Source organism: Actinoplanes sp. CA-252034, assembly GCF_050956125.1.
GTDB lineage: Bacteria > Actinomycetota > Actinomycetes > Mycobacteriales > Micromonosporaceae > Actinoplanes.
The window spans coordinates 3,552,386-3,609,810 of sequence record NZ_CP191846.1; the positions used below are offsets into that span (position 1 = coordinate 3,552,386).

Below are 57,425 nucleotides of genomic sequence, written 5' to 3' on the forward strand. Positions count from 1 at the left end.
TCGGGGCCGACCACGACGTCCTGCCCGCCCGGCCCGCGCACGGCCCCGCGAACGCATCGGTGGTCATCAGGGGAGCGGAGGCCTTGGTGTACGGGCCACGTAGCCGCGACGCGGTGGCATAGCTGCTCACGTAGCTGCCGTTGCCGAAGAAGTTGGCCGAGTAGAACAGCACGTACGCCCCACCGCGCTTGACCAGTGTCGGCGCCTCGACGAGCGTCCCCTCGAACGGCTTGTTCTGCTTGATCAGCGGAGTCTCGGCGCCGACGCGGCGCAGCCCGTCCGCGCTGACCTGCTGCAGGCGCAGCCACGTGTCCTGTGCGCAGCAGTTGCCGTCGTTCTTCCACAGGATGTAACGCCGCCCGCTCTCGGCGTACGAGGACGCGTCGATGGCGCCCCCGATCTCCGGGGTGCAGACCAGCGCGGTGTCCTCGGGAACGAACGGGCCGCCCGGCGAGGTGGCGGTGGCCGCCCCGATGCACTGCTTGCCGGACGCACGGTCGTGCGCCGTATACCACATGACGAAGCTGCGCGGCCCGGTCGCGAACACCTCGGGCGCCCAGACGCCGCGGTCCCCGGAGCCGCCGGGTGGGAACGTCCAGTCGGGATCCACCCAGGCGCCCAGAGTGGGCAGGGCGTCGCTCTCCCGCACCGTCCAGCCGACCAGGTCGGTGGAGGTGGCCCACCGGATGTTACGGCCGTCACTGTTGGTGGCGTAGGCGTAGTAGGTGCGGCCGACCTTCATCACGTCGGGGTCGGCGAAGTTCTGATCGATGACGGGCCCGGCTCCGGCGGGCGCGGCCGGGACGGCGAGCGGGGCGGCGGCCATGACCAGTGCGGCGAGGACGGCGGGTAGTTGCAGCACGTAACCCTCCAGCAGGTATCGGTGGTGATGAGATCGTCGTACCCTCGTCGGGGTGAGCATCGACAAGGGCGACCTCGCGCCCGATTTTGAACTTCCTGACCAGAACGGCACAACACGGCGGCTCAGCGATCTGGTCGCCGACGGGCCCGTGGTCCTCTTCTTCTATCCGGCCGCGATGACCCGCGGGTGCACCGCGGAGGCCTGTCACTTCCGCGATCTGGCCGCCGAGTATCGGGCGGCCGGGGTCCAGCGGGTCGGCATCAGCCGCGACCCGGTCGAGAAGCAGAAGCAGTTCGCCGAGGCGCACACCTTCGACTACCCGCTTCTCTCCGACGTCGATTCGGCGACCATCGAGGCGTACGGGGTGAAGCGCCGACTCAACCTCGGCGCGCTGAGCACCAAGCGGATGACCTTCGTGATCGGGACCGACCGCAGGATCCTCGACGTGATCCACAGCGAGCTCGACATGAACCAGCACGCCGCCGACGCGCTGCGCGTGGCGAGCGCCGCCACGGCCTGAGTCACCTCTCGAAACGGTGGAAGGCTGAACAGAGCCCGGCCAGGGCGAGCGCGAAGACCGGAGTCCAGAGCAACCGGTGCACGGGCCAGGCCCCGGCCGGGTCGTCCAGCAGTCCGGGCAGCGGCCCGGCGAGCAGCCCGGCGAAGCTGACCAGCAGCAGGGCGCTCTGGTGCCAGCAGTACACGGTCATCGCCGCCAGGTTGAGCCCGGCGACCGGCGCCCACACGGCCGGCCGCCGCAGCCATCCGCCGAGCCGGTCGCGGACCAGCAGGAACACGCCGAGCTGCGCGGCGGCCAGGGCGAGGGCGAACAGCGACGGCGGGTCGAGGTTGGACCAGCCGTCGCCGGGCACCCCGACCGCACTGGCCGGATAGCCGGCCAGCAGCACCAGGCCGGCGCCGGCGGCGACACCGCCGGGCAGCAGCACGAGACCGGCCCGGCGCGGCAGGACATCGCGGGCCAGGGCGATGCCGAGCAGGTACGGCGCGGCCCACCCACCCACCGTGGCGATCGGATGCAGCCACTGCGCCGTGTCGAGGTGCCGGGTCACGTCGCAGAGCACGACGAGCGCCAGCGACGGCAGCAGCGACCACAGCCGGTAGCGGGCGACGGCGGCGCGCAGCAGCGGGGCGAGCACGGTCAGAGCGATGAAGACCAGGAGAAACCACATCGGGTGTACGAGCAGCGACCGCACCACGTGCAGGGTGCTGTCCGGCGCTCCGGTGACACTCAGCAGCAGCCAGGCGGGTAGCCACACCGCGGCGAGCACCGCGACCGGCCGGGCCAGGCGGGCGAGTCGGGCGCCCAGCCACCGCGGCATTCCGCCCGTCCGGCCGTCGCGCGCCGCCGCGTTGCCACCGATTCCGCCGCTGCTCCGGGCGGCGGCGTAGCCACCGGCGAAGAAGAACAGCCCGAGAGTCTGCAGCAGCCATGTCGCCGGGATCAGCGCCGGCCGGTCCTGCAGCGGGCTCGCGCCGTGCCATGCCGAGGGCCGCGCCGGGTCGCTGACGATCGCGGAGACGAGCCAGTGCCCGAGGACCACGCCGACGATCGCGACGGCCCGCAGCGCGTCGATGGTCCGGTCCCGGTGTGCCGGGGTGGCGGCCTCGATCCGTGCGGCCAGGCTCATGACGGTCCTCCGGCGATCCGGGTCAGCGCCGCCAGCGAGTCGGTGCCGGGCGACAGGTAGTGGTCGTGGTCGTGGACGTCGGCGGTGGGAAACGGGCGGGCGCCGAACTCCGGGTCGGACGGTGCGATGCCGTGTCCCAGACCGAGCATGCGGCCCCCGGGCAACCAGCTGATCCAGTCCTGTTCGCTCTGCCCCGCCCACACCCGGGCGCCGGTCCGCAGGGCGGTGACGTCGTCCACGCCGAGGCCGGGGCTGCCGAACACGGCGATGTCGGTGACCCGCGCGTCGAGCCGGGGCGCGGCGTGCCCGATCACCGTCGACCCGTAACTGTGCCCGAGCAGCGCGATCGTGGCCTGTGGGCGGACCGCGACGAGCCCGTCCACGAACGTGACGAGCGCGTCGGCGCCGGTGTCTGCCAGGTTCGCGCGGGCGGCCTCGTCGACTCCCTGCGGCGTGTCGTAGCCGAGCCACGCGATCACCGCGAAGTCGTCGGAGCCCCCGGCCCGGTGCAGGTCGGCGGCCCAGACGGCCGGTGAGCGGTAGGCCTGCCCGCCCACCCCGCGCCAGAAGTTCTGCAGCCGGTTGCGCATGCCCGGTACCAGCACCGCGATCCGCCGCGCTGTCGTCGGATCTCCGAAGACCTGGGCGACCCGGCCCCGCCCGCGCGGGTCGAACAGCAGGAAGTCGCCGTCCGGCCGGTCGATCCCGGCCGCGAGCATGGCACGGCGGTTCGCCTCGTACCGCAGGGCCACCGGGGCGCCGTCCAGGTTGCCGACCACACCCGGATGCCGGGCCGCCAGCCTCTGCCGCTCCCAGTCGGACAGCGTCGCGAACCAGGCACGGGCCGCCGCCGGATCCCGCGGGTGGGGGTGCTCGGCCCGCCAGGCGTCCCACCCGGCCGGGGCAGGGCCGACGCCGTCGCGGGCGGGGCCAGCACCGAGCCCGCGGCCGGCGCGACGATGACCGCGATCACCGCCAGGATCGTCCGCAGCCGCTTGATCAGATTCATGGCGATCACCGTGCCGGGACGGCGGCGCGGTCACATCGGCCCGTGGATCACAGCGGGGGTGGCCCGTGGGCGTAATCCCACGAGCCGATGCCCGCATGATCTCCGCGTCGTTACAGTCGGCCGCATGTCCACCGTACGAAGCCGGATCGGCGCCGTGCTCGCCTGGATCGGCGCGCTGCTGTTCCCGTTCGCCCTGCTCACCGCGATCAACTCGCCGGGGGACGGTTCGCTGCTGCAGGGGCTCGCCATCGTGGTGGCGGTGCTCCTGCCGATCCCCCTGGCCCGCCGCTCGCCGACGGCGGCCCTGTCCGTGCTGCTGACCGGCGGTGGGGTGGTCGCCGTGCTCGCCATCTCCGGCAACGTCCCGGAACGGGCGGTGCTGTTCGTCTTCGCGGTCTTCGCCGACATCATGGCCGGCAACGTGGCGGCTACCAGGACGAGGCCGGTGTCGATCGCGGCCGCGGTGATCACCGGAACCGTACAGGTGGCGCTGGTCCTGCTCTTCGAGAATGCCGGCGACCTGACGACGATCCCCACCATCCTGATCCTCGCGGTCGTCACCGCCTGGCTGATCGGCGACTCGGTCCGGCAGCGCCGCCGGCACGCCGAGGCGCAGCGGGAGCAGGCCGAGGCCCGCGCGGTGGAGGCGGAGCGGCTGCGGATCGCCCGGGAGCTGCACGACATGGTGGCGCACAGCATCGCCGTCATCGCCGTCCAGGCCGGGATGGGCCGCCGGGTGATCGACACCCAGCCTGCCGAGGCGCGGACCGCGCTGGCCAACATCGAGGAGACGAGCCGGGACACCGCGGCGGCGTTGCGCCGGATGCTGGGCTCGTTGCGGCGTACCGATGCGGGATCCGGTGCGGCGCCCCGGGATCCGGCGCCGGGCCTGGCCGATCTCGACGGTCTGGTGGCGCGTAGCGCGCAGGCCGGTGTGGAGGTCGGCCTGCGGCGCGACGGCGACGCCGGGCCGCTGCCGCCGGACATCGACCTGTCCGCCTACCGGATCGTGCAGGAGGCGGTGACCAACGTGATCCGGCACGCCGGTGTCGGCCGGTGCGACGTCGCGGTCCGGCAGGAGTCCGGCACGCTGACCATCGAGATCGAGGACGACGGGCACGGCGCGGGCGGCGACACCGACGGCAGCCGGAACGGGATCACCGGCATGCGGGAGCGGGTCGGCCTGCTCGGCGGTGAGTTCGACGCCGGTCCGCGGCCCGAGGGCGGGTTCCGGGTCAGCGCCCGCATCCCGTTGCCGGAGTCGACGCGATGACGGTCCCGGAGAGCACTGTCATCCGGGTGGTGCTCGCCGACGACCAGCCGCTGATCCGCAGCGCCCTGCGGGTCCTGATCAACGACGCCGAGGACATCGAGGTCGCCGGGGAGGCCGCCAACGGCGCGGAGGCGGTCCGGTTGTTCCGGGAGTTGCGACCGGACGTGATCGTCATGGACATCCGGATGCCCGTGATGGACGGCATCGAGGCCACCGGCCACGTGACGGCCGATCCCGACCCGGCCAAGGTGCTCGTCCTCACCACCTTCGACGACGACGAGTACGTGTACGCCGCCCTGCGTGCCGGGGCCAGCGGCTTCCTGGTCAAGGACATGGCGCTGGACGACATCCTCGGCGCCGTCCGGGTGGTCGCGGGCGGGGACGCGCTGATCGCTCCGAGCGTCACCCGCCGCCTGATCCGGCACTTCACCGCCGGGGCCGCCCCCGGGCAGTCGCCGCCGGCCCGGCGCCGCGCGGACGACACGATCACCGAGCGGGAACGGGAGGTGCTGACGCTGGTGGGCCGCGGCCGGTCCAACGCCGAGATCGCCACCGATCTGCACATCAGCCCGGCGACGGCCAAGGCTCACGTGGCCCGGCTGTTCACCAAGCTGGACGCCCGTGACCGGGTGCATCTGGTGATCATCGCGTACGAGATGGGCCTGGTCACCCCACCGGAGTGACCAGGCGCCGACGTCTCAGGAGGTCCGGCAGGTCAGCGTGGGCCAGGCCCAGTTGCCGCCGTGCTGGACGGTGAACCCGAACGTGTTGCCGCCGCCGTTCGGGCGGCCGGTCATCACGTTGCCGCTGGAGTCCCAGGTGGCGCTGACGTTCCAGGTGGCGGTGATGCGCTGCGGGGAGCCGACCGTCACGGTGACGATCCAGTTGCTGCTCCCGGTCACGGTGACCTGGCCGTTGAAGCGGTCGTTCCACTTCTGGCCCTCGCTGTAGGTGGCCGTGCAGCCGCCGCCACCGGGGTCGGTCGTCGGGCTGGTGGACGGGCCGGGCGACGACGGGCTGGGGTTGGTGGGCTGCCCGGTGTTCAGCTGGGCGAGCACCGCGTCGTACGCCGCCTTCTTCTGCCCGTTGCCGTTGAACAGCAGCGGCGTGCCGGAGGCGCGCCACGAGTCGCTGTCGCGCACGCCCCACACGGTGATGCCGGTGCACCGGGCCACCGCCTGGCAGGCCTGGACGATGCCGCGGTACTGGTCGGCCTGGCTCGACCCGGAGCCCTCGATGTCGAGCTCGGTGATCTGCACGTCCACGCCGAGGTCGGCGAAGCTCTGCAGGGTGGTGTGATAGTTGCTGGGCACCGGGTTGCCGGAGTTGAAGTGCGCCTGGAAGCCGACGCAGTCGATCGGCACGCCGCGGGACTTGAAGTCCTGGACCATCCGGTAGACGCCCTGCGTCTTCGCGTGTGACCAGTTGTCGGTGTTGTAGTCGTTGTAGCAGAGCTTGGCGTTCGGGTCGGCGGAGCGGGCGGCCCGGAAGGCGGCCTCGATCCAGTCGTTGCCGGTGCGCTGCAGGTTGGAGTCGCGGCGGGCGCCGGAGGAGCCGTCGGCGAAGGCCTCGTTCACCACGTCCCAGGCGTAGATCTTGCCGCGGTAGTAGGTGGCGACCCGGGTGACGTGGTTGAGCATCGCCTGCCGCAGTGAGGATCCCTCCATCCGCTGCATCCAGCTCGGCTGCTGCGAGTGCCAGGCGAGGGTGTGGCCGCGGACCCGCTTGCCGTTGGCGACCGCCCAGTTCACGATCTGGTCGCCGGAGCCGAAGCTGAACTGGCCCTGGTTGGGCTCGGTCGCGTCGAGCTTCATCTCGTTCTCGGCCGTGATCATGTTGAACTCACGGTTGGCGATGCTCGTGTACTGCGAGTCGCTCAGCCGGCCGCCGGCGATCGCGGTGCCGAAGTAGCGGCCCCGCTCGGCGGCGGAGACACCCAGGGTGGTGCCGGCGCTGGAGGTGCCCTGCCACAGGACCGCGGTGGCCGCCGTCATGACGACGACCATGCCGGTGATGGTGGCGGCGCGCCATCTTCTCTGTCTGTTCATCGGGGGATGAGCCTCCTCGGCCACGGGGAACGGTCTACCGAAACTTACGGAAAACTATCGGTAATTCGATGGCATCCTACGTGGTCTTTTCCGCAACAGATAGACATGATTCATTGCCAGCGAGGCGGAAAAATGGCGAAACTATCGATGGGAAATCCGTTATATGGACGGGCGGATCAGGGTCGGTGGTGGCGGGATCCGCGCGAACGTGTCCGAAGCTGTTTTCTTCTGTTGACTTCATGCATGTAAATAGTTCAGTGTGTTTGCAATGTGCCGCTGATCGAAGGGAAACAATCGATGCCGCGATTGCCCTGGAGGCCACTGCTCCTCGCCGTCCTCCTGGTCCTGTCCGCCCTCACCGTCCCCGCCGGCCCCGCCTCGGCCGCCGAGGGAGTCCACGGCCTCAAGGGTGAGTACTTCCGGATGTCCGCCCCGGGCGCCCGTGACTTCGCCGAGCTCGGCGGGATCGTGCTCGACCCGAACATCGACCTGCCCGGCCTGGCCGGCGCGTTCGAGTCGCTGACCGGGCGCACCGAGCACACAACCGCCCGCTGGACCGGGAAGATCACCGCCCCGGCCACCGGCGACTACACGTTCCACATGATCGGCGACAACGGGTTCCGCCTCCTGATCGACGAGCAGCCGGTGATCGACCACTGGGTCGGTGACTGGGACCGCGAGCAGGTCAGCGCGCCGGTGTCGCTGGTGGCGGGGGAGGCGCACGCCGTACGCATCGAGATGTTCCAGGACGTCGGCGGCGCGAACCTGTTCCTGCGCTGGTCGGGCGCCGGGATCGACAGGCAGATCGTCCCGGAGAGCGCTTTCACGCCGCCGGACGGCTTCCAGATCTTCCCGGTCGCCTTCGCCGTCCAGTCGGACGGGAAGACGCTGATCGCCGACTTCGACGCGACTGTGGACGCCGTCGGCGCTCTCGCCCAGCACCTGAAGGTCGAGGTCGACACGACGCCGTTCCCGATCGCGGGCGTCCGCAAGCACCGCGACAAGGTCGTGGTCACGCTCGCCGAGAAGGTGCAGAAGAACCAGAAGGTCCGCGTCGCCTACGACGGCACGGGTGGCCTGGTCGTCGGTGGCGAGACGGTTCCGCAGGTGATCCGCTCGGCGGCGAACGCGTCCACACACCGGCTCACCACCCCCTGGGGCGATCGGGTCGACAAGCGTCACCCGCTGCCCGAGTACCCGCGCCCGCAGTTGATCCGCAAGGACTGGCTCAACCTCAACGGGCAGTGGGAGTTCGCCGGCGCCGAGGCCGGTGCGCCGCCGGTCTTCGGGCAGAGGCTGGCCGAGAAGATCACCGTGCCGTTCCCGGTCGAGTCCCAGCTGTCCGGTATCGAGCGGCGCGAGGACCACATGTTCTACCGCAAGCTCGTCACCGTCCCGGGCGGCTGGAAGGGCAAGCGGATCAAGCTCAACTTCGGCGCGGTCGACTACCAGGCCAAGGTCTGGGTCAACGGCACCCTCGTGACCGAGCACACCGGCGGATACACGGCGTTCACGGCCGACATCACCGATGCGCTCAGGAAGCACGGCCCGCAGGAGATCATCGTCGGCGTCACCGACGTGACCGGGCCGAACCAGCCCAAGGGCAAGCAGTCGCTCAACCCGGGCGGCATCGTCTACGAGCCCACGTCGGGCATCTGGCAGACGGTCTGGCTGGAGCCGGTCGTCGCGGCCGGGATCGACGGCCTCGTCCTCACCCCGGACGTCGCGACCGGATCGGTCAAGGTGAAGATCAACTCGACCTCCGCCAAGGCGGCGACGGTCACCGTGACCGACAAGAAGGGCAAATCGGTGGGTACGGCGAGAGGTCCCGCCAACGCCGACCTCACCGTCAAGATCGCCAAGCCGCGACTCTGGAGCACCGACGACCCGTACCTCTACGACGTCGACGTGAAGCTCGGCGGCGACACCGTCCGCGGGTACTTCGGCCTGCGTGAGGTAGCCGTACAGAATGTCGGTGGTTTCCCGAAGTTGACCTTGAATGGCAAGCCGATCTTCTCGCTGGCCACCCTGGACCAGGGGTTCTGGCCGGACGGCCTCTACACCCAGCCCAGCGACGCCGCCCTGAGGTTCGACCTGGTCGAGACGAAGAAGCTCGGCTTCAACGCGGTCCGCAAGCACATCAAGGTCGAGTCGGCCCGCTGGTACCGGCACGCCGACGAGCTGGGCCTGCTGGTCTGGCAGGACTTCGTGTCGGCCGACATCAACAGCACCGCCGGCCAGGAGGCGTTCCTCAGCCAGGGCCGGGAGATGATGCGCCAGCTGCACAACTTCCCGTCGATCATCGGCTGGATCGTCTTCAACGAGGGCTGGGGTGAATGGGACCGCACCGCCACCGGCCAGATCGCCACCCAGATCAAGGCCGAGGACCCGTCGCGCATCCTCAACGCGCACAGCGGTGTCAACTGCTGCAACTCCAAGGGCGACTCCGGCAAGGGTGACGTGATCGACCACCACGACTACGTCAACAACGACCCGCCCTACCCGGACGCCACCCGCATCGCGATGGACGGCGAGCACGGCGGCTTCACGCTGCGCACCCCGGGGCACATGTGGCCCGGCCCGCCGGCCGTCATCTACAGCGGCGTCGCCGACAAGGCGGCCCTGACCGCCAGATACGTCGACAACACCGAGCGGTACTACCTGGAGGCCGCAGCCAACGAGCTGTCCGGCTCGGTCTACACCCAGATCACCGACCTGGAGACCGAGCTCAACGGCCTCTGGACCTACGACCGTCGGGAGATCAAGGTCGACCCCGCGGCGGTACGGGCGGTCAACGCCAAGGTGATCGCGGCCGGAGCGGCTTCCGGGCAGGCCCGGACGTACCCGGGTCACGGCGACTGGAACCTGGACGAGAACAGCGGCACGACCGCCCGCGACAGCGGCGGCGACAGCCACCTGACCCTGACCGGCAACGCCGCGTGGACGCCGGGCGTCACCGGGTCGGCGCTCAAGCTCGACGGTGACGGTGACTACGCCGACACCGCCGCGCCGGTTCTCGACACGACGAAGGACTACACGGTCTCGGCCTGGGTCACGCTCGACCGGCTGCCCGGCAACTACGTGACCGCGGTCAGCCAGGACGGCCGCCGCACCGAGAACCCCTTCTACCTGCAGTACGGCCAGGGCGCCTTCGCCTTCAGCACGCCCGGCGGCAACCGGGCCCGGCTGGTGACGACGCCCGAGCTGAACCGCTGGTACCACCTGGCCGGCGTCCGCGACCACGCCACCGGCGAGATCCGCCTCTACGTCGACGGCGTCCGGGCCGCGACCGTACCGGCAGGTCCCGACGTGGTCGGCACCGGCCCGCTGTCGGTGGGCCGCGCCAAGTACGCCGGCAACCGGGTCGACTTCTGGTCCGGCGCGGTCGACGGTGTGCACGCCGTCGACCGGGCACTGACCGACACGGAGGTGACCGCCCTCTACCAGGCCCGCTGACCGCGGCACAGCGCCCTGCCCGCCGAACCCGGTTGGAACCCGGGCCCGGCGGGTAGGGCGGAGCCGTGTCAGAGGAACCCACCACCCCCGCCGAGGACCGCGAGCGCCTCGACCGTGAGGATCGCGAGGAACGCGAGCTGGTTCGCGAGCCGGACGTGAACCAGGAGTCCAACCGCTCGGCCACCCGGCTCGAGCTCTTCTTCGACCTCGCATTCGTGCTGTTCGTGGCCGGCTGCGCGGACCTGCTGGCCAAGGACGAGACGCTCACCGGCGGACTGCGGTTCGCGGCCCTCGTCGCGATCGGCTGGTGGGCGTGGGCCAGCGCCACCCTGTACGCCAACCGGTTCGACACCGACGACGCGATCTTCCGGCTGCTCACGCTGATCGGCATGGGTGGCGTGATCATGATGGCCGCGGCGGCCGACCAGGTCACCGGCCCGGCCTGGACCTGGTTCGTCGCCGGCTACGTCATCCTGCGCGCCGTGCTCGTCCTCGGCTACCTACGGGTGTGGCGGACGCTTCCGGAGACCCGGGCCGGTATCCGGCCGTACCTGCTCGGCCACGCCGCCGGCGGCGCCCTCTGGCTGGTTTCGCTCGCCGTGCCCGCGCCCGGCCGCTACGTCCTGTGGGCGGCCGGCGTGTTCGTCGACCTGCTCGGCCCGGCGCTGAGCGCCCGCAAGCCGGACTCTCCGCCACTGCACATGGAGCACCTGCCCGAGCGGTTCGGCCTCTTCGTCATCCTGCTGCTCGGCGAGTCGGTCGCCGCCACCGTGCACGGCCTGCACGACGGCAAGTGGACCTCGGGCGTGACGACCACCGCCGCGGCCGCGTTCCTGCTGACCGCCGCCCTGTGGTGGTCCTACTTCGACCTGTCCGGCGGCGCCGCGAAACGCCGCCTGGTCCAGGAGGGCGGCGAGCGGACGCGCGAGGGCGTGCACGACTTCTACGTGTACGCCCACCTGCCGGTCGCGGTGAGCCTGGCCGCCGTGGCGGTCGGCCTGGAACACGCCATCGCGCACGGCTCCGACGACCACCTCGGCGCCGGCGCCCGTGGCGTGCTCGGTGTCGGCCTGGCCGGTTACCTGCTCAGCGCCGCCGTCATCCAGGGTGTGCTGTCCCGCCGCCCGAAGCCCGCCCTGATCTGGCCGGGCCTCGGCATCCCGGCGATCGTGGTGATCACCGCGCTCGACCTGCGCCCGCCCGTGCTGGTCGGGCTCTGCGCGGCCGTCCTGGTCGCCGGCGTCGCCACCGGCATCCACCAGCACCGGCAGGGCGAGATCAAGGTCGCCAAGGTGTGAGCGGTCAGCGCCCGGCCAGGGTCAGGGCCGCGTCCACGATGGACGCCGTGTCGATGCCGTGCAGCCGGTAGGCGTCGGCCAGGCTCGACGACTGGCCGAACTCGGTCACGCCCAGGCACCGGATCCGGTCGCCACGGACCGCCGCGAGGAACGCCAGCGTGTGCGGATGCCCGTCCAGCACCGTCACCAGCGGCGCGCGGCGGCCGTCCGGGAACAGCTCGGCCAGGATGTCGCCGCCCGTCCCGGCGTCCCGGCTGCCGCGCTGCTGAAACGACCGGAACACCAGATCCGGGCTGGTCAGGCACACCACACCGGCGTTCACACCGGCGACGGCCAGAGCCTCGGCCGCCGCGATCACCTCCGGCATGATCGCGCCCACGCCGACCAGGGTGACGTCCTCGGCGCCCGCGGCGCCCCGGGCGGACAGCCGGTAGCCGCCCGCCACCGCCTGCCGGCGACGGCGCTCCCGCAGCGCCGGGTCCTCCGGGACGGCCGCCAGCTGCGGGTCGATCGGCCGGGTGGAGAGCCGGAAGTACGCCGAGGTGCCACCCGGCACGCCGACCCGGCCCATCGCGTGCAGGAGGCACCACTCCAGGTCCTGCGCGAACGCCGGCTCCCAGGCCACACAACCCGGCTGCTCCAGCCCGATCGACGGCGTCGTGATCGACTGGTGGGCGCCACCCTCCGGCGCCAGGGTCACCCCGGACGGCGTGCCGACCAGGATCGACTGGCCGCCCGCGTAGATCCCGTACGACCACGGCTCCAGAGCGCGCGAGACGAACGGGTCGTACAGCGTCGCGATCGGGATGAGCCGCTCACCCCACCGTGACCAGGTGGCGCCCAGCTCACCGAGCAGCGACACCAGGTTGACCTCGGCGATGCCCAGCTCGATGTGCTGGCCGTTGCGGTTCTCCTGCCAGCGCAGCACCCGCTCGGCGTCGTCGGCGAACCAGTCGTGCCGGTCCTGCACCGACCAGACCCCGGTCTTGTTGATCCAGCCGCCCAGGTTGGTGGAGGACGCCACGTCGGGGGAGCAGGTGACCACCCGGCTCGCCGCCCCCGGCGCGTCCCGTGGCAGGTCGGCCAGCAGCCGGCCGAGCGCCGCCTGCGTGCTGATCGGCTTGCGGTAGGGGTGACCGAGCTGGGCCGGCACGCTGACCGGCGCCGGGGCCGCCACCGGCTCCCGACGCAGCGCCCGCCCCCGGTCGGCGCAGAGCCGCCCGGCCGCGCTGTCCGGATCGAACCGCTGCCACGGCGCGGCCCGGTCCATCCCCGAGGACTCCGCCAGCACCGCCATCTGCGCGCCGGTCAGCAGCGCCGAATGATTGTTCGGATGGCCCTCGGTCGGCAGGCCGCGGCCCTTGACGGTGTAGGCGAACACCACGGTCGGGCGGTCCGCGTCCGCGTCGACGGACCGGAACGTGTCGACCAGCAGGCCGATGTCGTGGCCGCCCAGGTCACGGACGGCGGCGGCCAGCTCGTCCGGGGCGATCTCGTCGAGCAGCGCCTTCAGCTCGGAGGCGCCCGGCAGCGAGTCGCCGGCGGCCAGGATGCGCTCGGCCGTCTGCTCCGGTGCCCGCAGCATCCGCTGGTACTCCTCGTTGGGCATCGTCTCGAGCCGGGCCTGCAGCGCCGGCCCGCCCGGCCGCTCGAACAGCTCGGAGATGATCCGGCCCCACTTGAGCACGACCACCTGCCAGCCGGCCGCCGCGAACATGCCCTGCAGCTTGGCGATCTGGATGTCCGGCACGACCCGGTCCAGCGACTGCCGGTTCAGGTCGACGACCCACAGCAGCTCACCCATCCGGGCCACCGCCGGGTCCATCACCGCCTCCCAGATCGCGCCCTCGTCGAGCTCGGCGTCACCGAGCAGGCTGACGAACCGGCCCCCGCCGGGGTCCCGGAGAACTGCGAGGTGAGGTAGCGGTGGGCCATCGCCGCCCACAGCGCGGCCGTCGCGCCGATCCCGACCGACCCGGTGGAGAAGTCGACGGTGTCCGGATCCTTCAACCGCGAGGGGTACGACTGGAGGCCGCCCTTCTCGCGCAGCCTCGGCAGATACGACTCGTCGAGATCGCCGAGCAGATAGTTGACGGCGTGCAGCACCGGCGACGCGTGCGGCTTGACCGACACCCGGTCCTGCGCGGTCAGCTCGGCGAACCACAGGGCCACCATGATGTCGACCATCGAGGCGCTGGACGCCTGATGGCCGCCCACCTTGACCCCCGAGTCGTTGGGCCGCCCCGCGTTGGCGGCGTCGACGATCGACGCCGACAGCCACAGCACCCGCCGGGCGATCTCGCGCAGGACCTCGACGTCGGGCGCGGGAGAAGTCATCAGGGCCTCCGGTGGGCGGTGAGAGCTCGGTCGAGGTCGGCGATCAGATCGTCGGCGTGCTCCAGGCCGACCGAGAGCCGCACCAGGTCGGCCGCCGGGCGGGCGTGCGGCGCCACCGGCCGGTGGGTGAGCGCGGCCGGATGCTGGATCAGCGAGTCCACCCCGCCGAGCGAGACGGCGTGGGTGAACAGCCGGGTGCCGGTGGTCAGACGGCAGGCGGCCTCGAACCCGCCGCGCAGCGCCACCGAGATCATGGCGCCCGGGCCGCGCGACTGGCGGCACAGCAGCCCGCGAGGGTCGCCGTCGAGGCCGGGATAGTGCACCCGGGCGACGGCCGGGTGCCGGGCCAGCCATGCGGCGATCCGGCCGGCGGTGTCCTGCTGGGCGCGCATCCGGACCGGCAGCGTGGTCAGGCCGCGGTGCAGCAAGTAGGCGCCCCACGGGTGCAGCAGCCCACCGGTGACCGCCCGGACCTGCCGCAGCCGGCCGGCGGTCTCCTCGGCACACGCGATCACCCCGGCGACGACGTCGCCGTGACCACCGAGATATTTGGTCGCGCTGTGCAGGGCCATGGTGGCCCCGAGCGTAATCGGATTCTGCAGCACCGGAGTGGCGAAGGTGTTGTCCACCAACACCGGGACGTCACCCGCACGCTCGGCGACGGCCGCGATGTCGACCATGTCCAGCGTCGGGTTGGCCGGGGTCTCCAGGATCACCAGGCCGGTGTCGGGGCGCAGACTGCCGCTGACCTCGGTCTCGGAGCAGAACGTCACCTCGGCGCCGAGCAGCCCGGTGGCCAGCAGATGGTCGGTTCCGCCGTAGAGCGGGCGCACCGCCACCACGTGCCGCCGCCCGGTCATCGTGGTGTGCGCCAGGATCGCCGCGGTCATCGCCGCCATGCCCGACCCGAACGCCACCGCCGTCTCGGCCTGCTCCAGCCGCGCCAGCGCCGTCTCGAACCGGGCCACCGTCGGGTTCCACAGCCGGGCGTAGACGGCGCCGCCGTCGGCCAGCGGGTGGCCGCCGGTCGCCATCGCCTCGTACGACTCCCCGCCCCGGTCCAGATCCGGCAGGGGATAGGTCGACGACAGGTCCAGGGGGAGGGCGTGCACGCCGAGCGCGGTGAGATCCTCCCGGCCGGCGTGCACGGCCACCGAGTCGCTGTGCAGGGGGCTCGTCATGCTCGTAGCGTTCCGGAATTCGCAAGATGAACATAGAGTCGCCGTCGAATCGGTAACCGGTCGGCAATGATTCGACTTTTTCAGCAGCCCAGCGGCGGTAGGGAGCGTTCACTTTGCGGAACCCGCAACGGCCGGTCACCGTCGACCACGTCGATCGGCAGCTGCTGAAGGCGCTCGCCGAGGACGCCGGTGTCACCAACAAGGCGCTGGCCGGCCGTCTGGGCCTCGCCGAGTCGACCTGCGCCTACCGGATCAGGGCGCTGCGCGAGGCCGGGGTCGTCACCGGCACCCGGGCCCAGCTCGACATGGCGCTGCTCGGCTACCCCCTACAGGCGATGATCAAGGTACGGCTGGGCAGTCACACGATGGCCAACGTGAGCCAGCTGTACGACGCCCTGGCCGCCACCCCGGGTGTGCTGCAGGCCTTCCACGTCGCCGGGGCCGACGACTTCTACCTGCACGTCGCGGTCGAGAACGCCGAGGCCCTGCGCGACTTCGTGCTGCGTCACGTCACCAGCCACCGGGTGGTCCGCCAGACCGAGACGCACCTGGTGTTCGAGGTCCGCGCGGGCGCCGGCGTACTGCACGACTAGACACCCTCCGGAATCAGCGCGTCCACGTCTCCCTCCTTCGGTCCCGTGGACGTCCGGTGGTGACCGGACGCCCGCATCCGGAGTCAGAGGGCACCCCTCGTCCGCCCGTGCCCGCGCCCACACCCGCCGCCACTCACGCCATGCTGTCGCCGCGGCAGACCGAAGGTCCCTAGCAGCCCAGGCGGCTTGTGGAGAGGGCGACGTCGTCGATCCAGAGGTCGAACGTGCCCGGGGTGGTGCCGCCCTGGTAGAGCTGCCAGCCGATCTTGACGGTGGACACCGCCGGCAGGACGAACGGCACGGCATTGCCGCCGTGGTCGGTGGTGGAGGCGGTCAGCTCCGGGTTGGCGACCCCGTCGATCCACACGGCGACGCGGTTGCCGGAGCGGTCGAGCACCCACTCGAAGCACTGCCAGGTGTCCTCGCGGACCGGGGCGGACTCGCGCCAGTTCGTCCAGTCGCCGGTCGGTCCGCCGTCGGCGCCGACGCCCCAGAAGACGCCGGGGACCGTCGGCGCGTACTGGCCGCCGACCGGCCGCACGACCTCGGTGCTGCCGGTGCCGGTGGCCTCCACGAGCGTGAAGTGGGCCCAGTCGGGGGCGGTCGGGAAGGCGTCGACGCGCAGCCGCATCCGCCCGTACAACCGGTCGCCCGGAACCTTCAGGTCGTCGACCCGCAGGAAGGCGCGCCCGTTGTCGACCGTGTGCACGTGCAGCGCCCGGCCGTGGCGGGCGCGCTCGACGGTGAGGGTGCCGTTGCGGGTGTCGACGCCCCAGTCGACCGTGGCCGGCCCGCCGAGCGGCCGCCGGTCGAAGTCCTCACAGAAGAGCAGGCCACGACCGCAGGACCCGCGGTGGGCGTCCGCCGCCCCGGCTGGGACACTGCCTGTCGCGGCGCCGAGCATCGCGGCCGTGACGACCGCGGCGATGAGGTTGCGCACCTTTGCCTCCTCGATTTGGGAGCGCTCCCGGAATCGTAAAGCATCAATGCGTTATCGCGCGCTCGTGGGGGCGGAAACGCGCGGAGCGGACGCCGGCGTTGTGGAGCCCGGCCGGGGTGGAGGCGGGCGGAGGGGACCCGCGAGGGGCCGGCGGAGTGGAGACAAGCGGTGGAGAGATGCGGGAGTGGCGTGAGGTCAGTCGGTGAGGGGCAGGTAGTAGGCGGCGAAGGTGTCCGGCTCGAAGCCCTCGGAGCGGTAGAGGGCCTGCGCGGTGTGGTTGTCCGGCGCGGTCTGCAACTGGACACCGACGGCGCCGGCGGCCCGGGCCTCGGCGGCGCAGGCGCGGACCAGAGCGCGGCCGGCGCCGGTGCGGCGGGCCGTCACGGCGACGAACAGGTCGTTGAGCGTCCACACCGGAGCCATCGAGAGTGACGAGAACGTCGGGTAGATGTTGACGAAGCCGGCCGGCGTGCCCTCGGCGGTGCGGGCCAGCAGCAGCACCGACTCGCCGCGTTCGTGGCGCTCGCGCAGGAACGCCAGGACCTGCTCCTCCGGCGCGGGCCGCTGATAGAAGTCGAGGTATCCGTGGAACAGGGCGGCCGCCTCGGGCAGGTCCGCGGCGCCGGCCCGGCTGACCGTGATCATGTCGCTGTTCCTCTCGTCGTGTACAGGCTCGTGGTCCGTGCGGGCTCATCCTGCACGCGCCCACTCGGGGTCGTCGGTCGTGGGCCCGGCCGTACCGGCCGGCGGGACGACCCGTGATAGTCACCTATTGTGATAGTAATAAAAAGTGACTATCTTGGCCGCATGACGACAGTTGAGTTGACCCGTTTCCGTGTCGAGCCGGACCGTGTCGGCGACCTCCTGCGGGCCCGCCCGGCGATGCTGGCCGACTTCCTCGCCGATCGGGAGGGGTTCCTGGACGCCCGCCTCGTGCGGCTCCCCGATGATCAGTGGCTGGACATCGTGACCTGGAGCACTCCCGAGGACTTCGCGGCCTCCCGGGCGAAAGGTGCCGATATCCCCGGTATCGCTGCTTTCTTCGCGGCCATCGCCGAGCTCGTGAGTGCTGAGGAGGGGGTGGCGCCGCCCATTCCGGGCAGCTGAGGCACGGATCCGGGATATCGCGCGGGATCCAGATCTGTCACGATGATGGCCCTCGAAATTTTGATCGACTTCGCAGGCAACGTTTCGAGTCGTAGCCCCGTCATCCATGGCGTACAGCCATGGATGACGACACCCGGGACCCCTCGATTGTGAGAGCCATGATTCAGCGACGTAAGGTCATCATCGGCACACTGGGCGTGGCGGCTGTCGCCACCGCCGCCGGATGCACCACCTCCGGCAGCAAGAGTGGCGACGGCACCACGGCCTGGGTCGAGCCGGTGGCCAACACCGAGCAGCCGGCCGCGCCGGTCCGGCTCGCCATGACGCCGGCCAGTGGCGCCAAGGACGTGTCACCGGCGAAGCCGATCGTGGTTAAGGCCGAGGAGGGCACCCTCAAGTCGGTCACCGTCACGGCCGGCAAGACGAAGGTCAAAGGGGCGATCCAGTCCGACGGGACCTGGCAGTCCGACGACGAGTTGGCGTACGGCAAGAGCTACACGGTGGTCGCGACGGCCGCCGACAGCAAGGGTGTGGACAGCGAGCACAGCTCCACCTTCACCACGGTCAAGCCGGCCAACGTCGCGAAGGTGACATTCCAGGCCAACGCGATGACCAGCCTCAAGGCCGGCAAGTCGTACGGTGTGGGCCAGCCGGTGATCGTGGCGTTCAGCCGGGCCGTCAACAAGGCCGCGGCCGAGAAGGCGATCGAGATCGAGACGTCGCCGGCCGTGGAGGGCAAGTTCCACTGGCGCGACGACAAGACCGTGCACTGGCGGCCGAAGAAGTACTGGGCGGCCGGCACGACGATCAAGGTCGCGGTGAAGGCGTTCGGCGTCAAGCTGGGCAAGACGGTCTACGGGGCGAAGAACACGTCGACCAGCTTCAAGATCGGGCGTGAGCTGATCGCGATCAGCGACAACCGGACCCACATGACGAAGGTCTACATCGACGGCAAGCTGGTCCGCACCATGAAGAGCAGCCTGGGCAAGGGCGGCTGGACCACCGGGGCGAACGGTCAGAAGATCAACTACTGGACCGCGGGCGGCCCGCACGTCGTGCTGACCAAGGAGCGGATGCACTCCATGAGCTCGGCGAGCTATGGCGTCACCGACGAGAACGACCCGAACTTCTACGCCCCAAGGACATCGAGTACTGCGCCCGGATCAGTTACGGGGGCGAGTTCCTGCACGCCGCCCCGTGGAACGGCTCGCTGGGCCGGGCCAACCTGTCGCACGGCTGCATCAACCTCAGCACCGCCGACGCCAAGTGGGTGTATGAGAACTTCATGCTCGGCGACATCGTCGACGTCAAGAACAGCCCCCGCGACCTCGAGGTCTGGAACGGCATCGGCGACTGGACGATCCCCTTCGACAGGTACGGTGACTGACCCGGCGGTGCACTGAGCGGTGGACGTCCTCTTCGACGCGGTCGACCGTGCGCTGGAGAGCGCCCGCCGCCGGTGGCCCGCGACCCTGTTCGTGATCGGCGCCGTGTCGTGGGCGCTGGCGACCGCGGCCGTGGTCGGTGTGGCACTGCTCGACGACAGTCCGAGGGCCGGTGCCGTGCTGGCCGTTCCACCGGCCGCGCTGCTGGCGATCGTCGTGGCGCGGGGTGTGACCCGGCTGCGGTGGCCGGTCTGGCCGGTGGGTGTGGCACTGCCGGTGGTGCTCGCCGGACTGGTCGCCCCGCAGGCCGCACGGTTCCCGGGTGAGTTCTCCTGGGTGGTTCCGGTCGTCGCCTTCGTCTACGCGCAGATCTTCGTGGGCACCGTCGCCGCGGGTGACGAGCTGTTCCGGCGCCGGGCTGCCCGGACCGGCAAGGGGCGCGACCGGATGAGCGCGGTCGGCCGGCGGCGGATCCTGCAGGTCAAGGTGCTGGTGGCGACGCTCGTGGTGCTCGTGTCGTCGCAGATCGCGGTGGGCGTCGGCAGTGGTGACCACAGGTCCGCCGACCAGGTCGGTTGGTCGACGTTCGAGTTCCTGTTCTCGTGCGTGTCGATCCCACTGTTCGTCGGGGTGTGGTGGCGCAAGCCCGCGCTGGCCTGGTTCGCGGCGGCCGTACTCCCGGTGATCTTCGCTCTGAGTCTGTTGCCGCGTTCGCCGGAGGCGCGCGGGGAGGCCGTGCTCGCGCAGGGCTGGATCGTGGTGGCGGCGTCGTGGCAGTGGTCGCGGGCTGCGGTCAAACCTTTCTGGAGGTATCAAAAGCCTCAGCGAATATAAATATGGTGAAATACGTCGCTCGTTTGCTGCGGATCTATCAGGATATTGCCTGCGCTGACGCTTTCCACTGACCGAAGGAGTTCAGCGTGATCCGCAAGAGAGTGCCGACCGTCGTCGCCATGACCCTCGCCGCCGGAGCGGGCGTGGTCGGGCTGACCGCGTCCCCCGCGGCCGCCCAGGCCGTGCCGTGCGTCCAGAAGGTGGCCGTGGTCAACAACGGCGGCTTCGTGATCAACTTCCAGATCACCACCCGGGACGGCCAGCTCTCCGCGCCCACCGACGACTACCCGATCAACCAGTGGCGGGTCGTCGACCTGGCGTCCACGCCGTTCGCCGAGGGCATCGACGTGCGGCCGCTGGTGCACGCCCAGGCCGGTGACGACGTCGCCGGCAACGTCTTCGTCTCCTACTGCGCGAACGGGCAGACCGCAACCTACACCGCGAGCGGCACCACGCTCGACTACTCGGTGACGCTGCTGACCTGATCTAGGCGTTGAGGCGGGAGCGGAACTCGGCGAGTGTGAGAACCGCCGCGTTCCGCTCCTCCACCGGGAAGATCGCGATGTCGGCGTCGTCCTCCTCGAGCTGCGGCAGCCACTCGGCGAGGAAGACCTTCAGCGGGATCCGGATGGCGTGCTCGCCGTCGACGTCGCCCTCGTTCTCCAGGCGGGCGACCGTGGCGTAGGGCCAGATCGGCAGCAGATTACGGCGACGGCCGTCCTCGGTGAACAGGATGTCGCCCTCGTCGCCCCAGACCCACAGGGCGCCCCGATCGGCGATGGCCTCGAGAGTGCGCGCCACCCGGGCCTCCGGGTCCAGCCCGAGCAGTTGCTCCGCGTCACGGCGTGAGATGTCATCCGATGCCATGGCGACGATGGTATCGGCCGCCGGACGGCCCGCGTCGAGCCGCCCGGCTTCACCGTTGTCAGGCCCGTGTGCAGGCGGTTCCGTTCAGGGCGAACGTGCCAGGGCTGGCGAACGAGCCGCTGTAGGTGCCCTGGAACCCGAACGACGTGTTCCCTCCGGCCGGGATGCTCCCGTTGTGGGCGCTGTTACGCGCCGTGATCGCGCCGGACGTGCCGCTCAGTGCCGCGTTCCACGAGCCGGTGATCGACTGGCCGGACGGCAGAGTGAAGTTGAGCGCCCAGCCGTTGATCACGCTGTTGCCGGTGTTGGCCACCGTCACGGTCGCGGTGTAGCCGTTGTTCCAGACGTTCGTGGCGTACGTGACCCGGCAGGCCGCGTTCCCCGAGGGCGTCGACGGGGACGGGGACGAGGGTCCACCGCCTCCGTTCACCGCTGCGGAGAAGCTCGTCACGGCCAGGCCCGCGCCGCCGATCCACGGCTCGAAACCGGCCTGCACGCTCGTCAGATACCAGGAGTTGTTCACCGACGTACGCGTCTTGGTGTCGTTGATGAAGTCCAGGATGCTGAAGCTCCAGCTGGAAATCGCCGAGGGCGCGACGTAGGAGACCACGGCGTTGGACCCGTTGCTGCCCTGCCACACCTGCCAGGTCCGCCCGCCGATGGTGGCGTTGCCGACCACCGAGCCGATCGGCTGGATCGAGCCCTGCCGGTTGAACCAGATCATGATCTCCTGCGCGTTGACGCCGTCGGTCCGGGGCGACGGGTCGAGCCAGATGTCGTACGCCGCGTCGTAGGTGGCGCCGGAGACGTACTGGAACCCGACGCTGCTCGTGGCGCTGCTGATCGAGCCGACCTGGATCGGCAGGTTGGTGCCGGGGGAGCACCGGGTGTAGTGGCATCCGAAGTAGACGGCCGGGTACGACACCGGAGCGCCGCTGGTGTTGCCGGTGCCCTGCTGGCTGGTGATCGAGAAGCCGGTGCTCGTGACGTTGATGCACTGCTGGGCCGAGGTGCCCCAGCGGTTGTTCATCACGACGTAGCGGCCGCCGATCGTGGTGGAGCCGTACTGCTCGCAGATCTGGGTGTCGGCCTGCGCCGGGCCGGCCAGGGCGAGTGCGGTGATGCCCGAGACGGCCAGCAGGCCGACCGCGAGTAGGGAACGGAGGGGACGGATCACGAGAAGCTCCTATCGGGGGGATATGTGGGAGCGCTCCCAGAAGCGTACGTCCATCCCCGTTTCGTGCCAACGGGTGTCTATTTCACAGGAAACCCATAGCTGTCCGATTTGGATGGTTCGGCCGTGGCCGGAGCACCGCCGGCCGCCAGACCGAAAGGACCTCATGACTGAACCGATGAACCGTCGTGGTCGATCCCGCCTGCTGACCGCGGGCGCCGTGACGGGCGCGCTGGCGCTCACCGCGGCCGGGGTGGGAGTGGCGCAGGCCGCGGCCACCCCGCCGGCGCTCTCCTTCGTGGCCGCCACCTCGGCGGTCACCGCGGAGCGCTACGAGTCCGACGGCGAAGTGTGGCTCTCGTTCGACCTCGGCCTGCACGTGATCGCCGGCAAGGACCCGTTCGAGATCTGGGCCAGGCGCACCGGCTACGACAAGCCCATCGTGGCCGAGCAGGTGGTGGTCCAGAACGGCAAGAAGAAGAAGGTCGCCCTGCCGGCCGGCACCGTGTCCGACTTCAACGGCCTCAAGGACTTCACGAAGATCACCATCGTGGACGAGGCCGGCAAGCCGGTCACCGAGTACACGACGGCGTTCTGCGGCAACACCTGGGGCTCGGCACGCACCCGGCCGGACGCCCCGGCGACCAGCCCGTACCCGACCAACTGCGGTGGCTACAACCCGTTCACCCTCGGCGCGGTCTGGGGCGTGCAGGCCGGCTGGAACGCGGCGGTGCCGGACCGGCCGTTCAGCGACCGCCGCGGTGACGACGACTTCGACCTGCCGGTGGGCAGGTACACCGCCACGGCCACGGTCGACCCGGCGTACCAGAAGCTGTTCGGCATCCCGGCGAAATCCGCGACGGTCAGCGTCGGCGTCACCGTCGTCGACGCGTCCGACGAGGGCAAGGGTGGCCTGGCCCGGGCGAAGAAGGCGGACGTCGCCGCGGACCCGGGCCTGGCCGCGCCCGCCGACGAGCACTCCCTGCACACCGGTCAGGGCGACGCGACCCGCCAGGTGTCGTCGTACCTGCCCGAGTTCCGGGCGCCCGCCAAGCGACCCGCCACACTGAAGGCCGCGCCCGGCAGCGGCCCGAAGCCGGACCTCAAGTCGCTGCCGGCCTGGGGGATCGAGCTGTCCGAAGAGGACGGCAAGTCGTACGTCAACTTCGGCGCCACCGTCTGGAACGCCGGCACCTCGCCCCTGCTCGTCGACGGCTTCCGTCGTTCCGGCACCGAGCTGATGGACGCCTACCAGTACTTCTTCGACGCCAAGGGCAACCAGGTCGGCTCGAAGGAGGCGGGCACCATGGAGTGGGACCCGCGGGAGGGCCACAAGCACTGGCACTTCACCGACTTCGCCCAGTACAACCTGCTCTCCTCCGACCAGAAGCTGGCCGTGCGCAGTGGCAAGGAGGCGTTCTGCCTGGCCAACACCGACGCGGTCGACTACACGATCACGGGTGCGAAGTGGCGGCCGGAGAACACCTCGCTGGAGACCTCGTGCGGCGCCGACACGGTCGTCGCGGTGCGTGAGGTCCTCGACATCGGCAACGGCGACACCTACAGCCAGAGCCGTCCCGGCCAGTCGTTCGAGATCACCGATCTGCCGAACGGCACCTACCACATCCAGGTGCTGGCCAACCCGGACAACAAGCTCGCCGAATTGAGCACCACCAACAACTCGGCGCTGCGCGAGATCATCCTCGGCGGTACGCCCGGGGCGCGCACGCTGACCGTACCCCCGGTGCACGGCATCGAGGGCTGACAGTCATGGGTGGCCGCCCCCGTGCACCCCGGGGGCGGCCCCTCAGCGGACGAACTCCTCGTAGGCCTTCAGGACCAGGCCGTGGAAGTGGTGCACACCGTGCTCGGACAGCCCGGCGCGCTCCGGGTCGTACACGATCCGACCCTGATCAAAAGCGGGCGTGGCCATGCCCCGCTGGACACTCTCCACGATCGCGATGTCCTGCTGCTGCAGCACCTCGTCGATGTAGCGCACCGCCTCCACCTCGGCGTCCTCCAACTCCGCCGTCTCGAAGAAGAAGTCCCAGGTCTCGAGCGTGCGGTCCGGCCCGTCCGGGATCACCTGGAAGACCATGAAGTTGCCGCGGCCGGGATAGCGCAGCAGGCACGTGTTCGGCCAGAGCCACCACACCGCGTGCTGCGTGACTGAGGCGCCGGAGACGTCGTACGCCGGGTTCTCGCTCGTGCCCACCTCGGCGAAATGGCTGGACCAGATGCCGTGTGTGCGCACCTCGTAGGTGTCCATGTCGACGAGCGCCACGAACTCCCGGTGCGCGATGTGGCAGTGGTAGCACTCCAGGAAGTTGTCGATGACGTTCTTCCAGTTCGACTTCACGTCGTAGGTCAGCCGCTTGGCGAACGTCAACCGGCCGACGTCCGGCGCCCACCGCTCGATCTCGGCGAGCAGGTCCGGCGCCTGCTGCGCCAGCGGGGCGGCCGACCCGTCGAGGTTGACGTAGACGAAACCGCCGAACTCCTCCACCGCGATCCGGTCGAGGCAGATCTCGGCGCGATCAAAACCGGGCATGCGGTCGGTCTGGCGGGCCCGGCGCAGCGAGCCGTCCAGGTCATAGACCCAGGCATGGTACGGACACACGATGGTGCCCGTGGTGCCCGAGCCGGACAGCAGCTCGTGCGCCCGGTGCTTGCAGACGTTGTAGAAGGCCCGCAGCTCGCCCGACCGGTCACGCACGACCATGATCGGTGACCCCGCGACCGTCGCCGTCACATAGCCGCCGGGAGCCCGGAGTCTCTCCATGTGACAGATCCACTGCCACGTGCGGGCGAGGATGGCCCGCTGATCCACGTCGACCCACTGCGGGTCGGTGTACGCCGCCGCCCGCAACGACATCGACCGGGCCGGGTCCGGATCGTACCCCGAACCGATGTCCTTGACGTCCTGCCTATCGACCGCCATGACTCGGTATTGTGGCGGCCGGCGGCAGCAGCCGCTCCAGCGCCGCGCCGGTCGCCTCGGCCAGAGTGGACAGCCGGGCGAGCTCCTCGTCGGTGGCCCGCCGCGCGGTCGACCAGTAGACCCCGACCGCGCCGAGCGGATCGGCGGCCCGCACCGGGATCATCGCCAGCGAGCGGACGAACGTGGGACGGTAGGCGTCCTGCGGAATGCGCTCGTCGACGCGGACGTCCGGAACCACGGCGGGCAGGCGGGACAGTATCGCCCAGCCGCTGATGCACTCGGTGATGGGGAAGCGCTGGCCCTTCCACAGCGGGCTGATCGCGTCCTCGTCGGCGTAGAAGCAGCGGTCACCCTCACGCAGGACGACGGTGGCGCCGTGCGCGTCGGCCAGGACCCGCGCGCTGGTACGCACCAGCTGCTGGACGGCCGTCAGTCCCGGCGCCCGGCCGAGCGCGGCCACCACGTCCCGCAGCATGTCGTCCTTGGAGAGCACAGCAACCACAGTAGAGGCGCATGCCGGATTGCCGCAGCGGCGCCACTCCGGAGAGTGACGGCGCGTCCGTTATTCCCGGTGCGTGCCCGGATGCGCCGGGGCTGGCCCGACGATCGAGCCCGATTCGGTCCGTAGGGCGGAGGGCGACGGCCGAACGGAGTCGGTGAAACGATCTTAAGTCGGGCTTCGGGGGCAGTTGTTCCCCGGAGCAACTTTCCTGTGCCAGGGTTGCCCCCTCGTGTGGCTCTCACCGATGTCTCGCGGGCGTTGAGACGCGGTGAGAGCGACACACCGCCGATCGGGAAATGTGGAGGATTCGTGGCGAACATCGAGACCGCTCTGAAAGAGGCCATGACTCTCGAGGGCGCCGTGGGCGTCGCGCTCGTCGATTACACCAGCGGGCTCACTCTCGGCTACCTGGGTGGCGACGGCGTCATGGACATGACCGTCGCCGCGGCCGCCAACACCGACGTGGTCCGCGCGAAGATGCGGGCCCTGGAGTTGCTCGGCCTGCAGGACGGCATCGAGGACATCCTGATCACCCTTGACTCGCAGTACCACCTGATCCGGCTGCTCCGCTCCCGGCACGGCGGTGACGCGCTCTTCCTCTACCTGGCCCTGCACAAGAGCCGGGCCAACCTGGGCCTGGCCCGGCATCAACTGCGCAAGATCGAGTCGGAACTCGACGTATGACTGGCCCTCATGGCGGTCTGCCGAGCCGGCTCGCCCCGCGCAACGCCGCCCCCCAGCAGGGCGGGCGGTCCGCCCGGTTCGATCCGCTGACCGACCCGCGGCGGCCGCTGCGGCTGGAGTTGGCCGGGCTGCGGCACCAGGTCGTCGGGGTCACCGACTGCCTCATCGCCGGTGTCGACGGCCTGCTGATCCTGCACGACAGCCGGTCGCCGGGCGATCCGCCGCACGACGTCGCCGCGATGGCCGCGGCCGCTCACGGCATCAGCCGCACCTGCGGGAGCGCCCTGGGTCAGGGGCAGTTCCAGGAGGTGACGATCCGCAACCGGGAGGGCTGCCTCGCGGTCTACGGGATCGGTGACCTGGCGCTGCTGGCCGTGGTCGGCGACGGCATGATCAACATCGCCCGGCTGCACCTGGAGGCCCGGCCGGTGCTGGGCCGCCTGGCGCAGATGCTCGACCTGACTCAGCTGTAGACCGTACTCAGTTGTAGGAAATGATCTTGTTGATCAGCCCGCCGCCGGGGAAGTCGAGCATCAGCACCCCGGTACGCGTGAACGTCCCGGAGTTGAGCCGGCCCAGCAGGTAGGGGTTGACGCCCTGCTGGAACACCGCCCCGCCGGCCACCCAGTAGGGCGGGGCGAGCGCTCCCGACCCGCTGGTGAAGTTGATGTAGATCTTGCTCGGGTCGCCGGTGCTCGTGGTGGTGAGGAAGTTGTTCACGGCCGTGCGCTTGTCGGCGATCTGAGCGAACGTCGGCACACTGTACTGGTCCTGGACGTAGGTGGACGAACCGTCGGCCCACCCGGAGAACTGGGCGAGCCCGTAGTCGGCGAACCGGCCGCCGCGCGGGCCGTTCAGCACCGCCAGCACCACCCTGCCGCGGACCGCCCCGAGGGTGGGCACCGCGGCGGCGGACGAGCGGGTCACCGACGGCGCCCAGAACAGGCCGGGGCGCGCGGCCACGTACGAGTCGAAGATGTCGGTGAAGCTCTTCTGCCCGGTCGCGTCGGCGCAGGAGCCGGTCTCGCCGGTGCACTCGTGCTTGAAGCGGAGCAGGACCGTCTCGCCCGGATGGGCGCCGAGGAACGCCGACAGCCTGTTCAGCACGTCGTCGAAGTTCGCCACCTGGTAGACGGCCCCGTGGTGGATGGTGAAGGTGTTGCCGTCGTTGATCCGCGCCCGCACGTCGATCGCCCGGATGCCGGCGTCGAGCTGCGCGGTGAGCGTGCCCCCGCTGTCGCCGAAGCCCTCCTGCGTCTGCGTGTAGTCGCCGCCGTGGATCGACATGGTCTCGTGGGTGCCCGGGATCGACAGTGCGGCCAGGCTGCGGCCGTCCGGGATCCGGGCCATCCAGTCCGGGTTGCGCGCGCTGCTCAGCGTCCGGTACGAGGTGTCGGCCGCCTGGGCCGGCTGGGGCACGAGGAGCAGCGCGGCGGCGACGGCCGCGACGGCGAGAAGGCGCTTCATGCGACGAGAAGATATCGACTGATCCTTATAAAGGCTAGTCGCAGCCCTGATCCGTGCCTCCGTGCAGGGCGCCGACGAGCTGGGTGGCCGCGTCGGTGTGCTTCTGGTAGGCCTCTGGGAAGGCCGAGATCTGCACGGCCTGGGCGGCCTCGGTGAGCCGCATCTCCTGCCAGCCGTCGACGGTGAGCAGCTTGTCGTAGAACTTCCCGGTCTGGTACGCCGGGTCGCCGAGCTGTTTCGGCGTGCCCCACCCCTGGCTGGGACGCTGCTGGAACAGCCCGATCGAGTCCCGGTCGCCGCCGCGCAGGTTGCGCAGCCGCGACTCCTGCAGAGCGGTGGCCACCGCGATCACCAGTCCCTTCTCCGGCACCCGCCGCTCGGCGCCGATGGTGACGATGAGGCGCGCGTTGGCCATCTGCTCGTCGCTCCACCGTCCCGCCGGGGACTTCGCGGGAGCGGGCACGCCGGCGCACCCGGCGTCGGCGCGGACCAGCGGACTGATCAGGAAGGCTGCGAGAACGGCGACGGCGGTCACGAACAACGCGCGCACAGAGGGAGGCACCTTTCCGGGGGGGGGGGGGGGGGGGGGGGGGGGAGGGGGACCAGCGGAGGCTATCGATCAATCTTCGTCGTGTGAATCCTCACGGCATCGGCCGTTCGGCCGATTAAGTTCCTGTGGAGAGCACCGAGACGGTGGTGCCGAGGTGGAGGCCCACCCGCACACTCACCGCGTCGATCGGCGTGGCCGCGCTCGCGTGGGTCTGGTTCGCGATCGGCCTGTTCCGGCACACTCCGCCCGCTGCCGGGTGGGGACTGCTCCTGCTCGCGGTCCCGATCGCGATCCACGCCGGCTGGCGAGCCGGCGCGGAGGGCCGCACCTTCTGGCGGTACGTGTCGGCCGGCATGGTCGGCATGGGGCTCGCCTCCATCGCCGCCGCCCGTGACTTTTTCAGCGGGGAGCAGACCGGCCAGCACATCGGCACCGCCACCGCGACGCTCTACGTCACCGGCCTGATGATGATGCTGTTCGGGCTGCTGCGCATCCCCGGGGCGAAGCGCTCCCGGATCGAGTGGACCCGCTTCGGCCTGGACGTCGCCACCATGGTCGTCACCGTGACCACCTTCAGCTGGCACCTGGTGCTGCCACGCTGGGAGAGCTGGACCGCGGGCGGCGGCGCCGCCGGCACCGCCTCGGTCGTGGTCATCGCGACCGCGGCGATCATCGGCATGCTGGCCTTCGTCAAGGTGTCGTTCACCGGCACCGGCCCGATCGACCGCCGCGCCCTGTACATCCTGGCGATGACCGGCGCGGTCGGGGCCGGAGGCGGGGCGATGGCACCGCTGCTGGCCGATCGGCCCTACCTGAACACCGGCCACGTCCTGCTGCCCACCACGTCACTGCTGGTCTGCCTGGCCGCGGACCGTCAGCTGCGGGCCTCCCGGGCCGGCTTCCCCACGCCCCGGCCGCTGTCCCGGCGGCCCAGCATCATGCCGTACACCGCGGTCCTGGCCACCGGCGCGCTGCTGCTGACCAGCGCCGCGGCCGGCGTGCGGGACCTGCTCGCGGTCGCGGCCGGCTCGTTCGTGGTCACGCTGCTCGTCGCGACCCGGCAGGTGATCGCGCTGCGCGACAACGCCCGGCTGCTCGACGATCTCGACGCCCGGCAGCGGCAGCTCGCCCACCAGGCCGGGCACGACGGCCTCACCGGCCTGGCCAACCGCACCGTGCTGGTCCGGGAGATCACCTCGGCCCTGGCCGGCGGCTGCCCGGACGTGACCGTCGCGCTGCTCGACCTCGACGACTTCAAGGAGATCAACGACGACCTCGGGCATCCGGTCGGCGACGCACTGCTCGCCGCCGTCGGCGCCCGCGTGACCGCCCGGCTCCCGGCCGGCTGCCTGGTGGCCCGGCTCGGCGGCGACGAGTACGCGCTGCTGCTGCGCGGCGACCACGCTGCCATCGTCGCCGCGATCGCCGACGACCTACGGCAGCCGGTCCGCGCCGGCGGGCACGAGCTGATCGTCGAGGCCAGCATCGGGCTCGCCCCCGCCCAGCCCGGCGACACCGCCGACGAGCTGCTGCGCCGCGCCGACGTCGCGATGTACCAGGCGAAGGGCCAGGGCAAGGGCCGGCACATAGTCTTCGACGACCGGATGGACCACCGGACGGCCGAGCAGTCCCGGGTCGCCGCCGACCTGCGCGGCGCGCTCGACACCGACCAGCTGCACCTGCTCTACCAGCCGATCGTGGCGCTGCCCGGCGGCGAGCTCTTCGGCGTGGAGGCGCTGGTCCGCTGGATCCACCCGGAGCGCGGCCTGATCGGGCCCGGCCTGTTCATCCCGGCAGCCGAGCGGACCGGGCTGATCGTGCCGCTCGGCGCCTGGATCCTCGAGGAGGCGTGCCGGCAGGCGGTGCGCTGGCGCGACGAGATGGGCGACACCGCGCCCCGGACGGTCACCGTCAACGTGTCGGCCCGGCAGCTGCGCGAGGCGGGGTTCGCCGGCGAGGTGGACGCGGTGCTGCGGCGTACCGGGCTGGCGCCGCACGTGCTGACCGTCGAGGTCACCGAGACGGCGGTGTTCGACGGGGGCACGGCGCTCGACGAGCTCAAAGCCATCGCGGCGCTCGGCGTGAAGATCGCCCTCGACGACTTCGGCACCGGTCACTCGTCACTCGGGCTGCTGCGTACCTGCCCGGCCGACATCCTCAAGGTCGACAAGTCGTTCGTCGACGACGTCACCGAGGGCGGGGAGCCGGCCGTCATCGTGGCGGCGCTACTCACCATCTGCGACGGGATGCGGCTGCGCGCGGTCGCCGAGGGCGTGGAGACCGCCGAGCAGGCCGCTGAGCTGCACCGTCTCGGATACCGCTATGCGCAGGGCTACCACTATGCCCGCCCGATGGCGGCCGATGCGATCACCGCCTACCGGCCGGCTCACCGCGACAGCCGGGTCGCGGCCTGAAACACCCGACCCTTGACCTCGTACATCCTCGTGTCGGCGGCGGCCACCAGATCGTCGGCGTCGGTGCCCGTCCCGCCGAAGGCGACACCGATGCTCGCGCCGATGCGCACCCGGTGCCCCGGCAGGTCGAACGGCAGGTCCATGTCCGCCATCAGCCGCCCGGCCCGGTCCCGGACGTCCGCCGGGTCGGTGATGCCGGTGAGCACGGCCGCGAACTCGTCGCCGCCGAGCCGGCCCAGCAGGTCCTCGGCGCGCAGCCCGGCCCGCAGCCGTTGCGCCGCGGCGACCAGCAGCGCGTCCCCGGCGGCGTGGCCGTAGCCGTCGTTGACCGCCTTGAAGCCGTCCAGGTCGATGAAGAACAGCGCCACCGACTCCGCACCGTCCGCGCCGGCGAGCGCCGCCTCCAGCACCCGGAGCACCTCGGCCCGGTTCGGCAGGCCGGTCAGCGGATCGTGGGCCGCGGCGTGGGCGAGCCGGTCCTGCTGGGCCCGCCGGTCGCTGATGTCACGCTGGTTGGAGACGATCCCGCCGACGGCCGGATGGTCCAGCGCGTTGCGCAGGGTGACCTCGTGCCAGTGCCAGGTGCCGTCGCGGTGGGCGACCCGCAGCTCCAGCCGGGCCTGCGTGTCGGCGCCGCCGCCGGTCACCTCGGTCAGCGCCGTGCCCAGCTCCGCCTGGTCGTCCGGGTGGAACAGGCCGAGGTAGGCGGTGTCGCGCAGGTCGGCCGGATCCCATCCGCTCACATGGCACACCGCGTCGCTGACGTGGGTCATCCGTCCATCGGCGCCGATGACGGCCACCACGTCCGAGGAGTCCTGCACCAACGCCCGGAAGCGCTCCTCGGCGCGCTGCAGGGTGAGGGTGGCCTCCTCGGCGCGGGCGGCGGCGAGGCCCAGGTTGCTCAGCCCGAATCCGGCCAGCAGCAGGTTGATCACGGCGGCGAGGTGCGAGTGGGCGGGCGCCACCACCGACGGAGCGCCGAACTGCACGGCCACCTCCATGGCGATCGTCGCCGCCGCGGTCACCGCCGTCGCCGGTTTCCACGTCTGCGACCCGGACCATCCGATGTGCAGGACGCCGATGAGGACGACCGCGGCGGGCACAAGGAAACTCCAGCCCGCCGCGAGCAGTACGAGGCCGATCAGCACGGTGGCGTGCACGAGCCGCAGCACCACCCGGTTGTGCAGGTGCCCGCCGCCGAGCAGACGCTGGTACCACTCGCTGCCGCTGGCGGCGAACAGCACGACGACCGTCGCCAGCAGCACCGGCGAGCCGAGGACGGCGCCGTGCCGGCGGCCCCACACCGCGAGCCCGAAGATCGCGAGGAACAGGACGGGCACACCGATCACGGGTGGCACGGCGTCGGTCGCGGGTCGTGCGCCGAGGAAAGGCCGGGCGGGCGGCACCTGCGTCACGTCGCTCCTTCGCCCCTGGAACCGGTCCTCGGTGTCATCGGGCGGCCGGGGCCGGTCATGAGGAATTCGGCGTGGCGTTCTCCTCGGGATGCGCCGGGGTCACCGGGAGCCGACGGCGGACCGGGCGGCGAGCACCTCGGCGGCCAGGGCCCGGGTCCGCGGGTCGGTGCCGTTCTCCTGCTCGCTACGGGCCAGCATGACCGCCTGCTCGACGGTCTCCTCGATCTTCGCGGTGGCGGCCGCGTCGAAATCCGGACCGGTCAGCGCGGTCAGCGTCGTCAGGTCGGTGCCGGTCACCATGCCGGGCATCGGCATGCCGAGGTGCGGGTTCTCCGGGGGCAGCCCGGCCAGCGTGTGCAGGGCGCGCAACTGCGGCAGCTCGGCCTCGGTGAACACGCGGACGCGTGCGGCGAGGTCCCGTGTCGCCGCCGCGCCCGCGCGTGCCGGCACCGCGTCGAGCAGGGGAACGACCTGCTCGTGCATGGCCAGCGTGATCTCGATCCAGGCCCGGTCGGTGCCCCCGAAGGTGCTGGCCGGGCCCGGTGCCGGCTGCGGCGCCGGAGCAGGCGCGCCGCAGCCGGCCAGCAGCAGGGTTACCAGCGCGATGTTCCATCGCCGGTGATCCCGCCGCATCGCCGTCTCCCTCACTTCAGCTCAGCCTCAGCCTCAGCCTCAGCCGAACGACGGTGTCGTGCCGCACTTGGCGTCCGCGTTGATGCAGACCTTGACCAGCGCGGCCAGCTTCGCCGGGTCCCACGCGTTCATGAAGTCGCCGTGGATCGACGACGCCATCCCCGACGACAGGGCCAGGCCGTCGCCGCCCAGCGAGTCGTAGCCGAGCATCATCGAGATGTTCGGGATCGCCACCGGGTACTTTCCGGTGCAGACGCCGTTGACCGACGGGCCCATGTGCGACTTGTGATCCGGCGAGTCGATGTGCTTGCCGTCCCAGCAGTCCTGATAGGTGAGCTGGTAGATCAGGTTGCCGCCGGCCGCGCACTTCGGCCAGTTACCGTCGGCGCTGCGGCCGATCTCGGCGCTGCCCGCGCACCAGAACTGCCCGCTCGCGCCCTTCGGCGTGGCCACCTGACGCTTGGCGTCGCCCTGCACCATGACCAGGCCGGGCGGGAACGGCACGACCGTGGCCGGGTCCTTGATCTTCGCGCCGTAGTAGGCCCGGAAGTTCTTCATCTTCACCGGCTTGCCGCCCTGCAGCAGCGTCGGCGCCCAGTACGCGCTGTTGTCGCCCGCGGCGTCACACGTCGTGGACTGCCCGCGCAGCTGCTCCGGGGTGCTGCTCGCGGTCACCTTCGGCCCGAAGAACGTGTGCAGGTGCGACGCGCCCGGCAGGTTCGGCAGGACGATCGGGTCGTCCGGCGCCTCGTTGGCGACGGTGCAGTTGGTGTGGAACTCCGGCACCCGGACGATCCCGGCCGGCACCGCCTTCGGCTGGACCGCCTTGTGCAGCGCCAGGGTCTGCTTCCAGGCCGTCTCGTCGACGGGCACCCAGCCACCCGGGCTCGCGGACGGGTTGGTGGGCGCGGCGCTGGAGGGGGTGGGCACGGACGAAGCGGCACCGGACGGGGCGGCGCTGGACGGAACCGGGGTCGCCGGGGTCGCCGGGGTCGCCGACACCGGGGCGGCACCCACGTTGAAGTGGTTGATGTTGACGAAGTCCGAACGGGACCCGCTTTTCATGACCAGCACCAGCGTCTGCCTGCCGGCGGGCACCTTGGCGGCCTTCGCGGTGACCGTCTTCCACTTCTGCCAGCCGCCGGTCGACGCCACCGGGAAGGTCGCCAGCAGAGTGCCGTCGCGGCTGCCCAGGCGCGCCTCGATCGAGCCGCCCTCGCTGTTGTTCGAGGCGATCCGGGCGCTGAGCGCGGTGCTGCCGATGGCGACGTCGCGGTACTCGAGCCAGTCGCCGTTCGCCAGCCAGCCGACGTTCTTGCCGCCGCCGGTGTCCGAGGTGCCCTCGGTCTTCGCGCCGGACTGCGCCGCGAACGCCTCGGCCTGCAGCGTGCCCGGGGTGGTCACCTCGCCGGCGCCGGCGGTGGTGATGTAGATGCCGCTCGCGCCGAGGGCCGCGACGACGGCCACACCCAGGACGACCCGGGTGGTGCGGCGGCGGCGCTTCGGGTCCGGTGGGGCTACGTGCTGGGATTCCTTACCCATATCGATCCTCAACAAAATGGCAGGGAAAGGGTGCGGCACGAATTATGCAGACCTCTCACACGCGGTTCAATACGTCAAGAAAGAATTCATTTCCCCTGGTCAGGGCGGTGCTGGTGGCCGTCGTAACGCCTTTCAATAACAGTTTTTCGGTGTCGCTTCCTTAAGTCTCCATTAATTCGTTCCGGGTCGATGTCCGGTGCATCGTGGGAGTGATCGGGTCGCGGTCCGCGGCTACGGTGGGAGACCGGTAGAGGCCGTCGAGCATTCGGGAGCGCCGATCGTGCAGACCAGTGACCGCGAGTTCACCGTCGACATCGCCCGCGCCATCGTGGCGCCCGTGGATCCGGAGATGCTGCCCTATCTGGAGGCCGACGCCGAGGCCTACTTCGCCGATCCGCGGGGTGCCCTCGCGGATCGACGGCAGGCGCCTGAGCTGGGCAGCGGCGTCGAGGTGGCCGTCGGGCTCGCGGCCGTCGCGCTGTACGTGGCGCAGGCGGCGCTCGACGTGGTCCTCGAAGAGTCGATCAAGAAGGGCGTCGACGGGGTCCGCGGCTTCCTGAACCGCCGCCGCAAGGCCGGGGACGAGCTCACCGGCCGGACCGACGTCCCCACCTTCACCGACGAGCAGATCGAGCTGGTCACCGCGGCCGTCACCGGAGTGGCCAAGGGCCGAGGGCTCGACGCCGCGGCCGCCGCCGCCCTGGCCACCGCGGTACGCGACCGCCTGCCCCGCGCCGGAGACTGAGTCGGCTCCCGACCGGTCGTCCCGCGCGGGCGACCGGGGCGGTTCACCGCCGCCGCCCGGGCGGAATGGCGACCGCCGGGCGGCGTGGTGATGGCTGGGCGGAATGGCGACCGCCGGGCGGCGTGGTGAACCGCCGGGCGGCGTGGTGAGGTTGGGCAGCGTGGTGAGGGTCGGGCGGCGTGATGGCTTGGTGGCGTGGTGAGGGTCGGGCGGCGTGGTGAGGGGCGGCGTGCGGGACGGGTCGGTCACTCGAGGTTGAGCCAGCTCGCCGCGGCCAGCACGGCGACCGCCGCGGCGGCGCCGGAGGAGATGAGGATCGTCGCCGCCCGTCGCACCGGTGGCCGCTCGGCTGTCGGTGGCCGCCGCCCGGCGGTGGCCACCAGGCCCGCCACGAGCATCCCTGCCACGATCGCCTTCACCGGCTGGGCCGTGCCCGCCATGCCGAACAGGATCAGATAGCCGTTGAGTGGATCGTCGCTCAGGCAGCCCGGCCCGGCCGGTAGGCCGCACGCGGCCACGCCGATCAGTGCCGGCGACGCCATGGCGCCCACGAGGGCCACGACCAGCGCCGACACCAGCCCCGCCACGACGCTGCGGGCCCGGTGCGCCGCGGTCGTCACGGCGGCGGCGAGCGCGCCCGTCACGGTGGTCAGCACAGTCGCCGTCGCCAGCAGGTAGTGCAGGAGATCGGTCAGGGCCCCGCGGTTCTGCCGATGGACCCCGGACACCGTCTCGTGCGCCGCCAGGGCCAGCGCCGTCCCCACGACCAGCAGCACCACGGCCCCGCCCGCACCGATCAGCACGGCCCGGCCCAGCGGCGGCCGATGATCCGGCGGCCGTGTCACCGTCCCGGTGCCGTCGCCGCGGAGCCAGTCGGGGGCCCGTGGGGCGCGCGAGCGCAGCAGGCCGGCCGTCGTCACCAGAATCGGCAGCACGGTCAGCGCGGCGACGCCGGGCGCCCAGCCGAGCATGTCCCACGGGATGTAGGTGATCTGCAGCCATTCCGCGCCCGGCAGCGGCAGGAACCCGTAGCTGAGCGCCTCGGCGAACCCCGGCGTCCAGAGGTAGAGACGGCCGTGCAGCGGCGTGTCGTGCATCGCCCACCAGGTCGCGTACCAGGGCAGGATCGCCACCGTGCCGATCACCGCGCTGCGCCGCGACGCCCGGCGCAGCGATCCGCGGACCGTCGGCAGCCAGGCGCCCGCGTTGTCCCATGACCATCGTGCCAGGGCCGCCACGATGCCGATCAGCGCCAGTGCGGACACCACGGCGGGTCCGGCCGTCCCGTCGCCGACGCCGTCGAAGACGCCCCAGCGGCTGGCGTTCGCCGCGGACACCGCGGCGGGCTCGCCGGCCAGCATTCCCGCTCCCAGGCCGAGGCTCAGCGTCGCCACCGGTGGGCGGGCCGACGTGAGGCGCCGCTGCCAGGCCGTCGCGTCGACCAGCCAGGCCAGGGCGCCGATCGGGGCGGCGGTGGCCAGCGCCACCACCATGAGCAGCAGGAACGTCATCCGCGGGCCGGGTACCGGGTCGACGCCGGCCGCTATCAGCGCCTGCCAGGCCAGGGTTCCGGCGTCCTGGCACAGCACCGCCAGGCCGACCCCGGCGCCGAACAGCTGCGCCGCCGACAGTGGCGGCAGCGTCCACGGCTCGGCGGCCACCCGCAGTCGCAGCGTGATCGGCGGGTGGGTGCTCAACACGACGGGCCGGCCGGCCCGCGGACGGTGGTGGGGCAGCGCCGTCAGGTAGGAGGTGGTGGCCTCGCCCCGGGGGTGCCGGCCCGCGGTCGCGTCGGCGGTCAGCTCCCGGTCGCGCAACACCGCGAGGCGGGTCAGCGTCACCAGGGCCAGCAGGGCGGCGATCGCCAGCACGGTGTGCAGATCGTCGTGCCGGAAGCGGACCGCCCGGGGCGCCAGGCCGGTCACGTCGGCGGCGAGCAGGGCCAGGTACGGCGTCACGGCCAGTGCCAGGAACGATCGCCAGGCGGTGCTGAGCAGCAACGTCGGGCCGGTGTCCCGGTTCTTCAGGTGCGCCAGCTCGTGCAGGACGACGCCGGTGAACCGCAGCGGGTCCCGGCGCCGTGTCCGGACCGTCTCACCGGCCAGGCACAGGTACGGTCGCCGGCCGGTGCCGAAGACGAACGAGTCACGGCCGGCCGGCGCGACCACGAGGACCGGTCGACGGCGCAGGTCGTACCCCGCGATCAGCCCGGTCACCTCGGCGGCGGCCGCCGGATCGTATCGGTCGAGCGGCTGGAGGCGCCCCTTGCGCCGTCGCAGCCGCCGTGGGGTGGCCAGGGCGTAGCCGGCGAGGGCACCGGCCACCAGTGCCACCGGCCCGGCCAGCGACGACCACACGATCAGCCCCATGTCGGGCGCCACGCAGGCGATGACCGGAACCGTGTCACCGATCAGGCCCGGCGGGCCGCCCGGCTGATACGCCGGAAGGTCGGCCAGTCCGGTCCCGGCGAGACAGTCGGCGACCCTCGTCTCGCCGGGGCGGCCGATCCGCACCCCGAGATAGCCCCAGATCGACGCCGTCGTGGCCAGGATCAGCACGAACAGGATCAGGAACCGGGCCGACAGCGTCGCCGGCAGCACCGACGGGTCACCGGCCGCCCGGCGCAGGTCGGCCGGGGGCGCGGTCACCACACCGAGGTGGTCTTCGTGAAGGCTTTGACGGCGGCCCGGACGGTGAGGTCGTCGTCGATGCCGGAAAGGCTCGTGTGGGTCAGGATGATCAGGGTGCCGCCGCGGCGTACCAGAACCAGGTTCTCGACCGCCACCACCGAGGCGATCTTGGGCCGCATGGTGATGCGCAGCGCGGTCGCCTCGTCGCCGATCCGTCCCACGCCCAGCCGGTCGACGGTCACCGTGACCGCGCCGAGCTGGTCCACGGTGGTGGTGTACCGCCCGCAGCTGCCGGGCGCGCCCTGGACCCGGTCGATCGCGGCGCGGGCACGGGACTCGCCGAGATGACGCACCCGCTCACGGATGTAGGACGAGTCGTCGGCCGCCGACTGGAACAGCAGCACCTCCGCCCTGGCGCTCGCGCCGCTGGAGAAGTCGGTGTCCAGCGCCGCGCAGCCGCCCCCGCCCGCATCGTCCCCGGCCCCGCCGTCCACCTGGAATCCGGACAGGTCGCCCGGCCCGAGCAGAGCCTTCCGCAGCTCGGCGCCGGTCGGCTCGTGCGGTCCGGAGGCGGTGCCTCTGCTCTGCGGAGGATTCCCCTTCGGCGGCCCGTTCGTGACCCCCGTCGGTCCCGGCCGGGTCCCGGTGCCCGTCCCCGGTGCGGTTGCGGGCTCGGCGCCCGGCCCGGTCGCCATTCCCGGCCGGGCCGGTGGGGTCGGAGTCGACTCCGCCGGCGAGACGGGACCGGACGGTACGGCCGGCAGACTGTCCGCCAACGACGGCAGAGCCGCCGGGCTCGCCGACGTCTCCGCCGGGGTCCGGGTCACGCATCCGGAGACCGCGCCGGCCAGGACGGCTCCCACGGCGACGAGCCGGACGACACCCGGCCTCACGCCGTGAACCGGACTCGGTCGCGCCGCCACCGGAGTGTGACGAGCAGCAGCAGTCCGGCCGCGACCGCAGCGAGTCCGAGCAGGGCGAACGTGCCCGCCCGCCCACCGGTGATCGGCAGTGTGGCGGTGGCGGTCGGGGAGTTGCCCGGCGAGGCCGTGGCGCTGGGCGAGGAGGCCGCGGAGCGGGACACCGACGGCGAGACCGACGGCGAGACTGATGGCGAGATCGACGGCGAGATCGACGGCGAGGCCGACCGTGAGGCCGACGGCGACGGTGACGCGGAGGGCGGCAGACAGACCGCGGTCAGCGAGAAGACCGTCGCGGCCCCGGCGGCGCCGCCGGTGACCAGCAGCGCCCCGGAGGCGAGCCGCCAGCCCCGCGGGGTGGCCAGCCGCAGCCCGCCGCCGGTCAGGCCACCGGTCACGCCCGCGCGCGGCGACAGGAGGTCCTCCTGGCTGAACTGTCCCGCCATGGTCCGCTCGTTGACGTCGACCTCGTACAGCCGGCCGGCGATCACCCCGATCAGCGCGGGCTTCGGCGCCCCGTTCACCGTCTCGATGAAACCCATCACGTACGCCAGCGGTGTCCCGCCCTCGACGGGCTGGTCGAACTCCCAGCCGTCGCTTCCGGCTTTCCCTCCTTCGGGGAATCCGGCGCAGCCGCGAATGGATGCCGGCTGGTCCGTGGCCGCTTTTCCGGTTGCGGCCGTGAACCGCTTGTCGAGGCTCAGCGGCGCCGGGTCGTCATCGGCCGCGAAAGCTGCTGCGGGCAGGGAGAATGCGGCAAGACACGAGACCGTGAGCAGTCCGGTGAAACGAGCGATTGTTGCGATCATCGGCGTTCCTTCGTCGGCGACGGTCATGATTCGCGATGCCGCCGAAGCCTTCCAGGAATGCACAGGCAACGCCGTCCACCGATGGGATGACGGCTCGCGACGATCATCCACCGCCGATGTCCGCAATGGACGGCGAGATCAGTCGATCATCCGGTTCGGGAGGCGAGACCAGGATCCGCGGATGCTCTGGTGGAGGACGCTGTTCACCGCCGTACACCTGCCGCGTCCGGCCCGCCGCCGCGGCGCTCTGCGCCCCCGCGCGGCGCTCCCGCTCCCGGACTTTCGTGATCCACCGAGAGGGGTTATGGTCACTCTCCTTTGATCCAGACCAGGGAGGACTGGGCAGTGGTGGCGATCCGGAGCCGTGTCGTGTATGCCCGGCAGACCATGAGGGCGCTCCCCGCCCGGATGGTCTACGGCAACGACGCGTGGGGCAGCAACAACCGCGGTCAGCAGCGCACCCTGCGAGACCTGCGCAGCCGGCAGCCGGAGGCGGTCGACGCCGGGGCACAGCGGCTGGCCGACCAGATCGACTCCCTGGGCTACGCGCTCCTGGGCACCCCGGCCGCCCCCGACGTCCTCGCCGCCGTCCGGGCCGGTTACGCCGAGGTGATCGACGACCCGGCCGCCACCGTCGACATGGGCCGCCGGATCCGGCACGTGGTGCGCTACGTCAAGGACCCGTTGTCGCACGTCCCGGCGATCAGCGGTCTGCTGACCCCGGCCGCGCTGGACGTCCTGGACGCCTTCTACGCCGGCTCGTGGCAGATCCAGCACGTGCGGATGTGGCGGATCGCGCACATCCCGGAGGCCGAGCAGCGTTACCACCACTACGGCAACCAGTGGCACTGCGACCAGCACCCGATCACGACGCTGAAACTGTTCGTGCAGATCAGCGACGGTGTCACCCCGGAGACCGGCGCGTTCCGCTTCCACGACGTGCCGAACACCCGCCGCATCATGCGCACCGGCTTCATCGACAACGGCCACGCCGTCGGCCCGGCCAGGCGGCTGATGGACGATCCGAGCAGCGCCCACTACTTCGACGTGCCGGCCGGCCACAGCGCGTTCTGCAACACGACGCGATGCCTGCACCGGGCCGGCATCCCTCCGGAGGGCACCACCCGCGGCATGGTGCAGTTCACCTTCGTGCCCAGCACGTCCGGCCCGCGCGGCGCCGACCCGTTCGACGGCCTGCCGCCGGACCCGAACGTGGCCGAGGGAAAGTTCGCCTGAGTGGGGGATCCGGCGTGAGCCGGTGGCGCCGGGACGGTATGCAGGTCACGTGACTGAGGGATCATCGATCGGGCGGGCCGGCCGGCGGATGGCGGTGGCCACGCTCGCGTCGCGGGTCGCCGGGTTCCTGCGGATCCTGGTGCTCGCCGCCGCACTCGGGCTCGGCACCCGGCTGCTCGACACCTACAACGTGGCGAACACGCTGCCGAACGCCGTCTACGAGCTGGTCGTCGGCGGCACCATGGCCAGCATCGTGGTGCCGCTGCTGACCCGGGCGTCGCTGACCGAGCCGGACGGCGGGGTGCTCTACGCGCAGCGGCTGCTGTCGCTGATCGTGTACGTGCTGAGCACCGTCACGGTCGTCGCGATCGCCGCCGCGCCGTGGCTGATCGACCTGTACGCGCCCGGCTTCACCACCGAGCAGCGTGAGCTGGCGATCGTTTTCAGCCGGTTCTTCCTGCCCCAGATCCTGTTCTACGGGCTCAGCGCCACCACCGGGGCCATCCTCAACATCCGGGGACGGTTCGCGGCCGGGGCGTGGGCGCCGCTCTGCAACAGCGTGATCGTGATCGCGGTGGGCGTGACCTACCTGTCGGTCGCCGGAAGCGCCGTCGCCGGGACCGGACTGAGCACCGGGCATCTGCTGCTGCTCGGGATCGGCACGACCGCCGGGGTGGTCGCCCAGACGATCCTGGTGCTGTGGGCGCTGGCGCGCAGCGGGTTCCCGGTGCGGCTGCGGCTCGACCCGCGGGGGATCGGCATCCGGCGGATCGGGAAGCTCGGCGTGTGGGTGCTGCTCGCCGTGCTCGCCTCGCAGGCGCTCACCGCGGCGGCGACCCGGGCCGCGTCGTGGGCGGGGCCGGGCGGGGTCACCGCCTACCAGAACGCGAGCGCCGTCTACCTCGTACCGTATGCGGTGATCGCCGTGTCGGTGATGACCGCGATCCTGCCGCGCCTGAGTCAGTACGCCGCCCGCGGTGAACGTCAGCGGGTGACGACCGGGCTGTCCCGGGCGGTCCGCACCGCCCTGGTCGTGATGGCCCCGATCGCGGCCGCGTTCCTGCTGCTCGGCCCGCACATCGCGACCGTGCTGTTCGCGCACGGCAACAGCAGCCCGGCGACCGTCCGGGTGCTCGGCCTGGTGCTCGCCGGGTTCGGGCTGACGCTGGTGCCGTTCACCAGCTACATGATCCTGCAGCGGGGGTTGTACGCGCTGCAGGACACCAGGACGTCCGCGCTGATCACGGCCCTGGTCGCGGTGGTCGGGGTGGCCGGTTGCGCCGCCGCGGGACTGCTGCTGCCGGGGGAGGACATCGTGATCGGCATCCCGGTGGCGTACGCGCTGGCCTACACCGTGGGGCTGAACGTGACCGCCCTGGTGCTGCGCCGGCGACTCGGCCACCTGGACGGGCGGCGCCTGGTGCGTACCCATGTGCGGGTTCTGACGGCGACGGTGGCCGGCGCGGGATGCGCCGGCCTCGTCGTCTGGGCCGTCGACCCCGCCACCTGGACCGGCGCGCTGCTCACGGTGGCCGGCGCGGTGCTCGCGGGCGGCGCCGGATATCTCGCGGCGGGCCGGCTGATGCGCCTGGCCGAGCTGCGGCACCTGCTGAACCTGGCGCTGCCCGGCATCCGCACCTGGTGAAGCCTATTTCGCCGCCGACGGGGTGGCCTTGGCGGGCTCGCGGACGGTGAACGCCGGGCAGTGGGCGGGCCCGTCCGTCGGCGTGGTCATCCTCAGCTTGCCGAGCGTCTTCACGGACGCCTTCGTGATCGCCCGCACGCTGGGCGCCTGGGTGAAGCCCTGTAGGTTGCTGCTGTACTTGCCGTCCCCGGTCGGGTAGAGCACGAGCTGCACCCCGTCGATGTAGGCGCAGGCCTTCTCGTTCTCGCCCCAGCCCATGATGTGGTGCCCGCGGTAGGTCTCGAAGAACCCGGGTTTGGCGACGGCCGGCTCGACCGCCCGCACCGGTGCTGACGCCGAGGGCAGCGGAACCGGGTCCACGTCCGGCTCGGCCGCCGCGTAGACCGTGCCGGCGGTGGTGGCCGTCGCGACCGCCGCGGCAAGCAGCGTGACTCCCCACACAGCGTATCCCCGGCGGTTCGCCGATCGTTTGCCGTGGTGCATGGATTCCATTGTCTGACCACTTTCATAGACGTTTGCGGAAAATGATTGCGCTACTCGTGACCGTACTCCGGGAGAACGATTGTCGCCCGTTAGGAAACGCCGGACGGCAGGCCTTTTAGTCCTTTCGGTGACAACGGCGAAACGAATTGAGGCCCACCTCGGTTGAATAGGTCTACCGACCTGTTTTCCATTTCGAGGACGAGGTTTTCTGTATGGCGAAGACGAACCGTCGTGATGTCCTGCGCTACGGCGCCGCCGGAGCGGTGACCGCAGCCACGGCCGTGGTGGCCGGTCAGGAGCTGGCGAGCGCCGACCCGCCGCCCGGGCTGGACCCACTCAAGAACGTGGTGGGTGGGATCAAGAACCCGCTGGACCCGCGGGACTTCGACGAGCTGTTCAAGGGCAAGAAGATCCGTGGTCTGCACAATCTCCGGGGCCGCAACGAGCTGATGATCAACAACAAGCGGCTCGCGCTCACCGAGATCGAGACGCTGTTCGTGCCGGCCGACGGATCGCCGCCGTACGTGGGGAAGGGCTGGATCAGCGCCCTGAACCACTACGACCCGGTGGAGATCGACACCAGCCGGAACCGTGAGGGACTGCGCAAGCTCGCCCGCAAGGTCGTCGACATCCTCGGCGACAGCGATCTGGCCGACTCGGCCGCGCAAGAGCACGGTCACTGACGGACTCGAGGAAAGGCGACTCACCATGGCCGTACGCAAGAACATCACCGCGATGACCGGCGCGGAGAAGACCGCATTCATCAATGCGCTGCGCCAGCTGAAGACGACCGCGGTGAACGGGCGGAACTACAACTGGTACATCGATCAGCACGTCACCTACTTCAACTACACGCAGGACAACATCAGTCATGCGCACCAGTCGCCGTCGTTCTTCCCGTGGCACCGCGAATACCTGCGCCTGCTGGAGATCGACCTGCAGACGGTGAGCGGCAACGCGAACATCTTCATCCCGTACTGGGACTGGACCGGGCAGGCCGGCCCGTTCACCGCCGACTTCCTCGGCGCGATCACCAACGGCAGCGTGTCCAGCGGCAACTTCAGCCCGTCCTGGGGCTGGTCGCTCTACCGCAGCAGCATCCAGACTCCTTTCCTGCAGCGGCGGGTCGGCCAGAGCGCGAGCCGGCCCACCAGCGGGATGGTCAGCACCGTTCAGGGCATCCAGGTGTACGACCAGTCGCCCTGGAACGCGACGGTGTGGAACAGCTACCGCAACCGCAACGAGATCGAGCTGCACAACCGGGTGCACAACTACGTCGGTGGCCACATGGCCACCCGCGAGGCGCCCAACGACCCCGCCTTCTGGCTGCACCACTGCATGATCGACCGGCTGTGGTGGCTGTGGCAGACCAATCGTGGCATCGACACCTACCGGCCGACCGCGGTCACCTCGGGCGTCATCGACAACACCGAGATGATGCGGCCGTTCGGCGCCGGACGGACACCGTTCGCGGTCCGTGACATCAACTCTCTGGGCTACAGCTACTCCTGACGCTCAGGCCACTGCCCGGCGGCGGCGCGCGAAGCCGCCCCCGGCAGCGGCCTCGACCGCGGGCGTGCGGTTGACGGTGCGGCGCTGCAGGCCCGGATGCCGGGTCTCCCACGCCGCGCGGACACGGGCCGGCAGGTGCAGGTCACGCCACACCCGGCGCAGCATGGCCGGGTTGATCAGATCCTCCACCTCGCCACAGTTCGCGGCCTCGCACAGGACCTGCTCGTAGGCGTGCCGCACCTGGATCGGGTCCTCTAGCTCGAACCGGCGGCGGCTGGCATGCCCGCAGGCCATGTGATGCGGCACCTCGAGCACACCGACACTGTGCCCGTGCAGGTCGTCGATCCGGTCGGGGATGGCGGGAGCCCGGGTTGCGGCGCTGCGGTTCTTGCGGCCGTCACGGGCGGCGACGTACGACATGCCCATCAGGCTAGGCCCGCCGGGCGGCCGGAGGGGGCGGATACGAAATCGGTGGCGGCGACCGGATCGCCGTGCCAGGGTGGTGCCCAGCAGAGCCCACGAGACGAGGAGAGACCGATGCGAGCAGCTTCCACGCTCCGGACCCCTGACCGTCCTACCGTGGAGTTCTGCTTTGGCATTGTTGAACCTCGGGATCGTCGCCCATGTTGACGCCGGCAAGACCAGCCTGACCGAGCGCCTCCTGTTCGAGGCCGGGGCCGTGTCCCGCCCCGGGAGCGTCGACGACGGCACCACCCGCACCGACTCGATGGAGCTGGAGCGGCGGCGCGGCATCACCATCCGCGCGGCCGTCACCTCGATCAGCCTCGGTGACCTCACCGTCAACCTGCTCGACACCCCCGGCCACCCCGACTTCATCGCCGAGGTCGAGCGGTCCCTGGCCGTGCTCGACGCCGCCGTTCTCGTGGTGTCCGCCGTGGAGGGTGTCCAACCGCAGACCGTCGCCATCTGGCGGGCGCTGCGGCGCATCGGCGTGCCCACGCTCTTCTTCGTCAACAAGGTGGACCGGCGCGGCGCCGACGTCGACAAGGTGACCGATCAGATCCGCCGCCGGCTGGCCACCTCCCCGGTGTCCCTCACGAAGGTCGACGGGCAGGGCGACCCCGATGCGGTGGTACGCGCGACGCGTCTCGACGCCGAGCCGGTGGTGGCCGCGGTGGCCGAGGCTGACGACGCCATCGCGGAGAAGTGGCTGGCCGGCGCACCGATACGGGCGCGTGACGTGCGCCGGGCGGTCCGGCGGGCGGTGCGCGACGCCCGGCTCAGCCCGGTGGTGTGCGGCTCGGCCATCACCGGCGCCGGCGTGCCCCAGCTGCGCCACATCCTGTCCGACCTGCTGCCGCGCAGTGACGAACGAGACGGTCCCCTCGCGGGAACGGTCTTCGCCGTCGACCGGGACGGTCACGGGCGCCGGGCCTGGCTGCGGCTGTGGTCGGGGCGCCTGAGCGTGCGGGACCGGGTGGACCTCGGCGGGGCCCGTCCGCAGACCGTCACCCAGATCGCGGTCAGCGAGCCGGACGGCGTCCTGGTGCGCCGGTCGGCGGCGGCCGGACAGATCGCCGCCGTCCGCGGGCTGTCCGCCCGGATCGGCCAGCACGTCGGCGACCCGCCGGGACGCCGGCTCTACCGGTTCCCGCCACCGACCCGGCAGGCGCTCGTCGAGCCGGTCGACCCGGCCCGGCGGCTGGCCCTGTTCGCCGGGCTGACCGAGCTGGCCGACGAGGATCCGCTGGTCGACCTCCGACTCGACGAGCAGCAGGAACAGGCGGTGATCCGGCTGCACGGCGAGGTGCAGAAGGAGGTGATCGCGGCGCTGCTGGAGGACCGGTACGGCGTGGCGGTGCGGTTCTCCGGCACGCTGACCGCCTGCATCGAGCGGGTGGCCGGCTCCGGAGCGGCCGAGGAGCGGATCCGGGAGCGCGGGAACCCGTACCTCGCCGGGATCGGTCTGCGGATCGACGCCGCACCGGCGGGGCACGGCATCGAGTTCCGGCCCGGCATCGAGCCCGGGCGGCTGCCCCCGGCGTTCATCGCCGCCACCGAGGAGGGGGTGCGCGCCGCGCTGCGGCAGGGCCGGCACGGCTGGCCGGTGACCGACTGCACGGTGACCATGACGTCGTCGCAGTACTGCCCGCGGCAGAGCCGGCCGCACCAGAAGTTCGACAAGTCGATCTCCAGCGTGGCCGGCGACTTCCGTCATCTCGCGCCGGTCGTGGTGGCGGCGGCGCTGCGGACCGCCCGGACCAGGGTGTGCCATCCGGTCGAGCGGTTCGACGTGAACCTGCCGCACCAGGTGGCCGACGTGGTGACGGCGCTGCTCGGCCGGGCCGGGGCGGTCGTCTCCGACACCGCGACGGCCGGCGGCTACCTCGAGATGAGCGGGGTCATCGCGTCGTCGCGGGTGCCGCAGGTGGTGTCCGCGCTGCCCGACCTGACCGGGGGCGAGGCGGTGCTGACCGCCCGTTTCGACCACTACGCGCCGGTCACCGGCGAGGACACGCCGGTGATGCGGCGGCGCGGACCCGACCCGTCCGACCGCGACGGGTGGTTCCGCGCCGTACCGCGTTAGGAGGCGGGGATGCCCACCATCGGGTCAGGCGGCGGAGGGGCCGTGGTTGGCGTACTCCCAGAGACGGTTGCGGTTGACGTCGGAAAGGTCGCGCCCGACCTCGATCGGGGCGGAGAACGGGCGGGCCGTGGTGGCGGCCGGCGCCCACGGGGCGGCGGTGTCGAAGCCGGCGCCGAGGTGGCTGTCGCGGATCACGAGCTGCCCGTTGGGGGTGATGCCGGGCAGATATCCGGTGGCGCTCGCGCCCTGGTCCCAGGCCCGCCCGAGCCGTCCGGTGGGTGCCGCGGCATAGGCGTCGTCGGCGACGATCCGGGAGCGGGTGACCAGGAACCCGTACGGGTGTCCGGGATGCGTGTTGGGAGCGAAGACGACACCGCCGGACGGCTTGCGGCTGGAGACGAGACGGAACGTGCAATCGGTGAAGACGGCCGCGGCCCGCCCGAAGACGAAGTCGGTGTCACCCTCGACGTAGGTGTCGCGCACCGACACCCGCGCGATCCGGTCGACGTCGTCGGCGTTGGCGAGCAGGGTGTCCTGGCGGCTGATCAGCCGCAGGCCCTCCAACTGGGTACGGTCGGCGTCGGTCCGCAGGGCGAGCGCCTGATGGGTGCCCCGGTCCACGGTGTCCAGCAGCGTGTTGGTGATGGTCAGGTTCTTCAGCTGCAGGTCGGTGCTCTGTGCCCAGACGACGGTGGCGCAGAGCCCGGCGGTGGCGCTCGTCTTCGTCGCGCACGAGCGGTACATCGGCCAGGCCGGGTCGCCCTCGGCGTAGCGGCCGTCCGCGTTGACCTGCGCCGCCCACTGGGCCGGGGTGACCGTGGCGTCGATGGTGAACTCGAGCCGGACGTCCCGCGCCCGGCCCGCGCCGTAGACGGTCAGTGGGGGAGAGCCGGCCGGGATGAAGACCGTGCCGGTGTAGGTGCCGGGCTTCACGGCGATCCACCGGCGGGCGGTGCCACCGGCCCGGTAGGCGGCGTCGACCGCCTCCTGGACGGTCGCGTAGCCGTGCGGGCCGACCACCAGGTCGGGCCGGTGCGGGATGCGGACCGGCCGGGGCTGCCACGGGTCGGCGACGGGAGCGGCGTACGTGCCGGAGAGACCCAGATAGTTCTCCGGCACGTACGGCCCGGCCTCCTCGGCCGACAGGATCGGACGTGCCGTCGTGCCCGGCGGGCCCTGTGGGGACCCGGGGACGCCGGCCGTCGGGAGTGCGAGTGTCGCAGCGATCAACGCTGACACGATGTGCATCATCCACCTCCAGGAATGCGCTTTCCTGGAGGAGCTTACCGAGATGTGTGTCGATGAAGGGGGGTCAGGCGTTGGTGATCGTGAACGTCATCTCGGTCTCGTAGACGCCGTTGTCCGAGATCGAGCAGGACAGGCCCTCCGGCACGAAGCAGTCGGAGGTGTTCGGCTCCTCGTACGGGTTCGACCAGTAGATGACGAGCTGTCCGCCGCCGGACGCCGTGTATTTGACGCTGCCCGAGGTGCCGCCCTGGTCCACATTGGCCGTGGACTTGAACCAGTCCGATGATTTGCCCGGGATGGTTTCGTTGGGACTCGTGACGTTCTCGCCCTCGGTGACGTCGTAGGAAAGGAGCTCGAAGGATTCCCGGGTCTGATTGTCGATCGTGATCTTGGCGGTGAATACGCGCGGATCGGCCTGGGCCGGAGCGGCGAGACCGGCCGTCACCACGGCCGTGGCCAGTGCGGTTGCCGCAGCGGCGCGCAGCGGCAGGAAACGGGTACGCGAAATAGCCATGACGATTCTCCTTGGTTTAGTGCGATTGGTTCGACAATTTCAGGAAGGTCCCTGAATGCGTGAGCCAATCATCACGGCCCGGAAAATCCGGCGTTCACGAAATGCGCGGCAGTCGTCCGAACGGACGATGCCGCCGATCGTTTCGGCCCCCTTGTCAGGAAGCGTAACGGCGTTCGGCGCGGGCCCGGGCCTTCGCCGCCTCGACCTCGCGGTCACGGGGCGCGGCGGTGGTCACCAGGGCGGCGAGCAGTTCCTCGGTGGCCGCCTGGACCGCGGCGACGGCCTGATCGAAGGCGGCCTGGTTGGCCTGCGACGGCCGGGTGGTCCCGGCGATCTTCCGCACATACTGCAGAGCGGCCGCGTGGACCTCGTCCGGAGTGGCCGGCGGCTCGAAGTTGTGCAGCTGGTGGATGCTCCGGCACACGGTCGGATCCTCTCGGTGACGGGCTTGCGGGACGCCGTCCAGCGTAGGCCGCCACCCGCCCTGCGCGCAGACCGGCGCCGCCGCGCGTCCCCTCCCGCGGGGTGTCAGTTCTCGGCGATGTCGAGCGGCTTGGCGGTGAGCACGTCGGAGCTGACGTAGGCCAGGTCCAGGGTGACGTCGGTGAACCAGAGCACCGGCAGGGTCAGCGGAGGCGGCTGCTCCGGGGTGAACGTGACCGGGATCAGCCCGAACAGCTTGCCCTTGAAGGTGGGGCTGTAGAACTCGACGTTGCCGTCCAGGATCAGCTCGCCGCTCTCGATCACGGTGACCGCGTCACCCGGCTCGTCGATGGTGAGGCTGAACGGCTTGTTCACCACCTTGTCCATGGTGAACTTCAGGGACCTGACCGGTCCGTTGCCGGTGGGCACCTCGGCCACGCCGTCGTAGGACGAGTTGTACATGGTGATCGAGGCGGCCCTGACCACGCCCGGCTTCGCCCCGGCCAGCGGAAGGCCCGCGTCGTCGGCCAGCACGTTCATCTGCCGGGCGCCCAGGCAGGGGATCTCCTCCGGCTTGCGGGTGGCGCTCGCGCTCGCGCTGGGCGAGGTCGACGGAGACGGGGCCGACGGCGCGGGCGCCGCGGTCGTCTTCGAGGGCGTGACGCTCGGTGCGGTGCCCGGTGTGCCGCTCGGGGAGGGCGCGGGCTCCTCCTCTTCCTCGCCGCCGATGCCGAAGAAGTCGCCGACGCCCTCCCAGAAGTCGTTGATGCCGTCGAGCACCGGGTTCTCGCTGCCGGTCCCGGTCGGCGACGCTGAGGCGGACTTGCTCGGCGGCGTCGTGGCGGACGTGCCCGGCGCCGCGCTCGTGGTCTTCGTCGCCGTCGGCTTCGGCTTCGGCTTGACCCTCGCGGCCGGCGTGGTGCTCGCGCTCGCGCTCGGCGAGGCCTTGCGCGAGGGCAGGCCCTCGGGGCAGTCGGCGGCCTGTGCGGGCCGGTTGCCGGCGACCATCACGCTGGTGGCCAGCAGCAGCGGCGCGATGATGAGCAGCGCCGTGCGGTGCGCCCCCGCGGGGCCGGGCGGCTGCTCACCGATCTCCTCGGCCGGCTGGTCCACGGCGGGCTTCGCCACTGCCCGGGGCGGCCCCCATGCGATCACCAGCGCGCCGCCGACGATGCCGAGCAGCATCCCGGCGATCCAGCCGCCCAGGTTGAGGCCGATGAACGAGTACAGCGCCGTGATGATCCCGATCACGCCGTAGAACACGCGCTGCGCCGGGGAGAACCAGGCCAGGATCCCGGCGGCGATCATCATGACCGGCAGGAGGTACGAGTAGAAGCCCTGTGGCCCGATGTGGATCTGGATGTTGTCGAGCTCCATGTTCGCGCTGCCGAACATCTCGATCCCGGACAGCACCAGGAAGAGCCCACCCCAGTACGGCCGGCCGCGCCGCCACCGCCGGAACCTGTCCCGGATGTTCTCCGTAGCCACGCCGAGCCTCCCAGTCACCTCAGAGCGACGGGCTCGCGGAACAGTGCCCCGCGAGCCCGGTGGATCGATGTCAGTCCTCGTCGTAGAAGCACTCGTGCGAGCCGCCGATGTGCAGCTTGAGGCTCATGCCGTTGAGGGTGAACGTGGAGGCCGAGGTGTAGTACGCCTCCTGGCGCAGGCCGTTGATGGTCACCTTCTTGGCCTGCTGGCCGAAGGAGAGGGGCGCGCCGTGGCTGTCGGCCTCGTCCCGGTTGAGGGTCGACCCGTCCAGGCCGATCTGCATCTGCTCGAAGGTGGCGTCGCCCCCGAGGGTGGACATGCCGATCAGCAGGTCGTCGGCGTGCACCGGACGTTCGGGATCGTCGCCTGCCTCGATACGCAGGGTCACCGGCCCGACCGCGACCGACTGGCAGAGGCCCCACAGGTCGGCGCTGCGGATGCCGGACATCGCCGCCGGGATCTTGCCGTTCGGGAAGCTCTCCTTGTCGTCGGTCGGCAGTTCGCCGCTGTACTGGGTGAAGCCGTTGCCCACCAGCTTGTCCGCGGACAGTTTGAACTGCTTGCCGGCCACGGTGAAGTTCGCAGCCAGGGCACCCTCGGCCAGGGCCAGGACCAGCCCGGCCGCGACCACAGTCGGCACGCCCACCGCGACCGCGAACCGGCGCCAGTTGGTGCGCCCGTACGCCGGAGCGTTTTGCGCATCCTCCACGGAACCTCCTCATGGATGGTCGACCGGCGACTTGCGCAGCGAGGCACATCGATGGTCGCGGTCGTAATGTGCCGGAAATGTTGCCGCTCCCGGGCCTCGACTACAAGGGCTTGATTTACCGGTCAGTAACCCAAGTCACTAGATCAACATGACGCACCGTGATGTCCGCCACTCACCTGTCCGAAATTTCCGACATTAGGATCGAAGCTGGCCAGTTACCCGTTACCCCCGGTACGCAAGGCTTGGTTTATTGCGGATGAGTAACGAAGTGAATTGGTAGGGAGGAGACTTAGGTCACGGCACCGACCTGCCGAACGGAGAGGCATGACCGCCCGCGAGGACCGCCGCCGATGAGCGTGCAGCGCCGCCTCAACGTCGGCTTCTGCGGGCTGCTCATCCTGTTCATGGTGCTGCTGGCGCTGCAGTTCGGCGTCGGCGGCCGGCTGCATGCCCGGCACGAGCAGGAGGCCGACCGGGCCGGCCGCGCCGAGATCGCCAACGACCAGATCCTGCAGCGGATGACCGACGCCGAGACCGGGGTACGCGGCTTCCAGCTCACCGGCGAGCGCGCCTTCCTCGAGCCGTACGAGAACGGTTGGACCGCGGCCCTGGTGTCCCTCGACGACCTCGCCCGGCACGTCGACGGGGATGGGGCCGAACGCCTGCTCGCCCGGGAACGCGAGGCCGTGCACGCCTGGCTCGACGGCTACGCGGCCCCCATCGTCGCCGCCGGAGTGCCCGACGGCGACACCAACCGCGCCGTGCGCGGCAAGGGGCTGTTCGACGAGTTCCGGCTGGCCAACGGGGCCGTCGCGGACGCCGTCGAACGGGAACGACTGCGCGTGCGGGAGGCTCGCGCCTCGACCCGTACCGCCCTCGAGCTGGCGGCCGCCGTCCTCGTCGCCGCCATCATGATCATCGGTGTGTCGGTGGCCCGCACGGGACGACGCGAACTGCTCGTCCCGCTCGCACGGCTCGGCATGACCATCCGCCGGCTCGCCGAGGGCGACCGCTCGGCACGGGCCGAACCGGCCGGGGCGGAGGAGCTGCGTACCGTCGTGGAAGCCCTCAACGACCTCGCCGCGCAGACCGAGACCCTCCTCGCCGCCGAGAAGGCCCGCGCCGCCCGGGCCGGGCTCCGGCAGGCCGTCGCCGCCGAGATGCAGGAGACCTCCGACCCCGCAGCCACCGGCCGCCGCGTCGCCGAGCTCGTCGCCGTCGCGGTCGGCGCGGTCGCCGTGCACAGCGAGCTGGAGCTCCCCGGCGCCGGCAGGCTGCACGCCCGCTGGCCGTCCGACGCGCCGGACGCACCCGGCGACCAGATCGCCGAGACGCTCGCCGGCCACCCCGGGCACCTGCGTGTCCGCCCCGACGGCAGCGTCTGGCTCACGGTCGGCGGGGAGGACGGCGGCCGGCCCGGATACCTGCGCGCCCACCGCCCCGGCGCGCCGGTGTGGACCGAGGACGAGCAGCGCCTGCTGGCCGGCGTGGTCCGCGAGATCGAACGGGCCCTGCACCGGCTCGGCGTCCAGGACAAGCAGGCGCGCCTGATCACCGAGCTGCGGATCCTCGACCAGCGCAAGGACGTCTTCATCCAGACCGTCACCCACGAGTTGCGCACGCCGCTGACCAGCATCCTCGGCTACACCGAGATGATCACCGACGAGGACGGCGGCAGCCTCACCACGCTGCAGCAGCGCGCGCTCAACGCGATCCTGCGCAACGCCCACCGCCTGCACGAGACCATCGGCGACCTGATCCTGCTCGACCGGCCGGACCAGGACACGACCGTACGCACCGAGGCCCTCGACCTGTCCTCCCTCACCCGCCTGGTGCGCGACGAGCTGGCCAACGCGGCCCGGGCGAAGGACCTCACCGTCACGTTCGAGGCCGACGAGGGCTGGGTGCGTGGCGACCGGACCCAGCTGCAGCGTGCCCTGCGCAAGCTGATGGAGAACGCGATCAAGTTCACGCCCGCCGGTGGCAGCGTCGACTGCCGGCTCACCGCCGACACCCGTTTGATCTCCGTCTCGGTCACCGACACCGGAATCGGCATCCCCGCCGAGGACGTGCCGGGCCTGTTCACCCCGTTCCACCGGGCCGGCAACGCCATGGACCAGGCCGTCCAGGGGCCGGGCCTGGGACTGGCCATCGTCCGGGACATCATCCGCGACCACGGTGGGACCGTCGCCGTGCAGTCGGTGGTCGGTCGCGGCACGACCTTCACCTTCACCCTGCCGGCCTGCCCGGCCCCGGCGGAGCCGCGCTCACCCGCCCACGTCTGACCCGCTCGTCCGGCACGGCGGCGCTCTGACCCACCCGGTGGCGGGCTCCGTGTCCTTCGGGGGACGAACCGTTTACCGAGGGACGATTCGGGAACCCGTGACGCACCTCGCCTGCGGTGATGGGCGCCGCAGGCGGGGCCGGCGGGCTCGAGGCGGTCGGGAGCATCCGGCTGGGAAGATCGCTGAGAACGGAAACATGAGACGCGTAGCGTGACTTCGTGGATCTGCACACCGTCACCGAAGTGATCAGCCCCGCCCGGCCCGGTCAGTGGCGGCCCGGCGACGCCTGGCTGGCCGGGGGGACCGCCCTTCTCGGCGAGCCCCGCCCGCACATCACCCGGCTCCTCGACCTGACCGCCGCCGGCTGGCCGCCGGTCACCATCCGTGACGAGGGCGTCGAGATCGCGGCCACCTGCACCATCGCCGAGCTCGCCGACCAGCTGGGGCGGTACCCGATCGTGCTGCAGTGCTGCGACGCGTTCCTGGCCTCGTTCAAGATCTGGAACGTGGCCACGGTCGGCGGCAACCTCTGCGCCGCGCTCCCGGCCGGCCCGATGATCTCGCTGAGCGTCGCCCTCGACGGGACATGTGTGCTGGTCGGGCCGGACGGTGGCGAGCGGCGGGTGCCGGCCGCCGACTTCGTGACAGGCGAGGAGACGACCGTGCTGCGCGACGGGGAGCTCCTGCGGGCGATCCACCTTCCCTCCGGTCCGCTGGGGGCACGCACGGCGTACCGCAGAGGATCCCTGCATCGTCATGGCCGCTCGGCCGCCCTGCTGATCGGCCGGGCCGATCCCGACGGCGCCGTGTCACTGACGGTGACCGCCTCGACGAGCCGCCCGCACGTCTTCCGTTTCGCCTCGCCGCCGTCGGCGGCCGAGATCGAGGCGGCGATCGAGACGATTCCGGCTTCCGGCTACGTCGACGACGTGCACGGTCGACCGGCCTGGCGACGGCATCTCACCCACCACCACGCGCAACAGATCCGCGCCGAGCTCGCGCTCTGACAGGTGCTTCCGGCTGCACCCGGCGGCCGGCAGGAAGGCAACGCACATGACCATCGAGATCAACGGAACACCGCACGACCGCACCCCGCTGCCCGGCCAGTGCCTGCGCACCTACCTGCGCGAGGAGGGCTGCTTCGGGGTCAAGAAGGGCTGCGACGCCGGCGACTGCGGAGCGTGCACCGTGCACGTCGACGGTGAGCCGGTCCACTCCTGCGTCTACCCGGCCTTCCGCGCGCAGGGACGCAGCGTGACGACGATCGAGGGCCTCGCCGGTCCGTCGGGGCTGCATCCGGTGCAGCAGGGCTTCCTCGACGCGCAGGGCTTCCAGTGCGGCTTCTGCACTGCCGGCATGATCATGACGACCGCGTCCCTCACCGACGATCAGCGTGCCGACCTGCCGCGATCCCTCAAGGGCAACCTCTGCAGATGTACGGGCTATCGCGCCATCACCGATGCCGTCAACGGCAGGCCGTCGGCCGTATGCCCGGCAGCGGGCGCCGCCGTCGGATCGAGCCTCGCCGCCCCCGCCGGACCACAGGTGGTCACCGGAACCGCCCGCTACACCTTCGACGTCGACGTCCCCGGCCTGCTGCACCTCACCGTGCTGCGCTCACCGCACGCCCACGCCCGGATCCTGTCGATCGACACGTCCGACGCTCTCGCCGTGCCCGGGGTGGAGGCGGTGCTCACCCACAAGGACGCGCCCGACCGGCTGTTCTCCACGGCCCAGCACGAGAACGAGTCCGAGGATCCGTACGACACGCGGGTCCTCGACGAGATCGTGCGCTTCGTCGGCCAGCGGGTCGCCGCCGTGATCGCCACGTCCGAGGCCGCCGCCGAGGAGGGCGTGCGCCGGCTGCGGGTGGAGTACGAGGTGCTGCCCGCGGTGATCGACCCGGAGCGGGCGATGCTGCCGGGCGCGCCGCTGGTGCACGCGGACAAGGGGATCGCCGAGGGCATCGTGCGCGCCGACGCCAACGTGGTGGGGGAGTTGCACGCCGGGATCGGTGACGTCGGGGCCGGGTTCGCCGCCGCCGACGCCGTGTACGAGGCGACGTTCCGGACGCCGCGGGTGCAGCACGCCGCCCTGGAGACGCACGGCGCGGTCGGCTGGCTCGACGAGGACGACCGCCTGGTGATCAGGTCCAGCACGCAGACGCCGTTCCTGACCAGGCGGGCCCTGTCGCGCCTGTTCGGGCTGTCACGCGACCGGGTCCGGGTCGTCGCGGGACGGGTCGGCGGCGGGTTCGGCGGCAAGCAGGAGATGCTCGTCGAGGACCTGGTGGCGATGGCCGTGCTGCGTACCGGCCGGCCGGTCAAGTGGGAGTACACCCGAGCCGAGCAGTTCACGGCGGCCACCACGCGGCATCCGTTCGTCATCACGGTCAAGGCGGGCGCCCGTGCCGACGGGACGATCACCGCCCTGCAGTTGACCGTGCTGGTCGATACCGGCGCCTACGGCAATCACGGTCCCTCCGTCATGCACCACGGCTGTCACGAGACCGTCGCCGTCTACCGGTGCGCGAACATCCGGACCGACGCGCACACCGTCTACACCAACACCGTTCCGGCCGGAGCGTTCCGTGGCTACGGCCTGGGCCAGGTCACCTTCGCCGTCGAGCAGGTCCTGGACGAGCTCGCCCGCATGATCGACATGGATCCGGTCACGTTCCGGGAGATCAACGTGGTCCGGCCCGGCGACGACCTGACCGCCCCCGGCGCGCACGTGCCCGACCTCGGGATCGCCAGCTACGGCCTCGACCAGTGCCTCGACCGGATGCGCGCGGCGTCGGCTACCACGGACACGGCTCCCGACGGCTGGCTCGTCGGCGAGGGGATGGCCATCGCCATGATCGCGGCCGGCCCACCCGGCGGCCACTTCGCCGACGCCCGCGTCACCCTGCTGCCCGACGGGCGCTACGAGCTGGCCGTCGGCACCGCCGAGTTCGGCAACGGCAGCACCACCGTGCACACCCAGATCGTCGCCGACGCGCTCCGCACCACCCCCGACCGGGTGATCGTCCGCCAGTCCGACACCGACGTGGTCGGCCACGACACCGGCGCGTTCGCCTCCACCGGTGTCGTCGTCGCCGGTGAGGCCGTCCTGCGTGCCTGCCGTGCGCTGCGTGCGCGCATCCTCGCCGCAGCCGAGCGCACCCCCTCCGAGATCGGCTGCCTCACCGCCGACAGTGTCGCCGGGATCAGCCTGACCGCGATCGCCCCGCTCTCCGGGAGCGGCCACTTCGACGGCACGCCCCGGTCGGTCGCGTTCAACGCCCAGTGGTTCCGCGTGGCCGTCGACCCGGACACCGGTGAGCTGCGGATCCTGCGTTCCGTGCACAGCGCCGACGCCGGGACCGTGATGAACCCGCTCCAGCTCCGTGGCCAGATCGAGGGTGGCGTGGCCCAGGCGATCGGCGCCACCCTCGCCGAGCACGTCGACGTCGACGCGGCCGGGCGGGTCACCACGGCCGCGTTCCGGCAGTACCACCTGCCCACGTTCGCCGACATCCCGGAGACGGAGGTGCACTTCGCCCGGACCACGGACGCGATCGGGCCGCTCGGCGCCAAGTCGATGAGCGAGTCGCCGTACAACCCGGTCTCTCCGGCCTTGGGAAACGCCCTCCGTGACGCCATCGGCATCCGTCTCACCGAGCTGCCCTACACCGCCGACCGTATCTGGCAGGCCATGCAGGACCACCCGGCCTGATCGCTCCGACCGCTGTCTCGAGCGCCGTGAGACAGCGGTCGGAGCCGTCCGGGCCCGGGGCCGGCGGGATCAGCCTCTCGCTGACATGTCGCCGGTGGTCGGGGTGCCCTCGGCCAGGGCGTAGCGCAGGAGCACCGAGCCCTTCGGTGTGGTGAACGGCGGCGCGACCAGCGTCAGGTTCGCCGGCACCACGCCGCCGTCGAACACCTTCTTGCCGGTGCCCAGCAGGACCGGGTGCAGCCACAGGTCGAACCGGTCGAACAGCCGCTCCCGCAGCAGGCTCTGCACCAGGTCGAGGCTGCCGATCACGTGGATCTTCTCGTGCCGGTCGCGGATCTCGTGGACCGCCTGC

At 71.3% G+C, this 57,425-nt stretch carries 50 protein-coding genes and 2 pseudogenes (2 of these 52 running past the window's edge); 24 read left to right on the plus strand and 28 right to left on the minus strand.

Annotated elements, in window-relative coordinates:
• A protein-coding gene (locus ACQPZW_RS15925; RefSeq protein ID WP_433795650.1) for a glycoside hydrolase family 43 protein crosses the window boundary here: on the minus strand, positions 1-862 show its 5' portion. Its footprint begins 227 nt before the window's first position; 862 of the gene's 1,089 nt are visible here — the first part of the coding sequence; it begins with the start codon at positions 860-862; its stop codon lies off the left edge, out of view.
• Positions 863-914: 52 nt separating this feature from the next.
• Here ACQPZW_RS15925 and ACQPZW_RS15930 point away from each other — a divergent pair, with 52 nt between their 5' ends.
• Positions 915-1,382 carry a peroxiredoxin gene (locus ACQPZW_RS15930; RefSeq protein ID WP_433795651.1) on the plus strand — a complete coding sequence of 156 codons (468 nt, stop codon included), beginning with the start codon at positions 915-917 and terminating at the stop codon, positions 1,380-1,382.
• Position 1,383: 1 nt separating this feature from the next.
• Here ACQPZW_RS15930 and ACQPZW_RS15935 read toward each other — a convergent pair whose 3' ends face one another.
• Complete coding sequence (locus ACQPZW_RS15935) at positions 1,384-2,511, minus strand: acyltransferase family protein (RefSeq protein ID WP_433795652.1); 1,128 nt, start codon at positions 2,509-2,511, stop codon at positions 1,384-1,386.
• Entirely contained in the window at positions 2,508-3,290 is a 783-nt protein-coding gene (locus ACQPZW_RS15940) for an alpha/beta hydrolase (RefSeq protein ID WP_433795653.1), read from the minus strand. The genes ACQPZW_RS15935 and ACQPZW_RS15940 overlap by 4 nt, the downstream gene beginning before the upstream one ends.
• Before the next feature lie 354 nt (positions 3,291-3,644).
• Here ACQPZW_RS15940 and ACQPZW_RS15945 point away from each other — a divergent pair, with 354 nt between their 5' ends.
• Together ACQPZW_RS15945 and ACQPZW_RS15950 are read left to right on the plus strand one after the other, a co-directional pair.
• Entirely contained in the window at positions 3,645-4,793 is a 1,149-nt protein-coding gene (locus tag ACQPZW_RS15945; RefSeq protein WP_433795654.1) for a sensor histidine kinase, read from the plus strand.
• Positions 4,790-5,476: a response regulator gene (locus tag ACQPZW_RS15950; RefSeq protein WP_433795655.1), complete on the plus strand. Its 687-nt coding sequence runs from the start codon at positions 4,790-4,792 to the stop codon at positions 5,474-5,476. Before ACQPZW_RS15945 ends, ACQPZW_RS15950 begins: the two co-directional genes overlap by 4 nt.
• A gap of 15 nt (positions 5,477-5,491) precedes the next feature.
• Here ACQPZW_RS15950 and ACQPZW_RS15955 read toward each other — a convergent pair whose 3' ends face one another.
• Positions 5,492-6,841, minus strand: coding sequence for an endo-1,4-beta-xylanase (locus tag ACQPZW_RS15955; RefSeq protein ID WP_433795656.1), 1,350 nt, complete (start codon positions 6,839-6,841; stop codon positions 5,492-5,494).
• 297 nt (positions 6,842-7,138) lie between these two features.
• Between ACQPZW_RS15955 and ACQPZW_RS15960 the strand changes: the two genes are divergently transcribed.
• Positions 7,139-10,297 (plus strand): LamG-like jellyroll fold domain-containing protein, encoded by a 3,159-nt coding sequence (locus ACQPZW_RS15960; RefSeq protein WP_433795658.1) that lies wholly within the window; start codon positions 7,139-7,141, stop codon positions 10,295-10,297.
• Positions 10,298-10,362: 65 nt separating this feature from the next.
• A complete protein-coding gene (locus ACQPZW_RS15965; protein WP_433795659.1) occupies positions 10,363-11,595 on the plus strand; it encodes a low temperature requirement protein A in 1,233 nt (410 codons plus the stop codon).
• A 4-nt stretch (positions 11,596-11,599) separates the two neighbouring features.
• Here ACQPZW_RS15965 and ACQPZW_RS15970 read toward each other — a convergent pair.
• A pseudogene (locus tag ACQPZW_RS15970) lies at positions 11,600-13,932 on the minus strand (transketolase-like TK C-terminal-containing protein).
• On the minus strand, positions 13,932-15,113 hold the full coding sequence (locus tag ACQPZW_RS15975; protein WP_433795660.1) for a trans-sulfuration enzyme family protein: 1,182 nt from the start codon (positions 15,111-15,113) through the stop codon (positions 13,932-13,934). Before ACQPZW_RS15975 ends, ACQPZW_RS15970 begins: the two are co-directional and overlap by 1 nt.
• Positions 15,114-15,226: 113 nt before the next feature.
• On the opposite strand from ACQPZW_RS15975, the gene ACQPZW_RS15980 reads away from it, so the two are divergent.
• Positions 15,227-15,706: an Lrp/AsnC family transcriptional regulator gene (locus ACQPZW_RS15980; RefSeq protein ID WP_433795661.1), complete on the plus strand. Its 480-nt coding sequence runs from the start codon at positions 15,227-15,229 to the stop codon at positions 15,704-15,706.
• A gap of 169 nt (positions 15,707-15,875) precedes the next feature.
• Here ACQPZW_RS15980 and ACQPZW_RS15985 read toward each other — a convergent pair whose 3' ends face one another.
• On the minus strand, positions 15,876-16,646 hold the full coding sequence (locus tag ACQPZW_RS15985) for a hypothetical protein (RefSeq protein ID WP_433795662.1): 771 nt from the start codon (positions 16,644-16,646) through the stop codon (positions 15,876-15,878).
• 195 nt (positions 16,647-16,841) lie between these two features.
• A complete protein-coding gene (locus ACQPZW_RS15990; protein ID WP_433795663.1) occupies positions 16,842-17,291 on the minus strand; it encodes an N-acetyltransferase family protein in 450 nt (149 codons plus the stop codon).
• A 162-nt stretch (positions 17,292-17,453) separates the two neighbouring features.
• On the opposite strand from ACQPZW_RS15990, the gene ACQPZW_RS15995 reads away from it, so the two are divergent.
• The 5 genes and pseudogenes from ACQPZW_RS15995 (at position 17,454) to ACQPZW_RS16015 (ending at position 20,457) form a co-directional block, all read left to right on the plus strand.
• Complete coding sequence (locus ACQPZW_RS15995; RefSeq protein WP_433795664.1) at positions 17,454-17,753, plus strand: antibiotic biosynthesis monooxygenase family protein; 300 nt, start codon at positions 17,454-17,456, stop codon at positions 17,751-17,753.
• Positions 17,754-18,073: 320 nt separating this feature from the next.
• Positions 18,074-18,529 (plus strand): annotated as a pseudogene (locus ACQPZW_RS16000) (Ig-like domain-containing protein); the annotation flags it as partial.
• Positions 18,530-18,897: 368 nt separating this feature from the next.
• Positions 18,898-19,140 carry a L,D-transpeptidase gene (locus ACQPZW_RS16005; RefSeq protein WP_433797552.1) on the plus strand — a complete coding sequence of 81 codons (243 nt, stop codon included), beginning with the start codon at positions 18,898-18,900 and terminating at the stop codon, positions 19,138-19,140.
• A gap of 19 nt (positions 19,141-19,159) precedes the next feature.
• On the plus strand, positions 19,160-19,972 hold the full coding sequence (locus ACQPZW_RS16010; protein ID WP_433795665.1) for a hypothetical protein: 813 nt from the start codon (positions 19,160-19,162) through the stop codon (positions 19,970-19,972).
• Between the two features lie 86 nt (positions 19,973-20,058).
• Positions 20,059-20,457: a hypothetical protein gene (locus ACQPZW_RS16015; protein ID WP_433795666.1), complete on the plus strand. Its 399-nt coding sequence runs from the start codon at positions 20,059-20,061 to the stop codon at positions 20,455-20,457.
• A 1-nt stretch (position 20,458) separates the two neighbouring features.
• On the opposite strand, the gene ACQPZW_RS16020 is transcribed toward ACQPZW_RS16015, so the two are convergent.
• Together ACQPZW_RS16020 and ACQPZW_RS16025 are read right to left on the minus strand one after the other, a co-directional pair.
• Positions 20,459-20,839, minus strand: a complete 381-nt coding sequence (locus ACQPZW_RS16020; RefSeq protein WP_433795667.1) for a DUF2750 domain-containing protein — start codon at positions 20,837-20,839, stop codon at positions 20,459-20,461.
• 58 nt (positions 20,840-20,897) lie between these two features.
• Positions 20,898-22,016: a GH12 family glycosyl hydrolase domain-containing protein gene (locus tag ACQPZW_RS16025; RefSeq protein WP_433795668.1), complete on the minus strand. Its 1,119-nt coding sequence runs from the start codon at positions 22,014-22,016 to the stop codon at positions 20,898-20,900.
• Between the two features lie 163 nt (positions 22,017-22,179).
• Between ACQPZW_RS16025 and ACQPZW_RS16030 the strand changes: the two genes are divergently transcribed.
• Positions 22,180-23,778, plus strand: coding sequence for a lysyl oxidase family protein (locus tag ACQPZW_RS16030; RefSeq protein WP_433795669.1), 1,599 nt, complete (start codon positions 22,180-22,182; stop codon positions 23,776-23,778).
• A 42-nt stretch (positions 23,779-23,820) separates the two neighbouring features.
• Here ACQPZW_RS16030 and ACQPZW_RS16035 read toward each other — a convergent pair whose 3' ends face one another.
• Together ACQPZW_RS16035 and ACQPZW_RS16040 are read right to left on the minus strand one after the other, a co-directional pair.
• Positions 23,821-24,954: an aromatic ring-hydroxylating oxygenase subunit alpha gene (locus ACQPZW_RS16035; RefSeq protein ID WP_433795670.1), complete on the minus strand. Its 1,134-nt coding sequence runs from the start codon at positions 24,952-24,954 to the stop codon at positions 23,821-23,823.
• Positions 24,941-25,447 (minus strand): GAF domain-containing protein, encoded by a 507-nt coding sequence (locus tag ACQPZW_RS16040; RefSeq protein ID WP_433795671.1) that lies wholly within the window; start codon positions 25,445-25,447, stop codon positions 24,941-24,943. The genes ACQPZW_RS16035 and ACQPZW_RS16040 overlap by 14 nt, the downstream gene beginning before the upstream one ends.
• A gap of 318 nt (positions 25,448-25,765) precedes the next feature.
• Here ACQPZW_RS16040 and ACQPZW_RS16045 point away from each other — a divergent pair, with 318 nt between their 5' ends.
• Both ACQPZW_RS16045 and ACQPZW_RS16050 read left to right on the plus strand, forming a co-directional pair.
• Positions 25,766-26,140, plus strand: coding sequence for a hypothetical protein (locus ACQPZW_RS16045; RefSeq protein ID WP_433795672.1), 375 nt, complete (start codon positions 25,766-25,768; stop codon positions 26,138-26,140).
• On the plus strand, positions 26,137-26,613 hold the full coding sequence (locus tag ACQPZW_RS16050) for a roadblock/LC7 domain-containing protein (protein WP_433795673.1): 477 nt from the start codon (positions 26,137-26,139) through the stop codon (positions 26,611-26,613). Before ACQPZW_RS16045 ends, ACQPZW_RS16050 begins: the two co-directional genes overlap by 4 nt.
• Before the next feature lie 7 nt (positions 26,614-26,620).
• Here the strand turns inward: ACQPZW_RS16050 and ACQPZW_RS16055 are convergent, their stop codons facing one another.
• Positions 26,621-27,607, minus strand: a complete 987-nt coding sequence (locus tag ACQPZW_RS16055; protein WP_433795674.1) for a phosphatidylinositol-specific phospholipase C — start codon at positions 27,605-27,607, stop codon at positions 26,621-26,623.
• A 34-nt stretch (positions 27,608-27,641) separates the two neighbouring features.
• The gene (locus ACQPZW_RS16060; protein ID WP_433795675.1) at positions 27,642-28,157 is read right to left on the minus strand and encodes a peptidase M23; all 516 of its coding nucleotides are present in this window, start codon (positions 28,155-28,157) and stop codon (positions 27,642-27,644) included.
• 125 nt (positions 28,158-28,282) lie between these two features.
• On the opposite strand from ACQPZW_RS16060, the gene ACQPZW_RS16065 reads away from it, so the two are divergent.
• Positions 28,283-30,571, plus strand: a complete 2,289-nt coding sequence (locus tag ACQPZW_RS16065; RefSeq protein ID WP_433795676.1) for a putative bifunctional diguanylate cyclase/phosphodiesterase — start codon at positions 28,283-28,285, stop codon at positions 30,569-30,571.
• Here the strand turns inward: ACQPZW_RS16065 and ACQPZW_RS16070 are convergent.
• From ACQPZW_RS16070 to ACQPZW_RS16080, 3 genes are all read right to left on the minus strand, one after another.
• Positions 30,544-31,986: a diguanylate cyclase domain-containing protein gene (locus ACQPZW_RS16070; protein ID WP_433795677.1), complete on the minus strand. Its 1,443-nt coding sequence runs from the start codon at positions 31,984-31,986 to the stop codon at positions 30,544-30,546. The two genes, ACQPZW_RS16065 and ACQPZW_RS16070, sit on opposite strands and share 28 nt — an antisense overlap.
• A gap of 99 nt (positions 31,987-32,085) precedes the next feature.
• On the minus strand, positions 32,086-32,619 hold the full coding sequence (locus ACQPZW_RS16075; protein ID WP_433795678.1) for a DUF305 domain-containing protein: 534 nt from the start codon (positions 32,617-32,619) through the stop codon (positions 32,086-32,088).
• Between the two features lie 39 nt (positions 32,620-32,658).
• Positions 32,659-34,161 (minus strand): DUF1996 domain-containing protein, encoded by a 1,503-nt coding sequence (locus tag ACQPZW_RS16080; protein ID WP_433795679.1) that lies wholly within the window; start codon positions 34,159-34,161, stop codon positions 32,659-32,661.
• A gap of 280 nt (positions 34,162-34,441) precedes the next feature.
• On the opposite strand from ACQPZW_RS16080, the gene ACQPZW_RS16085 reads away from it, so the two are divergent.
• Entirely contained in the window at positions 34,442-34,906 is a 465-nt protein-coding gene (locus tag ACQPZW_RS16085; protein WP_433795680.1) for a hypothetical protein, read from the plus strand.
• A 245-nt stretch (positions 34,907-35,151) separates the two neighbouring features.
• On the opposite strand, the gene ACQPZW_RS16090 is transcribed toward ACQPZW_RS16085, so the two are convergent.
• The 3 genes from ACQPZW_RS16090 to ACQPZW_RS16100 are packed head-to-tail and all read right to left on the minus strand — an operon-like array spanning position 35,152 to position 39,265.
• Positions 35,152-37,554: a M48 family metalloprotease gene (locus ACQPZW_RS16090; protein ID WP_433795681.1), complete on the minus strand. Its 2,403-nt coding sequence runs from the start codon at positions 37,552-37,554 to the stop codon at positions 35,152-35,154.
• A complete protein-coding gene (locus tag ACQPZW_RS16095; protein WP_433795682.1) occupies positions 37,551-38,429 on the minus strand; it encodes a hypothetical protein in 879 nt (292 codons plus the stop codon). Before ACQPZW_RS16095 ends, ACQPZW_RS16090 begins: the two co-directional genes overlap by 4 nt.
• Entirely contained in the window at positions 38,426-39,265 is an 840-nt protein-coding gene (locus ACQPZW_RS16100; RefSeq protein ID WP_433795683.1) for a hypothetical protein, read from the minus strand. The genes ACQPZW_RS16095 and ACQPZW_RS16100 overlap by 4 nt, the downstream gene beginning before the upstream one ends.
• A 318-nt stretch (positions 39,266-39,583) precedes the next feature.
• Here ACQPZW_RS16100 and ACQPZW_RS16105 point away from each other — a divergent pair, with 318 nt between their 5' ends.
• Together ACQPZW_RS16105 and murJ are read left to right on the plus strand one after the other, a co-directional pair.
• Positions 39,584-40,501, plus strand: a complete 918-nt coding sequence (locus tag ACQPZW_RS16105; RefSeq protein WP_433795684.1) for a hypothetical protein — start codon at positions 39,584-39,586, stop codon at positions 40,499-40,501.
• Between the two features lie 88 nt (positions 40,502-40,589).
• A complete protein-coding gene (murJ, locus tag ACQPZW_RS16110) occupies positions 40,590-42,146 on the plus strand; it encodes a murein biosynthesis integral membrane protein MurJ (RefSeq protein WP_433797553.1) in 1,557 nt (518 codons plus the stop codon).
• Between the two features lie 3 nt (positions 42,147-42,149).
• Here murJ and ACQPZW_RS16115 read toward each other — a convergent pair whose 3' ends face one another.
• Positions 42,150-42,587, minus strand: coding sequence for a tyrosinase family oxidase copper chaperone (locus ACQPZW_RS16115; protein WP_433795685.1), 438 nt, complete (start codon positions 42,585-42,587; stop codon positions 42,150-42,152).
• A 254-nt stretch (positions 42,588-42,841) separates the two neighbouring features.
• Between ACQPZW_RS16115 and ACQPZW_RS16120 the strand changes: the two genes are divergently transcribed.
• Positions 42,842-43,312 carry a tyrosinase family oxidase copper chaperone gene (locus tag ACQPZW_RS16120; protein WP_433795686.1) on the plus strand — a complete coding sequence of 157 codons (471 nt, stop codon included), beginning with the start codon at positions 42,842-42,844 and terminating at the stop codon, positions 43,310-43,312.
• Between the two features lie 25 nt (positions 43,313-43,337).
• Positions 43,338-44,141, plus strand: a complete 804-nt coding sequence (locus ACQPZW_RS16125) for a tyrosinase family protein (protein WP_433795687.1) — start codon at positions 43,338-43,340, stop codon at positions 44,139-44,141.
• Positions 44,142-44,144: 3 nt separating this feature from the next.
• Here the strand turns inward: ACQPZW_RS16125 and ACQPZW_RS16130 are convergent, their stop codons facing one another.
• A complete protein-coding gene (locus ACQPZW_RS16130) occupies positions 44,145-44,561 on the minus strand; it encodes a hypothetical protein (RefSeq protein WP_433795688.1) in 417 nt (138 codons plus the stop codon).
• 172 nt (positions 44,562-44,733) lie between these two features.
• On the opposite strand from ACQPZW_RS16130, the gene ACQPZW_RS16135 reads away from it, so the two are divergent.
• On the plus strand, positions 44,734-46,689 hold the full coding sequence (locus tag ACQPZW_RS16135) for a GTP-binding protein (RefSeq protein ID WP_433795689.1): 1,956 nt from the start codon (positions 44,734-44,736) through the stop codon (positions 46,687-46,689).
• Positions 46,690-46,713: 24 nt separating this feature from the next.
• Here ACQPZW_RS16135 and ACQPZW_RS16140 read toward each other — a convergent pair whose 3' ends face one another.
• From ACQPZW_RS16140 to ACQPZW_RS16160, 5 genes are all read right to left on the minus strand, one after another.
• On the minus strand, positions 46,714-47,937 hold the full coding sequence (locus ACQPZW_RS16140; RefSeq protein WP_433797554.1) for a putative acyl-CoA thioester hydrolase: 1,224 nt from the start codon (positions 47,935-47,937) through the stop codon (positions 46,714-46,716).
• A 64-nt stretch (positions 47,938-48,001) separates the two neighbouring features.
• Entirely contained in the window at positions 48,002-48,451 is a 450-nt protein-coding gene (locus ACQPZW_RS16145) for a hypothetical protein (RefSeq protein ID WP_433795690.1), read from the minus strand.
• A gap of 154 nt (positions 48,452-48,605) precedes the next feature.
• On the minus strand, positions 48,606-48,875 hold the full coding sequence (locus ACQPZW_RS16150; RefSeq protein WP_433795691.1) for a DUF2277 domain-containing protein: 270 nt from the start codon (positions 48,873-48,875) through the stop codon (positions 48,606-48,608).
• Between the two features lie 104 nt (positions 48,876-48,979).
• Positions 48,980-50,362, minus strand: a complete 1,383-nt coding sequence (locus ACQPZW_RS16155) for a DUF6114 domain-containing protein (protein WP_433795692.1) — start codon at positions 50,360-50,362, stop codon at positions 48,980-48,982.
• Between the two features lie 70 nt (positions 50,363-50,432).
• The gene (locus ACQPZW_RS16160; RefSeq protein WP_433795693.1) at positions 50,433-51,071 is read right to left on the minus strand and encodes a DUF6230 family protein; all 639 of its coding nucleotides are present in this window, start codon (positions 51,069-51,071) and stop codon (positions 50,433-50,435) included.
• Positions 51,072-51,421: 350 nt separating this feature from the next.
• Here ACQPZW_RS16160 and ACQPZW_RS16165 point away from each other — a divergent pair, with 350 nt between their 5' ends.
• The 3 genes from ACQPZW_RS16165 (at position 51,422) to ACQPZW_RS16175 (ending at position 57,073) form a co-directional block, all read left to right on the plus strand.
• The gene (locus tag ACQPZW_RS16165; protein ID WP_433795694.1) at positions 51,422-53,356 is read left to right on the plus strand and encodes an ATP-binding protein; all 1,935 of its coding nucleotides are present in this window, start codon (positions 51,422-51,424) and stop codon (positions 53,354-53,356) included.
• A gap of 218 nt (positions 53,357-53,574) precedes the next feature.
• Positions 53,575-54,363 (plus strand): FAD binding domain-containing protein, encoded by a 789-nt coding sequence (locus ACQPZW_RS16170; protein ID WP_433795695.1) that lies wholly within the window; start codon positions 53,575-53,577, stop codon positions 54,361-54,363.
• A gap of 46 nt (positions 54,364-54,409) precedes the next feature.
• Entirely contained in the window at positions 54,410-57,073 is a 2,664-nt protein-coding gene (locus tag ACQPZW_RS16175) for a molybdopterin-dependent oxidoreductase (RefSeq protein WP_433795696.1), read from the plus strand.
• Between the two features lie 69 nt (positions 57,074-57,142).
• On the opposite strand, the gene ACQPZW_RS16180 is transcribed toward ACQPZW_RS16175, so the two are convergent.
• Positions 57,143-57,425 carry the 3' portion of a dihydrofolate reductase family protein gene (locus ACQPZW_RS16180; protein WP_433795697.1) on the minus strand. 344 nt of this gene lie beyond the right edge of the window, so the window shows 283 of its 627 coding nt (coding positions 345-627); its start codon lies beyond the right edge, outside the window — the gene reads right to left on this strand; it ends in the stop codon at positions 57,143-57,145.

Excerpts from the sequence above, each read along its gene's own strand:
- ACQPZW_RS16100 (WP_433795683.1), bottom strand. The coding sequence starts at position 39,265 with ATGATCGCAACAATCGCTCGTTTCACCGGACTGCTCACGGTCTCGTGT.
- ACQPZW_RS16165 (WP_433795694.1), top strand. The coding sequence starts at position 51,422 with ATGAGCGTGCAGCGCCGCCTCAACGTCGGCTTCTGCGGGCTGCTCATC.
- ACQPZW_RS15935 (WP_433795652.1), bottom strand. The coding sequence starts at position 2,511 with ATGAGCCTGGCCGCACGGATCGAGGCCGCCACCCCGGCACACCGGGAC.
- murJ (WP_433797553.1), top strand. The coding sequence starts at position 40,590 with ATGGCGGTGGCCACGCTCGCGTCGCGGGTCGCCGGGTTCCTGCGGATC.
- ACQPZW_RS16080 (WP_433795679.1), bottom strand. The coding sequence starts at position 34,161 with ATGGGTAAGGAATCCCAGCACGTAGCCCCACCGGACCCGAAGCGCCGC.
- ACQPZW_RS15990 (WP_433795663.1), bottom strand. The coding sequence starts at position 17,291 with ATGATCACGGTCAGCCGGGCCGGCGCCGCGGACCTGCCCGAGGCGGCC.
- ACQPZW_RS16020 (WP_433795667.1), bottom strand. The coding sequence starts at position 20,839 with ATGGCATCGGATGACATCTCACGCCGTGACGCGGAGCAACTGCTCGGG.
- ACQPZW_RS16030 (WP_433795669.1), top strand. The coding sequence starts at position 22,180 with ATGACTGAACCGATGAACCGTCGTGGTCGATCCCGCCTGCTGACCGCG.
- ACQPZW_RS16145 (WP_433795690.1), bottom strand. The coding sequence starts at position 48,451 with ATGGCTATTTCGCGTACCCGTTTCCTGCCGCTGCGCGCCGCTGCGGCA.
- ACQPZW_RS15975 (WP_433795660.1), bottom strand. The coding sequence starts at position 15,113 with ATGACGAGCCCCCTGCACAGCGACTCGGTGGCCGTGCACGCCGGCCGG.
- ACQPZW_RS16050 (WP_433795673.1), top strand. The coding sequence starts at position 26,137 with ATGACTGGCCCTCATGGCGGTCTGCCGAGCCGGCTCGCCCCGCGCAAC.
- ACQPZW_RS15950 (WP_433795655.1), top strand. The coding sequence starts at position 4,790 with ATGACGGTCCCGGAGAGCACTGTCATCCGGGTGGTGCTCGCCGACGAC.
- ACQPZW_RS16120 (WP_433795686.1), top strand. The coding sequence starts at position 42,842 with ATGGCGAAGACGAACCGTCGTGATGTCCTGCGCTACGGCGCCGCCGGA.
- ACQPZW_RS15995 (WP_433795664.1), top strand. The coding sequence starts at position 17,454 with ATGACGACAGTTGAGTTGACCCGTTTCCGTGTCGAGCCGGACCGTGTC.
- ACQPZW_RS15945 (WP_433795654.1), top strand. The coding sequence starts at position 3,645 with ATGTCCACCGTACGAAGCCGGATCGGCGCCGTGCTCGCCTGGATCGGC.
- ACQPZW_RS16035 (WP_433795670.1), bottom strand. The coding sequence starts at position 24,954 with ATGGCGGTCGATAGGCAGGACGTCAAGGACATCGGTTCGGGGTACGAT.
- ACQPZW_RS16130 (WP_433795688.1), bottom strand. The coding sequence starts at position 44,561 with ATGTCGTACGTCGCCGCCCGTGACGGCCGCAAGAACCGCAGCGCCGCA.
- ACQPZW_RS16075 (WP_433795678.1), bottom strand. The coding sequence starts at position 32,619 with ATGCGGCGGGATCACCGGCGATGGAACATCGCGCTGGTAACCCTGCTG.
- ACQPZW_RS15960 (WP_433795658.1), top strand. The coding sequence starts at position 7,139 with ATGCCGCGATTGCCCTGGAGGCCACTGCTCCTCGCCGTCCTCCTGGTC.
- ACQPZW_RS16055 (WP_433795674.1), bottom strand. The coding sequence starts at position 27,607 with ATGAAGCGCCTTCTCGCCGTCGCGGCCGTCGCCGCCGCGCTGCTCCTC.
- ACQPZW_RS16175 (WP_433795696.1), top strand. The coding sequence starts at position 54,410 with ATGACCATCGAGATCAACGGAACACCGCACGACCGCACCCCGCTGCCC.
- ACQPZW_RS16140 (WP_433797554.1), bottom strand. The coding sequence starts at position 47,937 with ATGCACATCGTGTCAGCGTTGATCGCTGCGACACTCGCACTCCCGACG.
- ACQPZW_RS16125 (WP_433795687.1), top strand. The coding sequence starts at position 43,338 with ATGGCCGTACGCAAGAACATCACCGCGATGACCGGCGCGGAGAAGACC.
- ACQPZW_RS15955 (WP_433795656.1), bottom strand. The coding sequence starts at position 6,841 with ATGAACAGACAGAGAAGATGGCGCGCCGCCACCATCACCGGCATGGTC.